At 67.8% G+C, this 45484-nt stretch carries 27 protein-coding genes (1 of these 27 running past the window's edge); 20 read left to right on the top strand and 7 right to left on the bottom strand.

Features of this window, described 5'->3' with window-relative positions:
* From Q8N19_RS07320 to treY, 13 genes are all read left to right on the top strand, one after another.
* A protein-coding gene (locus Q8N19_RS07320) for a sterol desaturase family protein (protein ID WP_305589195.1) crosses the window boundary here: on the top strand, window positions 1-727 show its 3' portion. It extends 197 nt beyond the left edge of the window; the window shows 727 of its 924 coding nt (coding positions 198-924); its start codon lies beyond the left edge, outside the window; its stop codon occupies window positions 725-727.
* A 28-nt stretch (window positions 728-755) separates the two neighbouring features.
* Window positions 756-2387, top strand: a complete 1632-nt coding sequence (locus tag Q8N19_RS07325; RefSeq protein WP_305589197.1) for an NAD(P)/FAD-dependent oxidoreductase — start codon at window positions 756-758, stop codon at window positions 2385-2387.
* A gap of 139 nt (window positions 2388-2526) precedes the next feature.
* A complete protein-coding gene (locus tag Q8N19_RS07330) occupies window positions 2527-3246 on the top strand; it encodes an IclR family transcriptional regulator (RefSeq protein WP_305589198.1) in 720 nt (239 codons plus the stop codon).
* The gene (locus Q8N19_RS07335) at window positions 3243-4649 is read left to right on the top strand and encodes an MmgE/PrpD family protein (RefSeq protein WP_305589200.1); all 1407 of its coding nucleotides are present in this window, start codon (window positions 3243-3245) and stop codon (window positions 4647-4649) included. Before Q8N19_RS07330 ends, Q8N19_RS07335 begins: the two co-directional genes overlap by 4 nt.
* A 22-nt stretch (window positions 4650-4671) precedes the next feature.
* Window positions 4672-6213, top strand: a complete 1542-nt coding sequence (locus Q8N19_RS07340; protein ID WP_305589202.1) for a carboxylesterase/lipase family protein — start codon at window positions 4672-4674, stop codon at window positions 6211-6213.
* A 16-nt stretch (window positions 6214-6229) separates the two neighbouring features.
* Entirely contained in the window at window positions 6230-7834 is a 1605-nt protein-coding gene (locus Q8N19_RS07345) for a carboxylesterase/lipase family protein (RefSeq protein WP_305589208.1), read from the top strand.
* A gap of 52 nt (window positions 7835-7886) precedes the next feature.
* Window positions 7887-8489, top strand: coding sequence for a hemerythrin domain-containing protein (locus Q8N19_RS07350; RefSeq protein ID WP_305589212.1), 603 nt, complete (start codon window positions 7887-7889; stop codon window positions 8487-8489).
* Between the two features lie 136 nt (window positions 8490-8625).
* Entirely contained in the window at window positions 8626-11859 is a 3234-nt protein-coding gene (locus Q8N19_RS07355; RefSeq protein ID WP_305589214.1) for a maltotransferase domain-containing protein, read from the top strand.
* The gene (treS, locus tag Q8N19_RS07360; protein ID WP_305589216.1) at window positions 11856-15116 is read left to right on the top strand and encodes a maltose alpha-D-glucosyltransferase; all 3261 of its coding nucleotides are present in this window, start codon (window positions 11856-11858) and stop codon (window positions 15114-15116) included. Before Q8N19_RS07355 ends, treS begins: the two co-directional genes overlap by 4 nt.
* Window positions 15113-17308 carry a 1,4-alpha-glucan branching protein GlgB gene (glgB, locus tag Q8N19_RS07365; RefSeq protein ID WP_305589217.1) on the top strand — a complete coding sequence of 732 codons (2196 nt, stop codon included), beginning with the start codon at window positions 15113-15115 and terminating at the stop codon, window positions 17306-17308. The genes treS and glgB overlap by 4 nt, the downstream gene beginning before the upstream one ends.
* Window positions 17305-21168, top strand: coding sequence for a glycogen debranching protein GlgX (glgX, locus tag Q8N19_RS07370; RefSeq protein ID WP_305589225.1), 3864 nt, complete (start codon window positions 17305-17307; stop codon window positions 21166-21168). The genes glgB and glgX overlap by 4 nt, the downstream gene beginning before the upstream one ends.
* A complete protein-coding gene (malQ, locus tag Q8N19_RS07375; protein WP_305589228.1) occupies window positions 21165-23195 on the top strand; it encodes a 4-alpha-glucanotransferase in 2031 nt (676 codons plus the stop codon). The genes glgX and malQ overlap by 4 nt, the downstream gene beginning before the upstream one ends.
* Complete coding sequence (treY, locus tag Q8N19_RS07380) at window positions 23192-25765, top strand: malto-oligosyltrehalose synthase (protein ID WP_305589230.1); 2574 nt, start codon at window positions 23192-23194, stop codon at window positions 25763-25765. Before malQ ends, treY begins: the two co-directional genes overlap by 4 nt.
* Here the strand turns inward: treY and Q8N19_RS07385 are convergent.
* On the bottom strand, window positions 25762-26304 hold the full coding sequence (locus tag Q8N19_RS07385) for a hypothetical protein (protein ID WP_305589232.1): 543 nt from the start codon (window positions 26302-26304) through the stop codon (window positions 25762-25764). The two genes, treY and Q8N19_RS07385, sit on opposite strands and share 4 nt — an antisense overlap.
* Before the next feature lie 2 nt (window positions 26305-26306).
* On the bottom strand, window positions 26307-27161 hold the full coding sequence (locus tag Q8N19_RS07390; protein WP_305589234.1) for an NAD(P)/FAD-dependent oxidoreductase: 855 nt from the start codon (window positions 27159-27161) through the stop codon (window positions 26307-26309).
* A 354-nt stretch (window positions 27162-27515) separates the two neighbouring features.
* Here Q8N19_RS07390 and Q8N19_RS07395 point away from each other — a divergent pair, with 354 nt between their 5' ends.
* Window positions 27516-27953 (top strand): universal stress protein, encoded by a 438-nt coding sequence (locus tag Q8N19_RS07395; protein WP_305589235.1) that lies wholly within the window; start codon window positions 27516-27518, stop codon window positions 27951-27953.
* An 87-nt stretch (window positions 27954-28040) separates the two neighbouring features.
* Entirely contained in the window at window positions 28041-30776 is a 2736-nt protein-coding gene (locus Q8N19_RS07400) for a cation-transporting P-type ATPase (protein ID WP_305589237.1), read from the top strand.
* 103 nt (window positions 30777-30879) lie between these two features.
* Here the strand turns inward: Q8N19_RS07400 and Q8N19_RS07405 are convergent, their stop codons facing one another.
* Window positions 30880-31794 carry a universal stress protein gene (locus Q8N19_RS07405; protein ID WP_305589241.1) on the bottom strand — a complete coding sequence of 305 codons (915 nt, stop codon included), beginning with the start codon at window positions 31792-31794 and terminating at the stop codon, window positions 30880-30882.
* A gap of 224 nt (window positions 31795-32018) precedes the next feature.
* Here Q8N19_RS07405 and Q8N19_RS07410 point away from each other — a divergent pair, with 224 nt between their 5' ends.
* Window positions 32019-34367 carry a xylulose 5-phosphate 3-epimerase gene (locus Q8N19_RS07410; RefSeq protein WP_305589243.1) on the top strand — a complete coding sequence of 783 codons (2349 nt, stop codon included), beginning with the start codon at window positions 32019-32021 and terminating at the stop codon, window positions 34365-34367.
* A 16-nt stretch (window positions 34368-34383) separates the two neighbouring features.
* Here the strand turns inward: Q8N19_RS07410 and Q8N19_RS07415 are convergent, their stop codons facing one another.
* Entirely contained in the window at window positions 34384-36012 is a 1629-nt protein-coding gene (locus tag Q8N19_RS07415; RefSeq protein ID WP_305589246.1) for an ABC-F family ATP-binding cassette domain-containing protein, read from the bottom strand.
* A 116-nt stretch (window positions 36013-36128) separates the two neighbouring features.
* Window positions 36129-36893, bottom strand: coding sequence for a trans-aconitate 2-methyltransferase (locus Q8N19_RS07420; protein ID WP_305589248.1), 765 nt, complete (start codon window positions 36891-36893; stop codon window positions 36129-36131).
* Window positions 36894-37134: 241 nt separating this feature from the next.
* Here Q8N19_RS07420 and Q8N19_RS07425 point away from each other — a divergent pair, with 241 nt between their 5' ends.
* The 4 genes from Q8N19_RS07425 to Q8N19_RS07440 all read left to right on the top strand — a co-directional run bounded on the left by Q8N19_RS07425 (window position 37135) and on the right by Q8N19_RS07440 (window position 41860).
* Window positions 37135-38013 (top strand): phytanoyl-CoA dioxygenase family protein, encoded by an 879-nt coding sequence (locus Q8N19_RS07425; RefSeq protein WP_305589256.1) that lies wholly within the window; start codon window positions 37135-37137, stop codon window positions 38011-38013.
* A 202-nt stretch (window positions 38014-38215) separates the two neighbouring features.
* The gene (locus tag Q8N19_RS07430) at window positions 38216-38470 is read left to right on the top strand and encodes a helix-turn-helix domain-containing protein (protein WP_296563173.1); all 255 of its coding nucleotides are present in this window, start codon (window positions 38216-38218) and stop codon (window positions 38468-38470) included.
* Window positions 38470-39798: a type II toxin-antitoxin system HipA family toxin gene (locus Q8N19_RS07435; protein ID WP_305589260.1), complete on the top strand. Its 1329-nt coding sequence runs from the start codon at window positions 38470-38472 to the stop codon at window positions 39796-39798. The genes Q8N19_RS07430 and Q8N19_RS07435 overlap by 1 nt, the downstream gene beginning before the upstream one ends.
* 1537 nt (window positions 39799-41335) lie before the next feature.
* Window positions 41336-41860: an SMI1/KNR4 family protein gene (locus Q8N19_RS07440; protein WP_305589262.1), complete on the top strand. Its 525-nt coding sequence runs from the start codon at window positions 41336-41338 to the stop codon at window positions 41858-41860.
* 189 nt (window positions 41861-42049) lie between these two features.
* Here the strand turns inward: Q8N19_RS07440 and cobA are convergent, their stop codons facing one another.
* Together cobA and Q8N19_RS07450 are read right to left on the bottom strand one after the other, a co-directional pair.
* Window positions 42050-42832 carry a uroporphyrinogen-III C-methyltransferase gene (gene cobA / locus Q8N19_RS07445; protein ID WP_305589264.1) on the bottom strand — a complete coding sequence of 261 codons (783 nt, stop codon included), beginning with the start codon at window positions 42830-42832 and terminating at the stop codon, window positions 42050-42052.
* On the bottom strand, window positions 42822-45470 hold the full coding sequence (locus Q8N19_RS07450; protein ID WP_305589275.1) for a nitrate reductase: 2649 nt from the start codon (window positions 45468-45470) through the stop codon (window positions 42822-42824). Before Q8N19_RS07450 ends, cobA begins: the two co-directional genes overlap by 11 nt.
* Window positions 45471-45484: the final 14 nt, after the last annotated feature.

Genomic DNA, 45484 nt, shown 5'->3' on the forward strand with positions numbered 1-45484 from the left:
GCACAGAGTCTTCGATCTTGGCCTCGACCGGCTGTGGCAGTTTCCCCTGCTCTTCCTCGGTCAGGAGTTCTGTTACTACTGGTTCCATCGGGCTAGCCACCGTGTCCGCTGGTTCTGGGCGACCCATGCGGTGCATCACTCCCCCGAACAGATCTGTTTCGCCGCCGCCTTCCGTCTCGGAATCACGAGCCGGATTGCGGGATCCACGGTGTTCTATGTGCCCCTGGCCTTCCTGGGCTTCGATCCGGGGGTGGTGCTGTTCAGCCTGACCCTCAACCTGCTCTACCAGTTCTGGATTCACTCTGAGACGATCCCGCGGCTGGGGCCGCTGGAGTGGGTGCTGAACACGCCATCGCACCACCGGGTGCACCATGCCCGCAACCTGTCCTATCTGGACGCCAACTATGGGGGCGTTCTGATCATCTTTGACCGACTGTTCGGGACCTTCGTGCCCGAGCGGAACGAGGAGCCCTGCGACTATGGCCTTGTCACCCCCATGCGCTCCTACAACCCCTTCTATGTCGAGTTCCATGGATGGATCGGACTGCTCAAGGACCTTCGCAAAGCGCGCTCCCTGAAGACGGTGGCCGGCTATCTCTTCGCGCCACCTGGCTGGGCGCCTGGCGGGGGGGCCACGACTGAAGACCTTCGTCGGCAAGCTGGGACGGCGGTCCCCACGGGGGCCTCCACCCATCCGCCCCCCCTCGCTACGGCAGTGGATGCGTGAGGCGCGTCAAAGGGCTAAAGAGGGCGGGATGCTGCGGATTTCCGAACTCAAGCTGCCCCTCGACCACACGCGCGAGGCCCTGCCCGCCGCCATCGCCGCTCGGCTGGGGGTGACCGAGGCCGACCTCACGACCTGGTCGGTGTGGAAGCGGGCCCATGACGCCCGGCGCAAGTCGGCCATCCTCAAGGTCTATATCGTTGACGTTGAGGTGCGGAACGAAGACGCAGTGCGGACCCACATCGCCGATGACCCGCACATCCGCCCGACGCCGGACACCGCCTACCGCCATGTGGCCAAGGCGCCCCCGCCTGGACGCCTGCGTCCCGTGGTCATCGGCGCGGGGCCCTGCGGCCTGTTCGCCGGCCTGATCCTGGCCGAGATGGGCTTCCGTCCCATCATCCTCGACCGCGGCAAGGTGGTGCGGGAGCGGACCAAGGACACCTGGGGCCTCTGGCGGCGCAGCGAGCTGAACCCAGAGTCCAACGTCCAGTATGGCGAGGGCGGGGCCGGCACCTTTTCCGACGGCAAGCTCTACAGTCAGATCAAGGATCCACGCTTCCTGGGCCGCAAGGTGCTGACCGAGTTCGTCGCCGCCGGCGCCCCGCCTGAGATCCTCACCGAGGCCCATCCCCATATCGGCACCTTCCGCCTGGTGACCATGGTGGAGTCCCTACGGGCCAAGATCGAGGCCCTGGGCGGGGAGTACCGCTTTCAGCACCGGGTGACCGATTTCGAGTTCGACCGCGGGCCGGACGGCGGACGGCGCATGCGCGGCCTCCACCTGCATACGGGCGAGTTCCTGGAGGCCGACCAGGTGGTCCTGGCCATCGGCCACTCTTCGCGGGACACCTTCCAGGCGCTGTACGACCAGGGCGTCCACGTCGAGGCCAAGCCCTTCTCCATCGGCTTCCGGATCGAGCATCCGCAGTCCTGGATCGACCAGGCGATGTTCGGCCCCTGCGCCGGCCATCCGGACCTGGGGGCGGCGGCTTATTCGCTGTCGCATCCCTGCGCCAACGGCCGCACGGTCTACAGCTTCTGCATGTGTCCGGGGGGCACGGTGGTGGCGGCGGCCTCGGAGCCTGGCCGGCTGGTCACCAACGGTATGAGCCAGTACTCGCGCAATGAGCGCAACGCCAATGCCGGCTTCGTGGTCGGGATCTCGCCGGCTGACTATCCCAGCGATCATCCTCTGGCGGGCATCGAGCTTCAGCGCGAGCTGGAGGCCCGGGCCTTCGTCGCCGGAGGCCGGGACTATTTCGCGCCCGGCCAGCGGCTGGCCGACTTCATGGCCGGCCAGGCTTCGACCGAACTGGGGCCGGTAATCCCCAGCTATCGCCCCGGCGTTCGGCCGACCGATCTCGCGCCGCTGATGCCCGACTATGTGATCGAGGCGATGCGCGAGGCCCTGCCAGTCTTTGGCCGCAAGATCCCCCGCTATGACGACCCTGACGCCCTGCTGACCGGGGTCGAGACCCGCACCTCTTCCCCCGTCCGGATCACCCGGAGCGCCGACTTCCAAAGCCTGAACGTGCGCGGCCTCTACCCGGCGGGCGAAGGCGCCGGCTATGCCGGCGGCATCTTCTCGGCCGCCGTCGACGGCATCAAGGTGGCCGAGGCCATCGCGCGCGCGGTAGCCAGCGACGACGTCGCCGCCTGACCCCCCTCCCGAGCGGCCGGTATCCAACGCGCCCACTCCGTGACGGCCGTTCCGCCTGCCGGAACGCTGTTCCGGGAATTGGAATTCTTCTCCCCGGTATGCCATAGTTGGCCTCGGGAAGAGGACTCAGACGCCAATCATGGACCGGGCGGTCGCGCGCAGCTTTGCCTTGCTGGAATGCCTCGTCCGAGCCGGCGAGCCGCTCCGCCTGGCCGACATCTGCCAGCAGGTAGACCTGCAGAAGAGTACGGCCCACCGGATCCTGCGCACGCTGGGCGAGCTGGGCTATGCCGATCAGGACAGCGCCGGCCGCTACCAGGCCACCCTGCGCGCCTGGGAGCTTGGGGCGGGCCTGATCGCCGACCACCCCATCAAGCGTGCTGCGACCGGTTTCCTGCAGGGACTGCATCGCACGACAGGCGAGACGGTCAGCCTGACCCTGCTCTCAGGCGACGACGTCCTCTATCTGGACAAGATCATCGCGCCGCGCCCGGTGCGCTTCAGAACCCGCATCGGCAGCCGGGCGCCCGCGGCGCTGACCGCCGGCGGCAAGGCGATCCTGGCGGCGCGCCCTGACGGTGAGGACATCCTCGCCCGCACCGCGGCACGCCAGCCCCTGGATGTGGCGGCGCTCAAGGCCGAACTCCACGAGGCGCGTCGGGCGGGATATGCCCGCTCCGGCTACAGCCCAGGGGTCACCAGCATCGGGGTCGCCATCGCCGTGGGCGCCGCGCCGGCCCAGGCGGCCCTGTCGGTCTCAGCCCCCACCGATCGCCTGACGGCCAAACCCCTCAACACCGTCATCGACGCGCTGCTGGAGACCGGGGCGCGGATGGCCGAATCCCTGGATTCACGATGAGCGGCGCCGAGACCCCTTTCGATGCGTCCATCCCGGTGAGCGCAACGCTGTCGGCCTATGTCGCCGGCGTCCTGGCGGCTGAGCCTTCGGCGGAGTATCGCGAGCTTGGCCGACTGCATGTGCTGGACACCCTGGCCGCCATGGTCGCCTGCCGCGACCTGGAGCCCGCCGTCCTGGCGCGGGCCTACGCCCTTGGACTGAGCGGCGGCGGCGGCGGGCCGAACGCCGCGACGATCCTTGGGACCTCAGACAAGGCAAGCCTTGTGGACGCCACCTTCGCCAGCGCCATGACCGGCCATGCCGCCGAGATCAACGACTTCATCCCGTCGGCCTTTGTTCAGCCGGGACCGCCGGTCCTGGCCGCCGCCCTGGCGGTGGCGGAGACCCGCGGCGCCACCGGCGGGGAACTGCTGCGCGCGGTCATGGCCGGCTATGAGCTGGCCGGCCGGATGCCCAAGGCCCTGGGGGTGGGGAACCTCCGGCGCGCCGGGATCGCCAATCACGGGATCGGACCCCTGTTTGGGGCGGCGACGGCCGCGGCGGTCCTGCTGCGCCTTCCGGCGGAGACGATCGAGCACGTCTGGACCTACTGCGCCCAGCAGGCCTCGGGGTCCTGGCAGTGGTTGCTGGATGTGGAGCACATCGAAAAGGCGTTCGTCTTCGCCGGCATGGGCGCGCGGGACGGGCTGCACGCCGCCCTGATGGCGCAGGCGGGGTTCCGGGGCGTCCGGGGCGCCCTGGACCACCCCGGTGGCTGGATGCGCTCGGCCCTGTTCCGCGACGGGGATGGGGACCGCGCCTATCTGATCGACGAGCTTGGAACGCGGTCGGAACTGCCGCTGACCGCCTTCAAGCGCTTTCCGGTCGGCGGACCAACCCAGCCGGCCGTGGAGGCGCTGCTCGCCCTCCTGCCGCGGATCGACTCCTCCCAGGTGCGGGCGGTGCGGATCGAGATGCCCGGCCGCTGGGAGGCGTTCCGCGATGCGGCCATGCCGGCGCTCAACCTGCGCTACCTGGCCGCCATCATCCTGATCGACCGCCGCCTCGACTTCGTCGCCGCCCAGAGCCTGGCCCGGATGGCGCAGGACCCGCAGGTGAGCGACCTGATGCGCCGGGTGGAAATCGTCCACGACCCGGACCAGGAGGCCGCCCCGGGCGAGCCGCGCACCGAGTCGGCCCGGGTGATCGTCCAGCTGACCGATGGCCGTAAGGAAACCGCCTATGTGCCCCACGTCCTGGGCTTCCCCTCTCATCCCATGAGCCCGGCCGATGTGGAGGCCAAGGCCATGGACCTCATGACACCGGCCCTGGGTGAGGCCCCCGCCGAGGCGGTGGTCGCCGCCGTACGCGGCCTCGAAGACCTGACCGACAGCCGCACCCTGATCGACCTGATCCGCCGCTAGAGCCCTGACAGGACATGACCGCATGAACGCCATCTCTGACCCTGACGCCGTAGAGACCCTGGTCGTCGTCGAAACCGCTCAAGGCAAGGTTCGGGGCCGTCGCACCGGCGGCGTCAGCGTCTTCAAGGGCATGCGCTATGGCGCAGACACGTCTGGGCCCAACCGGTTCCGGCCGCCCCAGCCGGTGACGCCCTGGACGGGGATCCAGGACGCCCTCGCATTTGGCGATCAGTGTCCGCAGATGCGCGGGATGCTCGCCGACAAAGGGCCGATGAGCGAGGACTGCCTGCGGGTGAACGTCTTCACCCCGGGGTCCGACAACCAGCGCCGCCCGGTGATGCTGTGGTTCCACGGCGGCGGCTTCGAGGCCGGCTCGGCCTCGCAGAAGGTCTATGACGGCTCCCGTCTGGCGCTGCGCGGCGACGTGGTGGTGGTCAGCATCAACCACCGCCTGAACGTCTACGGCCACTGTTATCTCGGCGACCGCCTGGGCGAGGCCTACGCCGCCTCCGGCAACGCCGGCTATCTCGACCTCATCGCCGCCATGAACTGGGTCCGCGACAATATCGCGGCCTTTGGGGGCGATCCCGGCAACGTCACCCTGTTTGGCCAGTCCGGCGGCGGGCGAAAGGTCAGCCTCTGCTATGCCGGCGCGGACGCGAAAGGGCTGTTCGCCCGAGGGATCGTCCAGAGCGGCTCCCACCTCCGCGTCCAGACGCCGGACCAGGCGACCCGGCTCACCGACGCGCTGCTGGCGCAACTCGAGATCGCCCCGGCTGATATCGGCAAGCTCCTGGACGTCCCCGTTGAGACCCTGACCCGGGCGCAGCTGCGGGTCATGCGGGAGACGCGCTCGCGGTTCTCGCCGGTCCTGGACAGCCTGGCCTTCACCGCCCACCCCTTCCATCCCGAGGCGCCGGCCATCTCCAACGACCTGCCCATGATGGTGGGGACCACGCGAACCGAGCTATCCAACCAGCTCGGCTACGAGGACGGCGCCTTCGATCTCGACATGGCCGAGCTGCGCCGGCGACTCGCCCGCCATGTGGGGGCTGACGACGTGGAGGCGGCGATCGCCGCCTTCCAGACCACCTGCCCGGAGGCCTCGCCCTCGGAGCTCTACTTCACCATCACCTCGGCCCGCGGCTATGTGCTCGACGCGACCCTGATGGCGGAAGCCCGAGTCCGGGCGAGCGCCGCGCCCACCTACCTCTATCAGCTGACCTGGCGGTCCCCGGCCGACGGCGGAAAGCACATCAGCCAGCACACGCTGGATCTCCCCTTCGTCTTCGACAATGTGGCCGCCGCCACCCATCTGACGGGACCGGAGAGCGAAGAGACCCGGGCCATGGCCTTGGCCATGTCCGAGACATGGCTCAGCTTCGCCCGCACGGGCGACCCGAACAACGCCGCCATCCCCGACTGGCGCCCCTATGACCTGACCGAACGGCCGACCCTGCTGTTCGAGGTCCCGCCCCGCCTGGCGACCGATCCCTGGTCGGCTGAGCGCGAATTCATGAGCCGATACGAGACCCAGCAGATGGGCCGCACCCTGCACCGCTGAGCGCGAGGAGACTTCCATGACCACTGATCGCCGCACCTTCATCGCCGCCGGCGCCGGCATGCTGGGCCTGGCCGCCGCCCGTCCCGTTCTGGCCGCCGAGGACCGGCTTTTTCCCGTCGTCGAGACCGCCGAAGGCAAGGTCCGCGGAGTGGCGTCAGGCGGCGTCGCGGTGTTCAAGGGGCTGCGCTACGGCGCGGACTCCTCGGGCGCCAACCGCTTCCTGCCGCCCCAGCCAGTGATCCCCTGGGCGGGCGTGCAAGACGCCTTCGACTATGGGAACATCGCCCCGCAAATCCCGGGTAACCGGCGTCATGTCTATGCCGACCTGATCCTCAACGACCTGCAGCCTGGCGGCATGGGGGAGGACTGTCTGGTCCTCAACCTCTGGACGCCGGAGGCCAACGCCAATCGCAAGCGCCCGGTGATCGTCCGCTTCCACGGGGGCGGCTTCTACGGCGGGTCCAGCAACAATCCCGGCGGCGATGGCGAAATGCTGGCCCGCTTCGGTGACTGTGTGGTGGTCACCGTGAACCACCGGCTGAGTTCGCTCGGCTATCTCTATTTGGGCGACGAGGGGCCGTTCGCCGATTCCGGCGCGGCCGGCATGGCCGACCTGGTGGCCTCGCTCCAGTGGGTGGCCCGCAATGTGGAGGCCTTCGGCGGCGATCCCGCCCGGGTGATGATCATCGGCCAGTCCGGCGGCGGGGCCAAGGTCAGCCACCTGATGGCCATGCCCTCGGCCAAGGGCCTGTTCTCCAGCGCCGGCGTCATGAGCGGCTCGGCGCTGACCTCCATGACCCGCGACCAGGCCGACAAGGCTGCAGCCCAGCTGCTGCAGCGCCTGGGTCTGCGACGGGACCAGATCAAGGACCTGCAGGCCGTCCCCTTCACCACCCTGCTGGCGGCCCAGGCCGATGTGGAGGCCGAGGAGCGTCGCCGCGGCGAAGCGCCCCGCTCCTTCGCCCCGGTGCTTGGCCAAGCCATCCCGCATCATCCCTTCACCCCGGGCGCGCCTGAGGAGTCCCGGGACATCCCGCTGGTGGTGTCCACCGTCCTTGATGAACGGACCTATCGCGAGACCCGCTTCGACATGACCTGGGACGAAGTGCTCTCGACCCTGCAGAAGCGCGTGGGCGAGGACGCCCAGATGCTGCTGTCGGCCTATCGGGACGAGACGCCCGGGGCGACCCCCTTCATCATCAACGCCCGCATCGCCAGCGACACCTATTTCCGGCTGGCGGCCAACACCATGCTGGAGCGTCGGGTCGCGGCCGGCGGCGCGCCCACCTGGTCCTACCTCTGGGAGGCGCCCAGCCCAGCCTTCGACGGCCGCTATGGGGCGACCCACGGGATCGATGTCGCCTATTCCATGCACGACATCCGCTTCCCCCTGGCCGGGCCAAGCCGGGACAATGTGCGGCTGGCCGACGAGATCGCTAGCGCCTGGGTGGCGCTGGCCGCCGCGGGCGATCCAAACAACCCCAAGACGCCTGCCTGGCCGGCCTATGACCTCAAGGATCGCTCGACCCTTGTCATCGGCCACCCCTCGAGTGCGGAGAAGGACCCCCGAGGCTTCTTCCGGGAGTATTGGGGCAAGCGGGCGGCGGCCCGGTCCGCCTGACGGGAACTATCTCCCATGGCTGCAACTTGGTCTTCGAGACGGAGGACCAGGTATGTCGATCGTAGACAAGATGTTGGGGGCTGTGACGCCTCCCGAAAGCGACGAGAAACGCGCCGAGGCCACGGCCAAGGCCCGGGCCGCGGCGAGACCCGGCGACTGGCTGAACGCGGCGCTGGATCATCATGACCAGATCCGGGCGGCCTTTGAGTCCTGTCGCGCAGCCGCCGATGGGCCTGCCCGGGTCGCCGCCATGCGACAGCTCTCATGGGTGCTGGTGGGACACGCGATGGCGGAGGAGGTGGTGCTCTACCCCGCCCTCGCCAAGGCGCATGAGAAGGCCCACGCCAGCCTCGCCTACACCGAGCAGACCACGGCCAAGATGCAGATGGCGGAGCTGGAGCGCATCCCGCCCGAGGACGAGGCCTGGCTCGACAAGCTCGAGCACATCAGGGGGGCCGTGCTCCATCATATCTATGAGGAGGAAGGCGTGTGGTTCCTGGAGCTCAAGGAGAAATACGACGACCAGAGCTTCCTCGATCGACGTTTCGTCGAGGAATATGAGCGCTATGCCGGCGACGGATCGTCAATGGCGCCGGCGTCTGCGGAGCCGCGCTCATTCCGCCCGGACGAAGACGCCCCGGCGGCGGCGATTTGAGAGACCCGTGGCGCCTGACACAGCGTCAGGCGCCGCCTCTCTGTCCACGCAGGGCTTGAAAGCGGCGCGGACGGCTTTGCCTTAGGAACGAAGCTCCGCATGGCCGGTTGTCGTCGGACACCAGCCTTGAGGGACGATGAACTCCGCCGCCCGCCCGCGCCTGACGGCGCCACGACTCTATTACGCCCATCCTGACGCCCTTGGCGAACAGGGTGGCGCAAAACGCCTCGCCGACCGGGCCCGCGACCTCGGGTTCGACCACCTGCTGATCGCGCCCCCGTTCAAGCACCGCGGCGACATCTTCCGACCCGTCGATCATGGAACCTCAAGCCTCGCTGGCGCGCCGGTCTCCACGGTGATCGGTGAGCTGGCCGCAGCCTGCGACGCCGTGGGGCTACGGCCGATGATGGACCTCGATCTCACGCGGTTCGATGCGGAGCATCCCCTGGTGTCCGCGCATCCAGAGGCCTTCACCTTGCGGCGGGAGGCGGCGGGCGATCGCCCCGTTGATCCGCGCGCGTCGGCGCCGCCTCAGGGCATGGCGCTGGCCCGCCTGCGCCAGCCGACCGCGTGGGCGCTGATCCTGGAATGGCTGATCGGTCATGCGGAATCATGGGCGCAGGCTGGCCTCCAGGGGTTTCGTCTGCTGCGGCCAGACCAGGCCGAGCCCGCCCAATGGGCCAGCCTGGTCACGCGCCTGCGCCAGGCCTGGCCTGACCTGATTTTCATCGCTGACACCCCGGGGGTGAGCCGGGACGTCGCCCTCGCGCTAGCCCCCTGCGGCTTCGACGCCCTCATGTCGTCAGCGGCCTGGTGGGACGGCCGTGCGCCCTGGATCGCCGAGGAGCATGAGGATCTGCGGCCAGTGGCCCCGCTGCTGGCCCAGCCGGAGGCTCCGTTCGGACCGCGCCTGGCCACCAGGCTCCCCGCCGGGACAGATGTCTCAGCCGCCTATGTTCGCGCCCTGCGCCTCGCGGCGTCCACTGGCTCTGGCCTGCTCATGCCCATGGGATTCGAGGTCGCCGAACGCGCGCGCCTGGGGGAAGGCGCCCCCTTCCCCGGCGATGACGTCAATCTGGCGACCGAGGTGCGGTCGGCCAATCGGCTGGTCGCCGAGCTGGCCCCGTTCGACGGGGCCATTCGGCTGCTCACCGGCCCGGCTTCCCCCGCCACGGCCTTGCTGCGGGCCAGCGGCCCCGACCTGCGGACCGCCGAAGCGGTGATCCTGGTGCTCATCAACCCGTCCCTCGACGAGCCCGCCGACCTCGACCCGGCGACCTTCCTGCCCGCCGCCGGCGACTTTGGCCCGTTCGAGGCCATGGATGGCCGCGCTGACTCGTTCGAAACCCTGGCCCCGGGCGAAGTGCGTCTGCTGGGGGCGCGGCGCAGTCCCGTGATCGCCAGCGTGAGCCGGGCCGGACGTCAGGGCGCCAAGACCGCCGCCAAGGCGCCTCGCTTGGTGATCGAGGAGGTCTCCCCGCAGGTGGCCGGCGGCCCGTTCGCCGTCAAACGCATCGTCGGCGAGACGGTGACGGTCACCTGTGCAGCCTATGCCGATGGTCATGAACAACTGGCCGTGGAGCTTCGCTGGCGGGCGGCCGACACCGATGCCTGGTCGTCCATACGCATGTCGCACCTGGGCAACGACCTCTGGGAGGGTCGCTTCCCGCTGGCGCGCCTTGGGCGCTATCAGTTCGAGATCCAGGGCTGGATTGACCGCTACGGCGGTTTCCACCGGGACCTCACCAAGAAGATCGAGGCCGGCGTCGCCCAGCCTGTAGACCTCGAGGAAGGCCGGCTGCTGATCGCCGAGGCGGCGGGGCCCGCCCCCTCCGGGCAGTTGGCTGCGCTGGCTGACGAGCTCTCGCGCCTCCCCGCCGAGGAGGCCGGCCAGCGTCTGCTCGCCGCCGACACCGCCCGGCTGATGGACCAGGCGCAGGCTCGGGCCTTTGTCTGCACAAGCCAAGCCCAATGCATCGACGCCGAACGTCGGGAAGCGCAGTTCGCCAGCTGGTACGAGCTCTTCCCTCGCTCCCAGACCGAAGACCCGGCCCGCCACGGGACGTTCGACGACGTCATCGCCCGCCTGCCGGCCATTCGGGCCATGGGCTTCGACGTGCTCTACTTCCCGCCGATCCATCCGATCGGCGAGCGCCATCGCAAGGGCAAGAACAACAGCCTGACGGCGGGTCCCGACGATCCGGGCAGCCCATACGCCATTGGCGCCGCCGAGGGCGGTCACGACGCCATCCACCCCGAGCTCGGGACCTTCGACGACTTCCGCCGCCTGATCGCGGCGGCCCATGACCATGGGCTGGAGATCGCGCTCGACTTCGCCATCCAGTGCTCGCCAGACCATCCCTGGATCAAGGAACATCCCGGCTGGTTCGACTGGCGTCCGGACGGGACCATCAAGTACGCGGAAAACCCGCCCAAGAAGTACCAGGACATCGTCAATGTGGACTTCTACAGGTCCGAGGCGATCCCGGATCTGTGGATCGCCCTGCGCGATGTGGTGCTGCTGTGGGTTCGCGAGGGCGTGCGCACCTTCCGCGTCGACAATCCCCACACCAAGCCGTTCGCCTTCTGGGAATGGATGATCCGAGAGGTGCGCACCGCCCACCCCGACGTCATCTTCCTGTCGGAGGCCTTCACCCGCCCGCGGGTCATGTACCGGCTGGCCAAGATCGGCTTCTCGCAGTCCTACAGCTACTTCACCTGGCGCCACACCAAGGCGGAGTTCACCGACTATCTGACCGAACTGGCGACCACCGAACCGAAGGACTTCTTCCGGCCCAACTTCTTCGTCACGACGCCGGACATCAATCCCTACTTCCTGCAGACCTCGGGGCGCGCCGGCTTCCTGATCCGCGCCGTCCTGGCCTCGACCCTGTCGGGGCTGTGGGGGGTCTATTCCGGCTTTGAGCTGCTCGAATCCGAGCCGGTTCCGGGCAAGGAAGAGTTCAAGGACTCCGAGAAGTACGAGATCCGGCCCCGGGACTGGGACGCCCCGCACGGCATCATTCCGCAGATCAGCCAGCTGAACCGCCTGCGCAAATCCCATCCCGCCCTGCAAACCCACCTGAACGTGCAGTTCCTGCCGTCCAGCAGCGACCACATTCTGTTCTACGCCAAGCTCAGCCCGGACGGGGGTGACCTCATCCTGGTGGCGGTGAACCTCGATCCTCACGAAGCGCACGAGGCCGATGTGGAGGCGCCGTTCTGGCGCCTGGGCCTCGCCGACGACGCCAGCGCCCATGTGGACGACCTGCTCACCGGCCAGAGCTTCACCTGGCAGGGGAAGTGGCGACGCATCGCCCTCGACCCCGGCCGCCCCTACCTCATTTTCCGTATGGAGGCCCCGCGATGAGCGTCGCCTATCTCGCTGACGATCCCGTGGCCGAGCCCGCGCAGACCGCCGATCCCCAGTGGTACAAGGACGCGGTCATCTACCAGCTGCACGTGAAGTCATTCTTCGACTCCAATGACGACGGGGTCGGCGACTTCGCCGGTCTGTCGGCCAAGCTGGACTACATCGCCAGCCTGGGTGTCAACGCCATCTGGCTGCTGCCCTTCTACCCGTCCCCGCGGCGGGACGACGGCTATGACATCGCCGACTATCGCGGCGTGCATCCGGAGTATGGCGACTTCGACGACGTGAAGCGCTTCATCGATGAGGCCCACGGCCGCGGCATGCGGGTGATCACCGAGTTGGTGATCAACCACACGTCGGACCAGCACCCCTGGTTCCAGGCCGCCCGCAAGGCGCCGCCCGGATCGCCGGAGCGGGACTTCTATGTCTGGTCCGACAACGACGCCGACTACAGCGGCACCCGCATCATCTTCCTCGACACCGAAACCTCCAACTGGACCTGGGATCCGGTGGCGGGCGCCTATTACTGGCACCGCTTCTATTCCCATCAGCCGGACCTGAACTTCGACAATCCCAAGGTCCTGGAAGAGATTCTCTCGGTGATGCGCTACTGGCTGGAGGCCGGGGTCGACGGCCTGCGGCTCGACGCCATCCCCTATCTGATCGAGCGGGAGGGCACCAATAATGAGAACCTGCCCGAGACCCACGACGTCCTGAAGGCCATCCGCGCCCATCTGGATGAGCATTTCGAAGACCGCATGCTGCTGGCCGAGGCCAACCAGTGGCCCGAAGACACCCAGCAGTATTTCGGCGACGGCGACGAATGCCACATGGCGTTCCACTTCCCGCTGATGCCGCGGATGTACATGGCCATCGCCCAGGAAGACCGCTTCCCGATCACCGACATCATGCGCCAGACCCCGGATATTCCGGAGGCCTGCCAGTGGGCGATCTTCCTGCGCAACCATGACGAGCTGACCCTCGAAATGGTGACCAACAAGGAGCGGGACTACCTCTGGAGCGTCTACGCCTCGGAGAGCCGGGCGCGGATCAATCTTGGCATCCGCCGCCGCTTGGCGCCGCTGATGGAGCGCGATCGCCGCCGGGTCGAGCTGATGAACTGCCTGCTGCTGACCATGCCGGGGACGCCCGTGATCTACTACGGCGACGAGCTCGGCATGGGCGACAACATCTATCTCGGCGACCGGGACGGGGTGCGCACCCCCATGCAGTGGTCGCCGGACCGCAATGGCGGCTTCTCCCGCGCCGATCCGGCCAGCCTCGTCCTGCCGGCCATCATGGATCCGCTCTATGGCTTCCAGGCGATCAATGTGGAGGCCCAGAGCAAAGACAGCCACTCGCTGCTGAACTGGCTGCGTCGGATGCTGGCGGTGCGCCAGCGCCACAGCGCCTTTGGGCGCGGCACGCTGCGCTTCCTGCGGCCGCAGAACCGCAAGGTCATGGCCTATCTGCGCGAGCACGAGGGCGACACCATCCTCTGCGTCGCCAACCTGGCCCGCACGGCCCAGGCCGTTGAGCTCGACCTATCGGAGTTCGCCGGCTGGGCGCCCATGGAAATGTCGGGCAGCACGCCCTTCCCGCCTATCGGCCACCTCACCTATCTGCTGACCCTGCCGCCCTATGGCTTCCACTGGTTCCAGCTGTGCGAGAAGACCGATGGTCCCAGCTGGAGCACGGCCCCAAGCGGGGTTCAGGCCGAGCAGCACACCTTCGTGCTTCGTGGCGATGTCGCCACCCTGGTCGAGCCGCCCCACCGGGCGGTGCTGGAATCCGAGGTGCTACCGAACTGGATGAGCGGCCGGCGCTGGTTCCAGGGCAAGGACGCCGAACTTCTGGCGACCCGGGTCAAGGGCTTCTCGCCCCTGCCCGGCGCGCCCAACCAGATCCTCGCCGAGCTCGAGGTCGAGACCTCCACGGGGACGTCGGCCTACGTGGTGCCTCTGGGCGTGGCCTGGGAAGACGATGTGGGCGATCCCTACGCCCACAACTTCGCCATGGCGCGGGTCCGCCGCGGCGCGCTGGTCGGCGATCTGACCGATGGCTTCCTGACGACGGAGTTCGTCCGCTCGGTCATGGCGGGTTTGAGATCCAACGCGACCCTCACCTCGCCCTTTGGCGACATCGAGTTCACCTCGGCCCCCTTCGAGGCCGGCGACGACGCCGAGATCGAGTGGTCCTCGGCCGAGCAGAGCAACAGCTCGGTCATCATCGGCCGCGAGATCGTCCTGAAGCTGCTGCGCAAGGTCGTGCCGGGCGTCCATCCCGAGGCTGAGATGACCCGGGTGCTCAGTGAGCGGGGCTATCCGCACGTTCCAGCCTTTGTCGGAGAGGTACGCCGGATCGCGCCGGACGGCGCACCGCACACCCTGATGGTCGCCCAGGCCTTCATCTACAGTCAGGGCGACGGCTGGGACTGGACCCAGGACTACCTGCACCGGGTGATCGACGACCTCGTCCTGGCCGGCGATCAGACCGCGACACCGGATTTCGGCTCCTATGCCGAATTCGCCCGCGTGCTCGGGCGCAGCCTGGCCGAGATGCACGGCGTCCTGGCCCAGCCCAGCGGGGATGCGGCCTTCGCCCCCGAGATCATGGACGCCAAGGCTGTTGAGGGCGTCCGCGCCAGCGTCCTGCAACAGGTGGACGGCGCCCTGGCCGTGCTGGAAAAGGGCGGCGACTGGACCGATCAGGGCGGCCTGGGCGACATCGCCGACGGCCTCCGCCAGCGCCGGAGTGAGATCGCGCAGACGGTCGACAGGCTTGCCAACGCGGGGTCTGGTCAGGTGCGCACCCGTATCCATGGCGATCTGCACCTCGGCCAGGTGCTGGTCACCGGCGGCGGCGTCACCTTCATCGACTTCGAAGGCGAGCCTACGAAACCCCTGGAGGACCGCCGCGCCAAGGCCAGCCCCCTGCGCGACGTGGCCGGGATGCTGCGATCCTTCGACTATGCCGCCGCGCTGGGCGCCATCGCTGCGGCCAATGTGGCCCAGGGCGTCCAGGAACGGGCGGTCGATGTCGTCAGCCAGTTCCAGTCGGTGGCCAGCGAGGCGTTTCTCGATGGCTATGGCGAGGTGGCCGGCGCGGTTTCGACCGAGTTGCTCGACCTCTTCCTGCTGGAAAAGGCGGCCTATGAGGTCAGGTACGAGGCGGCCAACCGCCCCGCCTGGTTGGGGACGCCCCTTCGCGGCCTAGCCGCGACGGTCGATCGGCTGCTGGGTGGCGACCTATGAGCCACGAGGACCTGACCCTGACCCATGCCCTGACGTCCGCTGTCATGGAGGGTCGGCTGACCGATCCCTTCGTCTTTCTGGGGCCCCACGAGGCTGACGGGAAGACCGTTGTCCGCACCTTCCAGCCCGGCGCCCGCTCGGTGACGGCGCTGCAGGACGGCGCCAAGCCCTCGCCTCTCGATGAGGTCGCGCCGGGCCTGTTCGCCGGCCGCCTGAACGGCAAGGGCGGCTATCGGCTACGCATTGATTGGGAGGGCGCGACGCAGGAGACCGAAGACCCCTACGCCTTTGGCCTGCTCCTCGGCGACCTGGACCTGCACCTCTTCATGGAGGGCGCCCATTGGGAGCTCGGCCAAAAAATGGGCGCCCAGCCTCAGACCCTTGAGGGCGTCGAAGGCGTCGGCTTCTCGGTCTGGGCGCCGAACGCCCGGCGGGTGTCGGTGGTCGGGGACTTCAACAGCTGGGACGGCCGCCGCCACCCCATGCGCCTGCGCCATCCGGCCGGGGTGTGGGAGCTGTTCGTACCGCGCCTTCAGCCGGGCGAGCGCTACAAATACGAGCTGGTCGGCGCCCATGGCGAGCTGCTCCCCCTGAAGGCCGATCCGCTGGCGCGGATGACCGAACTCCCGCCCGGTCAGTCCTCGATCATCGCCCCGGTCGCCGACTTCGCCTGGACAGATTCTGACTGGATGGCCGACCGAGGCCGGCGCCAGAAGCCCGACGCGCCGATCTCCATCTATGAGGTCCACGCCGCCTCCTGGCTGCGCCCTGACGACGGAGACAGCCCCAACCTCGACTGGGGAGGCTTGGCCGAACGGCTGGCCCCCTATGTGGCCGACATGGGCTTCACCCATGTGGAGCTGCTGCCGATCATGGAGCATCCGTTCGGCGGTTCCTGGGGCTATCAGCCCCTATCGCAGTTCGCCCCGAGCGCACGCTACGGGTCGCCGGAAGGCCTGGCGCGGTTCGTCGACGCCTGCCACCGGCTGGGCGTCGGCGTCATCCTGGACTGGGTGCCGGCCCACTTCCCCACCGACGTCCACGGCCTGGCCAGCTTCGACGGCACCCAGCTGTATGAGCATGCCGACCCGCGCGAAGGCTTCCACCAGGACTGGAACACCCTGATCTTCAATCTCGGCCGACAGGAGGTCCAGGGCTTCCTGATCGCCAGCGCCATCTACTGGCTGGAGACCTTCCATATCGACGGTCTTCGCGTCGATGCGGTGGCCTCCATGCTCTACCGCGACTACAGCCGCCAGCCCGGCGAATGGGTGCCCAACATCCATGGCGGTCGCGAGAACCTCGAATCCATCGCCTTCCTGCGCCGCCTGAACGAGACGGTGGCCAGCCGATGCCCGGGCGCCGTGACCATCGCCGAGGAATCCACCGCCTGGCCAGGTGTCTCAAGTCCGGTGGCCGAGGGCGGCCTCGGCTTCAACTACAAATGGAACATGGGGTGGATGCACGACACCCTCAGCTACATGCAGCGCGATCCGGTCTATCGGAGCTGGCACCAGAACGAGCTGACCTTCGGCCTGCTCTACGCCTTCACCGAGCGGTTCGTCCTGCCGATCTCCCACGATGAGGTAGTGCACGGCAAAGGCTCGTTGCTGGGCAAGATGCCCGGCGACCGGTGGCGGCAGTTCGCCAATCTGCGCGCCTATCTCGCCTTCATGTGGGCCCATCCGGGCAAGAAGCTGCTGTTCATGGGCTGCGAGCTCGCCCAGCCCACCGAGTGGAACCACGACGGCGCCATCCCCTGGGACCTGCTGCAGCAACCCGATCATGCCGGGATGCAGATGCTGGTTCGCGATCTCAACCTGATCTACGGCCGCGAGGCGGCCCTGCATCGCAGCGATACTGATCCCGAGGGCTTCGCCTGGATCTGCACGGACGCCGAAGCCGGCGTTTTCGCCTTTTGCCGGCAGGCCGGGGGCGACGCCCCGACCGTGATCTTCGCCGTCAACATGACGCCGGAGCCACAGCGGGACTATCGGCTGGGCGCGCCCGCGGCCGGCGTATGGGCTGAGGTCCTGAACACCGACTCTGATCGATATGGCGGCGGGAACATCGGCAATGGCGGCGCGGTTCATACCGAGCCGACGCGGTCCCATGGCCTGCCCGACTCCCTGATCCTGACCCTCCCCCCTCTCGGCGCCGTGCTGTTGCGCCATCAAGGAACCGCCACTTGATCCTGCTCCCGGACCGTCTTGAGGGCGGCCTGCCCTATCCCCTTGGCGCCACCTTCGACGGCCTGGGCATCAATTTCGCCGTCTATTCCGCCCATGCGGAGAAGATCGAACTCTGCGTCTTCGAAGAGACCGGCCGCCGCGAAATCGCCCGGCTGGCCCTGCCGGAGTGGACCGACGAGGTCTGGCACGGCTACCTGCCGGGTGCGAAGCCCGGCCTGCTCTATGGCTACCGCGCGCATGGTCCCTACGCCCCGCAGGAGGGGCACAGGTTCAACCCCAACAAGCTGCTGATCGACCCCTATGCGCGGAGCCTGTCGGGTGACCTGAGGTGGACCGACGCCCTGTTCGGCTACCGCGTCAACGCCGCGCGGGCCGACCTGACCTTCGACCGACGCGACAGCGCGCCGGCCATGCCCAAGTCCATGGTCACCGCCGACGCCTTCGACTGGAGCGGGGACCGGCGGCCCAACACCCCGTGGGCCGACACGGTCATCTACGAGTGTCACGTCCGGGGCCTGACCATGCTGATGGAGGAGGTTCGGCCCCCGGTCCGCGGCACCTTCGCCGCGCTCACCCATCCCAAGGTGATCGATCATCTGAAACGCCTGGGCGTCACCGCCGTCGAGCTGCTGCCGATCCACGCCTTCGCCCAGGACCGCTTCCTGCAGGAAAAGGGGCTGGCCAACTACTGGGGCTACAGCACCCTCAACTTCTTCACGCCTGAGCGGAGCTATCTGTCAGGGGGCGATCAGAATGAGCTGCGCATGGCCGTGCGCAAGCTCCACGCGGCCGGCCTGGAAGTGATCCTCGACGTGGTCTTCAACCACACCGCCGAGGGCAGCGAGCGCGGCCCCACCCTGTCGTTCCGCGGCCTGGACAACGCCAGCTACTACCGGCTGGTCGAGGGCGATCCGCGCTTCTGCGTCAATGACACCGGCACCGGCAATACGGTGAACATGTCCAAGGCCCGCGTGGTCCAGATGGTGGCCGACTCCCTGCGCTACTGGACTCAGTCCTACGGCGTGGACGGTTTCCGCTTCGATCTGGGGGTCACGCTCGGCCGGGAGAAGCACGGCTTCGATCCCGGCGCCGGCTTCTTTGATGTGCTGCGCCAGGACCCGATGCTGCAGGGGATCAAGCTGATCTCCGAGCCCTGGGATATCGGTCCCGGCGGCTACCAGTTGGGCCAGCACCCGCCCGGCTTCGCCGAGTGGAACGACCGGTTCCGCGATGACGTGCGGGGCTACTGGCGCGGCCATGAAGGCGGGCGCCCGGACCTGGCCGCCAGGCTTTCCGGATCCGGCGACATCTTCGACCGTCGAGCCCGGCGTCCCTGGGCCTCGGTCAACTTCCTGGCCTCCCATGACGGCTTCACCCTGGCCGACCTCGTCACCTACGAGGAGCGTCACAACGAGGCCAATGGGGAGGACAATCGCGACGGCCACAGCGAAAACCTGTCGCGCAACTGGGGCGCCGAGGGCCCCACCACCGACGTCGATATCCAGCGCACCCGGGGCCGGGTGATGCGCGCCATGCTGATGACGCTGTTCGCCTCATCCGGCACGCCGATGCTGCTGGGCGGCGACGAGTTCGGACGTACCCAGCAGGGCAACAATAACGCCTATTGCCAGGACAATGAGATTTCGTGGTTCGACTGGAAGCAGTTGGAGTCGCCGGAGGGCCAGGCCCAGATCGACTTCGTTTCACGCCTGATCGCCCTGCGCAAAACCTACGGCGCGCTTCGCCCGACCCAGTTTCTGCACGGTCAGAACGAGTACGCGCCCGGCGTCCTCGACGTCGACTGGTTCGACGAACATGGGCGCGGCCTGTCGGCTGACGACTGGCAGAACCCCCACGCGTCGGCCCTGGCCATGCGCCGCGCCGCGCCGCGGGACGACGGCCGGGTCGATCTGATCACCCTGCTGACCAACGCCAACGACGATCCCATCACCTTCCATCTGCCCGAACCCATGGGCGCCCCCACCCTGCTGCTGGACAGCGCTCACCCCGGCATGGGCGAACAGCCGCTCACCGGCACGCAGGTCGAGGTCGGCGCCCACAGCGCGGTGCTCCTTCACTCCGTGGTCGAGGGCGCGGGCGGGGCAGGACGCTGGGTGCATGAACTCCCCTTTGGCGCCACGGTCCTGGCCGAGGACCGGACGCGCTTCCGCCTCTGGGCGCCGGCCTGCGAGGCAGTGACCCTGGAGGTCGAGGGCCTGCCGGCCCAGCCCATGAGCGCAGCCGAGCCAGGCTGGTTCGAGGCCGAGGCGCCCTGTGGCGCAGGTTCGCTCTATAAGTACCGCGTCAGCGAAGACGTCTGCGTGCCTGATCCGGCCTCCCGTCGCCAGAATGGCGATGTCCACGACGCCAGCCTGGTGGTCGATCCCGCCGCCTATCGCTGGCGGACGGCCGACTGGATGGGGCGGCCGTGGGAAGAAGCCGTGATCTACGAACTTCATCCCGGTCTGATGGACGGCTTCGCCGGCGTCGCCGAGCAGTTGGCCAGCCTAAGGGACCTCGGCTTCACCGCCATCGAACTGATGCCGATCGCCGATTTCCCGGGCCAGCGGAACTGGGGCTATGACGGGGTTCTGCCCTTCGCGCCGGACGCCGGCTATGGCTCGCCCGATGAGCTCAAGGCGATGATCGACCGCGCCCACGAGCTTGGGATGATGGTCTTTCTCGACGTGGTCTATAACCACTTCGGGCCTGACGGGAACGCGCTGGGCGCCTACGCCCCGCAGGCCTTCCGCGACGACATCAAGACCCCCTGGGGCGCGGCCATCGACTTCCGCAGGCCCGAGGTCCGGCGCTTCTTCACAGAGAACGCCATCTACTGGATCAACGAGTATCGGTTCGATGGCCTGCGCTTCGATGCGGTCCACGCGATAAGCGAGCGCGACTGGATCGACGAGATGGGCGAGGCGGTAAGGGCCGCCGCCGGCCGCGACCGGCAAATCCACCTGATCCTCGAGAACGACGACAACGTCCCTGAGCACCTCGCCGGCGCCTTCGACGCCCAGTGGAACGATGACGCCCACCATGTGCTCCACGTCCTGCTGACAGGCGAGACCGAAGGGTATTACGCCGCCTATGCCGCGCAGCCCGCCGAGGCGCTGGCCCGCAGCCTGGCCGAAGGCTTTGTCTATCAGGGCCAGGCCTCGCCCCTGCGCGACGGCGCCCCCCGGGGCGGCCCCAGCGCCAGCCTGCCCCCCACCGCCTTCGTCAACTTTATCCAGAACCACGACCAGATCGGCAACCGGGCCCTGGGGGAGCGACTGACGACCCTGGCCGATCCCAAGGCGCTGAAGGCCGCCACCGCCCTCCTCCTGCTCGCGCCGCAGATCCCCATGGTCTTCATGGGCGAGGAGGTCGGCAGCCGAGCGCCGTTCCTCTACTTCACCGATCACCATGATGAGCTTGGCCAGGCGGTCCGAGAGGGCCGGCGGGCGGAGTTCGCTCACTTCCCGGCCTTCGCCGATCCGGACGCCCGGGCGCAGATTCCAGATCCCAATGATCCCGAGACCTACGAGGTCTCCCATCCCGAGCCCGGGCCCGACGCCGCCGACTGGCGCCACCTGTATCGCGACCTGCTGCAGATCCGCGCCAGGGATCTGACGCCTCGGCTGAAGGGCGCCCACAGCCTGGGCGCCAGCGCCATCGGCCCGGCCGCGGTCAAGGCCAGCTGGCGTCTCGGGGATGGGTCCCGCTGGACCCTGGCGCTCAATCTCGGCTCGGAGTCCGTCGAGGTGACTGATGCCCCCCGGCGAGTTGCGGCCGCCACGGTGGGCGACGGTCTGGATGACGACGGCGCCCTGGCGCCTGGCAGCCTCATGGCCTGGCTGGAGCCGCGGCGGTGAGCGAGGCGGAGCTTGAGGCCTTCGCGACCGAGGCTGGCGTTCTTGTCGAGTGGGAAGACGTCCATGGAACGCCACGCCGCACGCCGCCGGAAACCCTGCGCGCCGTTCTGGCGGCCCTTGGCCTGCCCGCAGCGACGTCCGAGCAACTTCGTGACAGCCGCGAACGGCTTAGCGCCGCCCCGCCTCCTGACTTCATCACCGTCGAGGTCGGAGCGCCCTTCCAGCCGCTGGGCGGCCCGTGCGGCCCCTCGGCGACCCTGAGGCTGGAGGATGGCGGGCGTCTCGCCATCTCCCTGGATCCGGCCACGGGGTTCACCCGCCAGGGCGTGGAGACGCCGGGCTATCACCAGCTTGAGATCGGGGATCGGACCATCACGGTGGCGGCGGCGCCGCCCCGCGCCTTTGGTCTGGAGGATCTGTCGCCTGGCCGCCGCCTCTGGGGTCTCGCCGTACAACTCTATGCCCTCCACGGGCGCGAGCCTCGCCCCTTTGGCGATTTCGGCCACCTGGCGACCTTCGCCAGCGTCCTTGGCGAGCACGGGGGCGCGGCCCTGGCCATCAGTCCGGTGCACGCCCTGTTCGCCGCCGACCCTGACCGGTTCAGCCCCTACGCGCCCTCGAGCCGGCTGTTCCTCAATGGTCTCTATGCCGATCCGGCCGCCGTGCTGGGGCCCGAGCTCGGCGACCTGGGTCCCCAGACCAGCGGGGACGAGCTGATCGACTGGGCGCAGGCCATTCCCGCGCGAATGGCGGCCCTGCGCCAGGTCCATGCGCGCTTCAGGAGCGTCGCGCCAGAGAGCTTGCGCACCGATCTGCAGCGGTTTGAGGCCGAAGGCGGCGACGATCTGCAAGGCCATGCCCGCTTCGAGACGATCCACGGGGTCTTCTTCGCCCGGGACGGCGCCCGCGGGTGGCCGGATTGGCCTGAGGAGTTTCACGACGCCGCAAGCCCCGCCGTGGCCGCCTTCGCCGGAGAGCACGCCGACGAGATCGCCTTCCACATCTTCGTCCAGTGGCTCGCCGACCGAAGCCTGGCCCGCGCCCAGCAGGCGGCCCGGGCCGCGGGCATGCCCGTGGGCCTGATCACCGATGTGGCGGTCGGCATGGATCCCGGCGGCAGCCACGCCTGGTCGCGGCCGCAGGACCTGCTTAGCGGCCTCAATATCGGCGCGCCGCCGGACGCCTTTCAGGCCAAGGGCCAGGACTGGGGGGTCACCACCTTCTCGCCCAGGGTCCTGGCGGCCAGCGGCTATGAGGGGTTCCTGGCGACCCTGCGCTCGGCCATGCGCCATGCTGGCGGGGTGAGGATCGACCACATCCTGGGTCTGCGCCGGCTCTGGGTGGTGCCCCATGGGGCGGGGCCGACCGAGGGCGCCTATCTCACCTACCCCATGCAGGACCTGATGCGCCTGATCGCCATCGAGTCCCACCGCCATGGCGTCCTTGTCATCGGCGAGGACCTGGGCACGGTGCCGGCCGGCCTGCGTGAAGCCCTGGACGCGGGCGGGGTGCGCGGCATGCAGGTGTTGCTCTTTGAAAAGGATGAGGCCGGCGCGTTCAAGCCGCCGGAGCAGTGGTCGCCGCGGGCCTGCGCCATGACCACCACCCACGATCTGCCGCCGATCGCCGGCTGGTGGGAGGGCGCCGACATCGACTGGCGACTGCGGCTGCAGCCTGACCTGACCGCCGATGACGCCGCCATGCAGCGATCAGAGCGCGCCGCTCAGCGGGCGACGTTGTGGGCCGCCTTCTGCGAGGCCGAGACGGCCAGGGGCGCCCCGCCATCGGTCGACGCCACAGGCGCCGTGGTGGACGCCGCCGTCGGCTTCCTGGCCAAGACCCGCGCCGAACTCGCCATCCTGCCGATCGAGGATCTGCTGGGTCTCGAAGCGCAGCCCAACCTGCCCGGCACCACCACCGAACACCCCAACTGGCGCAGGCGTCTGCCCGGCCCGGCTGAGGCGCTGTTCGACGCCCCGGGGCCGGCTGGCCGGGTCGCGAGCCTGAACAAAGAGCGGCCCAGATGACTCCCACGGCGACCTACCGGCTGCAGTTCCATGCCGGCTTCACCTTTGCTGATGGCGCGGGGCTCGCAGGCTACCTGCGCGACCTGGGGGTCAGCCACCTCTACGCCTCCCCCATCGCCGTGGCCCGAGCCGGCTCCACCCACGGCTATGACGTGGTCGATCCCACCGCCATCAATCCGGCGCTGGGCGGTGAGGACGGGTTCCGCCAGATGGTCGCGGCCCTCCGATCTGCGGGGCTGGGCGTCATCCTCGACATCGTGCCCAACCACCTCGCCGTCGGCGGGTCGGAGAACGCCTGGTGGCTGGACGTACTGGAAAAAGGCGAGACCAGCGCCTTCGCCGAGGTCTTCGACATCGACTGGCGGCCCCGCGACCCGGCGCTCCAGGGCAAGGTCCTGGCCCCCTTCCTTGGCGCGCCCTATGGCGAGGCGCTGGCGAAGGGCGACATCCGCCTCGAGGCCGGACCTGACTCCTCGGTATGGGCCACAGTCTATGACCACCACCGGTTCCCGATCCGTGAGGCCGATCGGGCCGAGGTCCTCACGCGCGGCCTCGAGGCATATGACCCGGCCAAGGAGCCGGGCTGCTCGCGCCTTCACGACCTGCTGGAGCGTCAGGCCTATCGCCTGGCCTGGTGGCAGAGCGCGGGCGACGAGATCAACTGGCGGCGCTTCTTCGACATCACTGAACTGGCCGGCGTCCGCGTGGAGGTCCCGGAGGTTTTTGACCGCATGCATGCCCTGCCCCTGCGCCTCTATGGCGAAGGGCTGATCGATGGCCTGCGCATCGACCACATCGACGGCCTGGCCGATCCGTCCGGCTACCTAACCCGCCTGCGGGCCGAATTGGCCGCCCTTGAGCGGGCCCGCCCCACGGGCGTTCCCGACGGCCCGGCCTATCTGGTGGTCGAGAAGATTCTTGCGCCCGGGGAGTCCCTCAAGGCCGACTGGGCCTGCGACGGCGCCACGGGCTACGAATTCATGGACAGTGTCTCGGCCCTGCTGCACGACGCCGCCGGGGCCGATCGCCTCACCGCGCTCTGGGAGGAGGTCAGCGGCCGCCCCAGCGCCTATGAGGATGAGGAGCATGCCGCCCGGCGGGAAATCCTCACCCATGGCTTCGCTGGCCAGGTCGAGGCCGCCGCCAGCGCCTTTCACGATCTGGCCCGGAGCGCGCTTCCCACCCGCGACCTCACTCAAGGCGCCCTGCGGCGGGCGATCATCGAGCTGCTCACCGGCTTCGCCGCCTACAGGCTCTATGGCGACGGCGGCCCCCTGTCCGAGGACGACCGCGGGCGGCTGGCCGAGGCCCTGACCAGGGCGCGAATCGGTCTCGCGCCGGCAGACCAGCCTGCGCTGGATCAGATTGAGGCCTGGTTGAGCGGCGATGGCCCTGGTGAGCCGGAGGACCGCAGCCGCGCCCTGCGGCGGTTTCACCAGCTGAGCGCCCCCGTGGCGGCCAAGTCGGCAGAGGACACCGCCTTTTACCGGCACCTGCGGCTGCTCTCGCGCAACGAGGTCGGCTCTTATCCTGGGCGCCTGGCCCTGGAGGCGGCGGATTTCCACGCCGAAAACCTCGCCCGGGCGGCCCACTGTCCCGGCGCCATGCTGACCACGGCGACCCACGACCACAAGCGGGGGGAAGATGTCCGCGCTCGCCTGGCGGTGCTCAGCGAGCGCCCCGAGCTCTGGGCCGACCGGGTCCGAAGCTGGCTGTCGCATATCCCACACGACATGGCCCGTGCCGACGCCTATCAGATGCACCAGACCTTGGTCGGCGCCCTGCCCCTCGACCTGAGCATCGATGACCATGAGGGGGTGAAAGCCTTCGAGGGCCGTGTGGCCGGCTGGTTCGTCAAGGCGCTGCGGGAGGGCAAGCTGCGCTCGTCCTGGGCGGTTCCGGATGAGGCCTATGAGGCGCTCTGCCTCGCCCATCTTGGCCAGTGTCTGGCCGATCGCGCCTTTCGCGCCTCGCTCTTTGGCCTGGTGGCGGAGATCGCGCCCGCCGGGGCGATAAAGGGGCTCGCCCAGGCCCTCCTGCGATGCGCCAGCCCCGGCATGCCCGACACCTATCAGGGCGCCGAGCTGTGGGACTTCAGCCTGGTCGATCCTGACAATCGCCGGCCGGTGGACTTCGACCGACGCCGGGCCTTGCTGGCCGCATCCGCGCCGGAGACCGATCTCGCCGACTGGCGCTCCGGAGCGGTCAAGCAGCAGATCATCGCCAGGTCCCTGGCCCTGCGAAGGGACCGGCCGACGCTCTTCGCCCGGGGCGACTATGTTCCCCTGCGGACCGTGGGGGCCCGCAAGGACCACCTCATCGCCTTCGCCCGCCGGGCCGGGGACGAAATGCTGATCGCCGCGGCCGTGATGCGCTGTCCGGCTGATGGCCTCACTGCTGGCCTGCCGCGGCCGGACGCCGCGTGGTGGGGGGACACCGCCGTGCTCACGGGCGTTCCGACGTCGGACCGCCTCTTCGATCATCTTGGTCACCGGACGCATGCCGGCGGCACGCGGCCCGCGGCCGAGCTGTTCGAAACCCTGCCCGTCGCCCTGATGGTCCAGGCCTAGTCCCGACCGCCGGCCTTCCGATAGGCCGAGCGGGCCTCAGCGATGGCGGCCTTGGCGGCCTTGCGGGCGTCAGCATGGGCGGCCCGGGCCTCGGTGATCTCAGCCTCAAGCTCTTCCTGCTTCCGGATGAGGGCCGCCTCATCCCGCGCCCAGGCCGCCTCAAGCGCCTCCAGCGCCGACTGGGCGGCGTCGAGCCGTCCCCGATCGGCGGGTGGTCTGGTCGGTCGCGGCTTGACGGCCTTGGCCCGGGCCATGCGAGGGCGGTCCTTGGCCGAGGAGGGCGGCGCCTCGGCCTGGGGCGTGGCCTCAAGCTCGAAGGGATCGCCGGTGCCCACCGCCCGCCTCAGCGGGATATCCGGATGCTCCAGGGCCGCGGCGATCGCCTGGGGATCCTCAGCGACCTTCGCATGGCCCGAGGCGAAAAGGTCCTGGCGAAGCCCCCAGGCCTTCAGGGCCGCCGGCTGGCTGGGGACGGCGACCACCGTGTCATAGAAGCCGATCTGGGCCTGGAACACCTTCAGCCTGCGGGCCCGGGCCATGGTCAGGCGCCGCGCAGGCGATTGTGCATCGCTGTCGCCGCGACGGCCGCCTCGCCCGCAGCGACCGCGATCTGATTGAGCCCCCGCACCACATCGCCGGCGGCATAGAGGCCCTCCACCGTGGTCATCTGGCGGCTGTCTACAAGCAGGCTTCCGCCTTCGTCCTGGAGAGCGCCGAGACGGATGGCGAGCTCAGTCTGGCTGGCGCAACCCAGGGCCAGATAGAGGTGATCATACCGCGTCTCAGCGACGCCCGGCCGGCGGACGACCAGTTGGCCGCCGTCGAAGCGCAGATCCTCAAACCGCACCGCGCCCCCGTGTCCCCTGGAGGCCTCAAGGGTCAGGAGGGTGACGTCCTGGCTGTAGGTCTGAAGGAATCGAACCTCCCGGTCGCCGAGCGGTCCATCGGCCAACACCGCGATCCGGCGGTCGATGGCTTCAAAGGCGTCGCAGATGGGACAGATGCGCGCCACGCTGGCCAGGATGGCGGCCTCAATACCCTCGATCCCCGGCAGTCGATCCACCACCCCGGTCGCCAGGAGAACGGTGGCGGCGTTAATCCTCTGGTCGGCCGTCTCCAGGATGAAGGCGCCGTCCGTCCCGCGGATGTCGCCCACCCGGCCGGCTTCGAAAACCACGCCAAACGCCTCGGCCTGCTCGCGGAGACGCCGCAGCAGTTCGTCGCCGCCGACTCCATGCGGGAAGCCCGGCGTGTTGTGGCTCTCCGGAATCCAGGTCGCCCGCGAGGGACCGCCGTCCACCACCAGCACCCGGCGGCGGAAGCGGGCGAGATAGGTCGCAGCCGTCATCCCGGCCGGGCCAGCGCCGACAATGACCGCTTCAAACTCCAGGCTCATCGACGCTCTTCCCTGCCCGCCCCCGTGTCGGGTGAGAGGTCGACCAGGTCTGGACGCAGCGGGTTCATCCACCCGCAACGCACAAGCCCGCCCTTGGCGCCGCGATATGGCGAGCAAGGATTGACCATGGCTGCCACAGGCTTCGCCTGGGACGCCTTTCGTGGTCCCGAGGACACGAGGTTGCGCACCTATTCCTCCGTCTCTCAGCGGAGCTTGCGCTGCGCCGCCCGCCCGAAACGGTCAGTTGTTGACCTCTGTCAAGAGATGCCCTGGCCCGTTGCGGTAAGCCTTGCCCGTCACGCAGTCCCTTCCAGCAGTCTCCCGTGACAGAGGTCGATCAGCGAGGATAGACGCATGTATCAGCACATTCTCATCTCCACCGATGGCTCAGAGATCGCCCAGAAGGGCCTCGATCACGGGCTGGGCCTGGCGAAAAGTCTGGGCGCCCAGGCGACCATCATCGCCATCACAGAGCGCATGCCGGCCTATCCTGGGTTTGAGGGCCTGAATGAGGTCGTCTACGCAGACTTTGGCGCCGGCCAAAGAGAAGCGGCGGGAAAACTGCTCGCTGTCGCCAAGGCGGCGGCTGAACGCATGGGGGTCAAGGCGGACACCGTCCTCATTGAAAACGCCCTGCCGGCCGACGCGATCGTTGACGTCGCCAAGACCCGCAACTGCGACCTCATCGCCATGGCGTCGCACGGTCGGCGCGGCGTCAGACGCCTCGTCCTGGGCAGCGTGACATCTGAGGTGCTCGCTCAGAGCCCGGTTCCGGTGCTCGTGATCCGCTGACCAGGACCCAATGATGGACGCACGGATGTTTGCGTTGGACGCCAAGGGCTCCGTCAAGGCGTCGGCCCGCATCGACTGAGAGCCCCCATGACTGAGCTGCCGCCCAGCATCGACTGGCACGCCACGAGCGAGCAGCACGCGCTTGAGGCGCTGGCCGTGTCGCGCGAAGGCCTGACGTCTTCGGCCGCTGCTGAACGACTTGCGCGCGCCGGGCCGAACCTCCTCCCGACAGCCAAGACCAGATCACCGCTGCGCCGTTTTCTGGCCCATTTCCACGATGTGCTGATTTACGTGCTGCTCGGCGCCGCCGCGCTCACCGCCGCCCTCGGGCATTTCGTCGACACCGGCGTCATCATCGCCGTCGTCCTCGCCAACGCCGTCATCGGGTTCATTCAGGAGGGCCGCGCCGAACAGGCGATGAGCGCCATCCGCCAGATGCTCGCGCCGAAGTCCTCCGTCCTGCGCGACGGCGAGCGCCGCACCATCGACAGCGCCCTCCTGGCCCCTGGAGACATTGTATTGCTGGAGCCGGGCGAGAAGGTCCCGGCCGACCTCCGTCTGCTGGAGACCGCAGGGCTGCGCATCGAGGAAGCGATCCTGACGGGAGAATCCGTGCCGGTCGACAAACGGACCGCGGCGGTCGCGTCTGCCGCCGCGGTCGGCGACCGGGCCAGCATGGCGTTCAGCGGCACACTGGTGGCGGCCGGGACAGGCCGGGGCGTCGTCGTCGCCACGGGTCCGTCGACTGAGATCGGTCGGATCAGCGGCCTGCTGTCGACGGTCGAGACCCTGACGACCCCGCTGGTGCGGCAGATGGACGGCTTTGCCCGCTGGCTGACGATCCTGATCCTGCTGATCGCCGCAGTCCTGCTCGCCTACGGCTACTTCGTCGGGCACATGCCCTTCGATGAGATGTTGATGATCGTGATCGGTCTAGCCGTCGCGGCCATCCCTGAAGGGCTGCCCGCGGTCCTGACCATCACCTTGGCGATCGGCGTTCAGGCGATGGCGCGGCGCAACGCCATCATCCGGCGATTGCCCGCCATCGAGACGCTTGGCTCAGTCTCTGTCATCTGCACCGACAAGACCGGCACGCTCACGCGAAACGAAATGATGGTCGCGACCTTGGCGACCGCAGACCAGACCTATTCCGTCACCGGCGTGGGCTACGCCCCCGAAGGCGGCATCTGCGGGCGCGAGGCCGAAATCGACCCGGCCACCCATCCTCTCCTGCTCGAACTCGCCCGCGTAGCGGCCCTGTGCAATGACGCCGGCCTGCACTGTCAGGACGGTGACTGGAAGATCGAGGGCGACCCCATGGAGGGTGCGCTCAGGGCGCTCGCGGGCAAGATCGCCGGAGATGGGCCAGGCGCCTTCGCGGACTGGCGGCGCATCGACACCATCCCGTTCGACGCCGCGCACCGATACATGGCGGTGCTCAATGAGGATCCGGGCGGCCCGAGGTGGATGTCCGCCAAGGGCGCCCCGGAGCAGATCCTGCAGATGTGCGCCGCCCAGCTGCGGTCGGACGGGCAAACCGAAGCGCTAGACACCGACATCTGGCAAAGCCAGATCGACGCCATCGCGGCGCAGGGCCAGCGGGTGCTCGCTCTGGCCCGCCGCCAGGCGCCGGATGGCCAAGCCCATCTGAAGTCGGCCGATCTCGACGGTCACCTCGTGCTTGTCGGACTGGTCGGCCTGATCGACCCGCCGCGCCCGGAAGCCATCGCCGCAGTCGCCGAATGCCATGATGCAGGTATCCGCGTGAAGATGATCACCGGCGACCACGCCGGAACGGCTGCCGCCATCGCCCGCCAGATCGGTCTGCAGAATGCTGATCGGGTGCTTACGGGCGCCATGCTTGAAAAGATGGACGACGCTGAACTGGCGAGCGTCGTGATCAACACCGACGTTTTCGCCAGAACGAGCCCAGAGCACAAGCTGCGGCTGGTGACGGCCCTCCAGTCCCACCAGCTGACCGTTGCGATGACCGGCGATGGGGTCAACGACGCGCCGGCGCTTAAGCGCGCCAATGCGGGCATCGCCATGGGCCAGAAGGGCAGCGAAGCGGCCAAGGAGGCCTCGGACCTCGTCCTCGCCGACGACAATTTCGCCTCGATCGCCGCCGCCGTCCGGGAAGGTCGCACGGTCTACGACAACATCAAGAAGGTGATCAGCTGGACCCTGCCGACCAATGCCGGTGAGTCGATGACGCTCATCGTGGCGCTGTTCCTCGGACTGGCGCTGCCGATCACGGCGATCCAGATCTTGTGGGTCAACCTGATCACCGCCGTCACACTCGGCGTCGCCCTGGCGTTCGAGCCGACGGAGCCGAACACGATGAAGCGCCCGCCGCGGCCCCGCAACGAGCCGCTTCTGACCGGGGAACTGATCTGGCACGTGGCCCTCGTCTCGATCCTGTTCCTTGCTGCGGTTTTCGGCATCTTCGCCTATGCCCTCGACAAGGGGCACTCGCCGGAGCTTGCACGCACGATGGCGCTCAACACCCTCGTGGTGCTGGAGATCTTCCACCTCTTCTTCATCAGGAACATCTACGGCGCATCCCTGACCTGGAGGGGCCTGCGGGGCACACGGGTGATCTGGCTCTGCGTGACCACCATCACCCTCGCCCAATTCCTGGTGACCTATTTTCCGCCCCTGCAGCAGGTGTTCGGCACGCGGGCTGTGCCCCTGACCGACGGCATGCTCATCGTGGCGGTCGGCGCGGTCTTCTTCGCGATCATCGAGACCGAGAAGCAGCTTCGATTGGCCGTTCGCAGAACCGCGCGAACTGGCGTCTCAAACGGCCTGGCCGCCCACTAGTCACAGGCCCTTAGCCTCGAAGCCATCGAGAGGCCTGAAGGAACGAGGTCGCCAGCGACTTGGACGGCGGATGTCGAAGACGCCACGGAGGCGCCGTGAGCTGTCAGCCGGACTTAGGCGGCGCGTCCCCGGACTGGGCGCGGGAGTCGCGGACCACAAGCACATCGGCAGGCGCATAGTCGAGAATTCGCCGGGCGACGCCCCCCAACCGCTTCTCAAACACGCCCCCCTGTCCGTGGGAGCCGACCACGACAAGATCGACCTCTTTCTCTAGCATGTAGCGACGCACAGCCACTTCAGGTCGCCCCTGGTCAACCAGAGCCTTCACCCGCAGACAGGCCTCGGGGGCGAGGCCGGAACGCTCAATAAAGGCCACACAACCGCTCTTCTGGTCCGCCATCTGCTGGCGCTGATCTGGCAAACCGGGAGCCCCTTCGGTTGGAGCCTCGGCCACATAGAGCGCGGTAATCGGGGCGGTTGGAAAGAACCGGTCCGCCGTCGCCAAGGCCTGCCCTGACGACTCCGACAGGTCCGTCGCCACCAGGATCTCCTCATAGGGCCAGACACGGCTTTTCACGATCAGCAGGGGAACGGTGGTTCGCTGGGCGAGCTGCTCAACTGTTGAGCCCAGGACATGTCGCCCAAACGTCTCATCTCGCCCGACACCGGTGATGATCAATTCCGCAGCGACCTGTTGAGCCACGTCCTGAATGATCGACGCCGGATCACCTTCAATGATCCTGACCTCGGCTAAATCCGCAATCTCACCGAACTGGCGTCGGATCTGGGCCTCGGCCACGCTACGGCTGGCCGGAGGGCGCCGGCGATGCAGCGGATTCCAGGACTCAGAGGATTCATCAGGGTCATCGGGCTCGACCACGCTCAAAATGATCAGGCGTGAATTCCACAGCTTGGCCAACTGTAGAGCGCGTTGCATCGCTCTGTCACAACGACTGCTGAGGTCCGTCGCCAAGATTATTGTCTGAGGCGGTGCACTTTTCTTGGCCATATCGGCCATCTTATATGGTCCTCTTGGGGTCATTGATTGAAACCATTTTACACACACCATCCGACCAGCGTTTGATATTTCTCAGGGAGGCCGTTCAGATCACATGCTGTTGTAGGCGGTGTGGCGGGTTTGCTTGGCCGTAACCCGCAAGGCTCGCCGCGACACCGATTGAGGGATTTCACCGTCGGCTACCGCGGAAGCCCGTCCAGAGCACCTGAGAGAGTGAGTCCGTCATGAACGCCGAGCATTGGCAAAGAGGCTATGGGGTCATCCAGCATGCCCCAGAGACGCAGACCCGGGTCCTGCAACTGGTCGAACGCCTGCAGGGCCAGGGCCTCGACGGGACGGAAATCTACACCCTTCTGGCGGCCGCCGATCGGCTCGCAAGCGCGACCATGTGGACGGTCGTCCACATGACCTATGCGCAACGCGTGGACCTTTCGGGCGCGCCCTTGCCGGCCGACGCCTTCAAGGCCGCCCCTGAAGGCCATACCGGCGGAGCGCTGAATGTTGCTCCGGCCTATGTCGGATACCTTCTGGCGAATGCGCTGAGCGGCGCGACCCGCGGCTGGATCCTGGGCCAGGGTCACTGCGTCGCCGCGATCGAGGCGGCCAATGCGCTGGTCGACAATCTGTCGCCGGCGCAGCAGGGCCGCTACGGCCCCGATGAGGCCGGATTGAGCCGCCTTTGTGCGGACTTCTACAGCTATGCGATTGGCCAGGACGGCCGCCCAAGCGTTCCCCTCGGCAGCCATGTGAACCCCCACACCGCCGGAGGCGTGTCCGAAGGCGGCTATCTTGGGTTCGCCGAAGTCCAATATGTCCACATGCCCCTGCCGGGCGAGCGCCTGGTGGCCATACTGAGCGATGGCGCCTTTGAGGAGCAGCGCGGGAGCGACTGGTCCGAGCGGTGGTGGCGGGCCGAGGACTGCGGCCTGGTGGCGCCGATCATGGTGCTCAACGGCCGGCGCATTGAGCAACGCACCGAGGTCGCGCAGGACGGCGGCGCAGCCTGGCTCTGCCGCCATCTGGAGGTGAATGGGTTCGATCCGATCATCATCGACGGACGCGACCCCGCGGCCTATGCCTGGGCGATCATCGAAGCTGAGCAGCGGCTCGTCCAGGCGTCGGCCGAGATCGCAGCGGGGCGCGCCGCCTATCCCGTGCGCCTGCCCTTCATCATCGCCTCCACCGTCAAGGGGTACGGCTTCCCGGGCGCTGGGACGAACGCGGCCCACAACCTGCCCCTGAACGGGGTTCCGCGCACCGACGAGGTTGCTCGCGCGGACTTCAATGCCGGCGCCTCAGCCCTGCACGTGCCGACCGACCTTCTCGCTGACGCCCGCGACAGCTTCCTGCGGCACGAGGCCCAAGGGCGGCCCAAGGAGCGGGATCATGTGATGGCGCACCGCAATCCCTCGGCGCCGTCGCTTCCGGCGTCCCTAGCCCCGTCGGCCGGACTGGCCTCGGCGATGGCTGAGGTCGACAAGTGGTTCATCGCGTTCGTACAGGCCAATCCTGAGCACCGCTTCAGGATCGGCAACCCCGACGAAATGCGCAGCAATCAGATGGGCGGATCCCTCGACCTGTTGAAGCACCGGGTCAACCGACCCGAGGCCGGTGCGGCGGAATCGACGACCGGCGCCGTTATCACCGCCCTCAATGAAGAGGCCGTGATCGGGGCGGCGCTTGGCAACAAGGGCGGGCTCAGTCTCGCAGTGTCCTACGAAGCCTTCGCCATGAAGATGCTGGGCGCGCTGCGCCAGGACATCATCTTCGCGCGGCAACAGATCGAGGCGGGCGCGCCGCCGCGTTGGATTGGCGTCCCCCTTATCGCGACCTCCCACACCTGGGAGAACGGGAAGAACCAGCAGTCCCATCAGGACCCGGCGATCGGAGAGGCCTTGCTGGGCGAGATGTCAGATGTTTCGCGGGTCATGTTTCCCATCGACGCAGCGACGGCGGTGGCGGCCCTGCGCGCCATCTATGCCGACAGGGGCGTCGTCGGCTGCATCATTGCGCCAAAGCGCGCCACACCCTGCCTGCTGACGTCGGCCCAGGCCCAGGCGGCGGTCGACAGTGGGGCTGTCGTGCTCGAAGCTGATGAGCAGGCGGACCTGCAACTGGTCGCGATCGGCGCCTACCAGCTCATTGAGGCCAGACGGGCCGCCGAACGCCTTCGCGAGTCGGGGCGCCGTGTGAGCGTCGCCTGCGTTCTGGAGCCCGGGCGGCTCCGTGTGGCCCGCGACGAGTATGAAGCCCGCTTTGTGCTGTCGGACGGCGAAGTCCAGGCGCTCTTCCCCCGCGACCTTCCGCGGGTCCTCATCACCCATACCCGGCCCGAACCCCTGCTCGGCGTGCTCCGGCGCCTTGATGGAGGGCCAGAGCGCCTGAGCGCGCACGGCTATATCAGTCGCGGCGGCACGCTGGATGTCGCCGGCATGCTGTTCGCCAACCGCTGCACCTGGGCGCACCTGGTGCTGTCCGCCGCGAAACTGCTCGACCTTCCTCTTGAGGAGGTGCTGCGGGCGGATGAGCAGGCCGCCGTCCTGGGGCGCGGCGACCCAGCGGCCCTCAGGTGACCCGGAACTTGGTCGCTCACCCGCCCGGATGCAGCCCCGGCGCTTCCTGCCCCGTGCGGGTGACATATTCGGTATAGCCGCCGCCGTACTGATGGACGCCGTCGGGCGTCAGCTCCAGCACGCGGTTCGACAGGGCCGCCAGGAAATGTCGGTCATGCGAGACGAAGAGCATGGCGCCCTCAAAATCCGCCAGGGCCGCCACCAGCATCTCCTTGGTCGCCATGTCGAGATGGTTGGTGGGCTCGTCGAGCACCAGCAGGTTCGGCGGATCAAATAGCATCTTGGCCATGACCAGACGTGCCTTCTCGCCGCCGGACAGGACGCGGCAGGGCTTTTCCACATCGTCGCCGGAGAAGCCGAAGCAGCCGGCCAAGGTGCGCAGCGCGCCCTGCCCCGCCTGCGGGAATGAGCTGTCGAGGGACTCGAAGATGGTCTCCTCGCCGTCCAGCAGGTCCATCGAATGCTGGGCGAAGTAGCCCATCTTGACACTGGCCCCGATGTTGACCGCGCCCTGGTCAGGCGTGATGGCGCCGGCCACAAGTTTCAACAGCGTCGACTTGCCGGCGCCATTGGCGCCCAGCACGCACCAGCGTTCCTTGCGGCGCACCAGGAAGTCGAGGCTCTCATAGATCGTCTGGGTCCCATAGACCTTATGGACATTGCGCAGGCTGATCACGTCCTCACCCGACCGCGGCGGGCTCTTGAACTCGAACTGAACCGACTGGCGACGGCGCGGCGCCTCGACCCGCTCGATCTTGTCCAGCTTCTTGACCCGGCTCTGGACCTGGGCGGCGTGGCTGGCGCGCGCCTTGAACTTCTCGATGAACTTGATTTCCTTGGCCAGCATGGCCTGCTGGCGCTCGTACTGCGCCTGGCGCTGCTGCTCGCCCAGCGCGCGCTGCTGATCGTAGAAGTCGAGATCGCCCGAATAGGTGATGAGCGAGCCGCCGTCGATCTCCACCACCTTGCCGATGATGCGGTTCATGAAGGCGCGGTCGTGCGAGGTCATCAGCAGCGCGCCGTCATAGGCCTTGAGGAAGGCCTCCAGCCAGATCAGGCTTTCCAGATCGAGGTGGTTGCTGGGTTCGTCCAGGAGCATGGCGTCGGGCCGCATGAGCAGGATGCGGGCCAGGGCCACGCGCATCTTCCAGCCGCCCGATAACAGGCCGACATCGCCGTCCATGCGATCCTGGCTGAAGCTCAGGCCCGCCAGCACCTCGCGCGCCCGGGCTTCCAGGGCGTAGCCGTCCAGTTCCTGGAAGCGCTCCAGCACCTCGCCATAGCGCTCCATGTTGGCGTCGAGCCGGTCGGCCTGGTCCGGATCGACCATGGCGGCCTCGAGGCTCGCCATTTCGGCGGCCAGGGCGCTGACCGGGCCGACGCCATCCATCACCGCAGCGACCGCGCTCTGGCCCGCCATCTCGCCGACGTCCTGGCTGAAATAGCCGATCGTCATGCCGGGATCGATCACGACCGCGCCGTCGTCCGGCTGCTCCTGACCGGTGATCATGCGAAACAGCGTCGTCTTGCCGGCGCCGTTGGGGCCGACAAGCCCGACCTTCTCCCCCTTCTGGACGCCCATCGAGGCTTCGATGAACAGGATCTGGTGGCCGTTCTGCTTAGAGATATTGTCGAGGCGGATCATGGGTCGGCTGCTAGCGCGGGAACACGCCGAACGCCACCCTCAGCCTGCGAGCAGATCGCCCGGAAGCTGCAGTTCAGCCCGCCGGGCTGGCCCGCCCGCCGAAGATCGTGACGGCTTCAGGACCTTACCACCGCCCGATAGAGATGCGTCTCATTGGCCAGCGGAAGCGCGCCCAGGGGACCGAGCGCCGTCTCCACCTCAGCAAGCAGGCGCTCCCGGCGGGCCGCTTCAATCATGCTGTAGTCTGAGCGCGTCCGGAGCTGGCGAACGAAGGCGGCCGGGGTCACCTGCTCGGTCCAGGTGAAGGCCCGGTGCGTGACGGGTCCGAACAGGCCGGAGGCGTCAAAGAGCTCGCGAACAGGGCCACCCGGCAAGTACCAGGCCTGGGGCGGCGGTCGCCAGAGGTCCGGTGCGATATCCTGATAGATCGGCTCCAGTCGCTGCAGGATGTCCGCAGGCGGCGACATGGGCACATGACCGAAGACGGCCAGAACGCCGCCGCCCCGCAAAGCTCGGGCGGCGCGGGGAAAGCTGAGCTTCGGGTCGATCCAGTGCCACGCCTGGGCCGAGGCCACGAGGCCGAAGGCGCCGGGTTCGGCCTCGAAGGTTTCAAACGGGGAGACGTGGAAGCTCACCTCTCCTGTCAGGTTCGCTTTCGCCAGGGCGACGAGCTCATCGCCCGGATCGACGGCGACGACCTGCCAACCCCGGTCGAGGAAGCCTTGGGTGGCTTGGCCGCTGCCACACCCGACTTCAAGAACCCGCGCGCCAACCCCGCCGACGACGCTCGCCAGATCGTCGTACAGCGCCTTCGGATAGGTCGGCCGCACCGCATCGTACTCCGCGGCCACCGCGTTGAACGTATCTCGCTGATCAGGCACGGCGGCTCCCCGGCGGCGGTCCTCTTGGAGCGACGCTACACGAGAGAGGGCAAGCCGCCACCTGCCGGCTGCGGCGAGAACCGCAGGGAGTGGAAAGCGTGGCCAGCGGCCGCTAGCCTGAACCGCCCTCGCTGACGGGAGGATGCGCAGGGAGACCTCGGGTGAATGAGACCTACGAACTGGTCTGGCGCTCGCGCCGGAGGGATGATTCACCGCGGGGCGTCTCAGCCAGGAGACGCCAATGCAACACCCCCTCACCACAGATCAGCAGGATGAATTCGCGCGCAAAGGCGTGCTGTCCCTGCCTGGGTTCTTCCCCATGGCTGACATCTCGATCATGCGCGATCGCCTCCGGGAGGATCTTGAGGCGAGATACCGGCCAAGGCGCCAGCACCCCGGCAGCTGGCCGACGGCGTCGCCCTCGCAGTTTCAGAAGCTGAGGCGCTCTGGCGCCTTCGCTGCCCTGGCGTCGCCCAAGCTGTTCGCCCTTGCCGACGCCCTGATCGGCCCTGGCCTGTGGGCGGCGCCAGAGCATTGGGGAGCGCCTCTGGTCACCTTCCCAAGTCTGACGCCGGTTCTCCCGCGACCGCCCTGGCATCTGGATATTGGCGGCCAAGAGCTGCTCAGTCCCTTGTCCACCTTGAGGATCTTCACCTTCCTTGAGCCCGTTGGCGCACACGGCGGCGGCACGCTGTACGTGGCTGGCTCACATCATCACGCTTTGGCGTGCGAGCGCTTCCATGGGACGCCGGTGCGCTCGGCCCAGGTGCGCGACTGGCTCAAGCAGGATCCGTGGTTCGCCCGCCTGCTCGCCACGCCCACTGGGAGCCTGAGGTCTTTGATCGGCGCCGAGGCCCAAGTTGGCGCTCACACGGTGACCCTGGGGGAGATGACCGGCCAGCCGGGCGACCTCATCATTATGCACCCCGCGCTTCTTCATGCGCCAAACCACAACGCGTGCGATCGACCCCGAATGATGCTGACCGACTCCATTCGCCGGCGAAACACTCCGCTGGTGGGCCCGGCAGGACTGGAAATGTCGGTCAATTATACCGCTAAATTAATGCGTTATGATCACTTGATCTCGGCCCTACCCGCGCGCCTACCAGCAATCCCCTGACAGCTAGAGTTTAGCCGCCTTTGCCTTCGTTGGTTGATTAAGCGGACCTGGCGCGGGCGTCCGTCAATTCAGCACAAGTCATCCCCGATTATGCTACAATCCACATAAGTGCATCTTATGTTGATTTTAGCATAAACTAGGAGTATCCCAGAAAACATATAAGCGCTGCATATGCCGCTTACGGCATAACCGGAAAGCCACCATGCCCCTCACGATCGCTCGTTCATCCGGCCAGATTGGTCGCCTGATCCAACGGTTCCGCCTGGAGCAGGGCTTGACCCAGACGCAGCTCGCCCAACTGGCCGGCCAACGTCAGGAAATGATCTCAAAGATCGAAACTGGCCAAGGCGGCGTGAAGCTCTCCACTCTGTTCGACGTGCTGGCCGCCTTGGGGCTTGAAATGACCCTTGAGCCGCGCAGCCAGAGCTCGACGGCCGACATCGAGGACATCTTCTGATGCCCCGTCGTCGCGCCCACGCCCCCCTGAAGGTGCTGATCAACAACCGTCTCTGCGGTCGATTGGAAAAACAGGCCAGCGGCGCGATAAGCTTCCGGTACGACCCCGGTTGGTTGGCCTGGGCGCCGGCCTTTCCGGTCTCCCTCTCCCTGCCTCTGCAGAACGCCCCGTGGCGCGGCGAGGCCGTCGTCGCCGTGTTCGACAACCTCCTGCCAGACAACCCCTATGTTCGCCGACAAGTCGCCGAGCGCACGGGCGCTGGGGCCGCTGACGCCTACAGCCTGCTCGCTCAGATCGGACGCGATTGCGTGGGTGCGATGCAGTTCCTTCCCGAAGAGGATGGGGCGGACGCATTACAGCCCATCGAGGGCGCACCGATCAGCGACGCGGAGATCGAGGCGCTGCTGGCCAACCTTGCCCGGGCGCCCCTGGGCATAGACCCTGAGCAGGAGTTCCGGATATCGGTCGCCGGCGCCCAGGAGAAGACAGCGCTTCTTCGTCACCAAGGCCAGTGGATGCGGCCGATCGGAACGACGCCGACCACGCATATTCTCAAGCCTCAGCTCGGAGAGATTCCGACCTCGTCAGGGGTGATCGATCTCAGCGACAGCGTCGAGAACGAGCACTATTGCCTGACCCTGCTGGAGAGTTTCGGTCTGCCCGTCGCCCGGACCGAGATCGCCACCTTTGGCGCGCGACGTGTGCTGGTGGTGGAACGCTTTGATCGCCGCCCTCGGGGGGGCGACCACATCCTGCGTCTGCCGCAGGAAGACTTCTGCCAGGCGCTGTCGGTTCCATCCAGCCGCAAGTACCAACGCGACGGGGGCCCAAGTGTTGTCGACATCCTGACCAAGCTTCAGGAGAGCGACGATCCCCTGGCCGCCCAGGCCAAGGTGTTCAAGAGCCAGATCATCTTCTGGCTCATGGGCGCCACCGATGGGCATGCAAAGAACTTCAGCATCTTCCTGCGTCCGGGCGGTCGCTTCGAGCTCACCCCGTTCTACGATGTCCTCAGCGCCCAGCCGGCGTTCGACGCCAAGCGCATCCCACACAGGGGCTTCACCCTGGCCATGTCGCTGGGCGCTTACCCCCACTACAAGATTCTGGATATTCACGGCCAACACTTCGTCGAGACCGCCAAGGCCGCAGGCCTGGGACCGGCTGTCATCCGGCAGGCCCTCGAGGATGTGCTGACGGCCGCGCCGGACGCAGCGGCCCAGGCGCTACAGAAAATGCCACCTGGTTTTCCTGAGCCGCTCCATGACTCCATCGCCGCAGCGATTCAGGTCCGCCTGCCCCGCCTGGAGTCCGCATGGGAGGCGATCTAGCCCCGGCTCGCCGTCATGAACCAACTTCGGCGAAACCGCCAAACCGTGCGGAAAACTAGCGCACGAGGCATTGCGCCCTCGAGGCAGAGTCGATTTGTCCAACCCCGGACTGCTCCGCTTCCGATGGGCGTCCCCGCGCGCCGATTGAAGTGCTCGCCCCCCTCCGTTCTCAGATGGCGAAGCTAACTGAACAAGAACGCCTGTGGTCTCGCCAGGGCGACCGGCAGGCGGCGCTTCTTCCCTAGGCCTGCGGATGTCCGCCAGAGACAGACTTCGTGCACAATGGCGTCGGCTTGGGCGGCGGCGTAACCAGCGCGTCGGAGTTCATCTCGAGCGCGGGACACATCGAAGTCCTCCTCTCTGCTGCGCTTGACGATCACCGCGAAGGCGTAGGCCTCCCACGGGGGATAGCCCGCTGACCGTGAGCCGTCAGCAGACACTTTTGTTCTCTTTTTGTTCTTGCCCTAGGTCTCCACTCGATGTAGACTTACTAGAGTTGGGTCCTGGCACGCAGCGAGGGGCGGGCCGCCAACAGTTCTTGAACAATCCTGGAGAAATGGGCCATGGCTGGGTTCCAGTCGGCGCACGGCGACGTGCCTGCCGAAGGCATGGCAGAGTGGATGACGCGGCGGCGCCACGATGTTGAACCGCGAGGGTGGCCAGCAGGGCATTCAGGCCAGGTTGAATGGGAATCCGAAAGGGTCGCAGGTGGGCCTCCCTCTGCGCCTAGACGCGGAGATTTCGGAAACCTGGGCGCGCTAACGGAGCAACGAGGCCTTGGCGCAGAGCGCAGTTACCTCGTGTCTGACAGCTCGACGTTCAGCGCCAAGCACGGCCCCCCCTCACGGAGTGGAGCATCTGCGCAGGCCCACGCCCGGCCCGCAACCTATCGGCAAATCTCAACCCCGCGGCCAACAGTCTCCGCGGGAGCGACGGCGCCAAGGTCATCCCAGAACGATGAAATAGAGAAGCTCCGACGCGAGCAGGCAGCCTTCAAGGAATACGTGCGGGAACAGTCGAGCCGAACTTGGTGGATGGCGATCCCTGCGCTGGCGCCAATGATTGTTCCGCTTATCGCGGAGGGGGCAGTCCTCCTGACTGGCCGACTAGCCGCGTCTCAGCTTGGTCGCACACCGTTCAATCTGCTCGGTCGCGAAGCAGGTGTCGTCCGGGCGCCCCTTACAGAAGTCGAAAAGAATGCTCTTCGAGCGGCCGCGAGAAGGCGCGTGGCCCAGGCCAACGGCCAACCTGCAAGCGCACTTGCTGGTGAGGTACATCATCGCGTCGCCCTTCGGTTTGCACATCTCTTCCCGAATGCGGACCCAAACCGCCTCGCTAACCTGGTTTCCCTGGTGCGAGAGGCACATGTCGTCGCCAGCCGGGTTGAGGCTGAGTTTGTGCGCACGCTGGCAGGGCGAGCGCCGACTCAGGCGGAGGTGATGGCGCACGCCATGAGACTGGATAAGATCATCGAGCCATATGTCTTGAGAGCCGGGGTTGCTCGGCCGCCTCCGGCCCCTTGAGGATGGAGCTGATCATGGACATCACGATTTCGGAAGCCTGTCGTTTGTTGGAGGCGCGAGGCGTGCTTCGTCGCCAGCCCGGGGATTCGTCGGATGGCATGGTCCAACAGGTCCGCGAGCTCCTTGGTGGCCAGATGCCGGCGGACCTGGAAGCGCTCTACCGCGAAAGGGTGAAAAGCGTCGGCGACTTTGCAGCCATTCTGCCGAGGTGGAACGCGCGGCCGGAGTGGCGGCAGGAGGGTGCGCTCAGATCGCTGTTGCATGCCCAGGCTGTGCCAATCTTCTCCGACGGTAACGGAAGCCTCTACGGGTTGGATTTATCTTCAGAAAGTCAAAGGCCAGCGGTCTACTTCTTTGACCACGAAGACCTCTTTGAAAGACCGCGCTGGGCGGCAGGATCATCAATCGGACGCTTCCTGCTGCTGCTCGCCCAGCACGATCAGGCCATCAGCGAGAACCGTTCCGCCGGTTGGGAGCTGTCCATCGATCCAGACCTCGACAAATGCCCCAGAGCCCCGCCGATCTGGCTCGCGGGTTGACCCGCAATCCTGCAGATCAGGCGCTGGTGGGCCCGGCAGGACTCGACTTGCAGGCTATTTTTTCTTTGTGAACAGCCACTAAGGCTCGACCATCGTCATTGATACCCAAGGCGATACCAACCACAAAAAACGCCCGCTGCCGCGCCGGTCGATTTGGAAGCGTAGTCCCGCTCGCAACGGCTTGCGCCATCAGGCCGCGCCTACGAGGCGCTCCGTTTCGGCGCCAGGTGACCAGGCCTCAGAGGCGGCGAGCGCCTCGCCCACGAGAATCAGGGCCGGCCCCGACTCAAGTCCCAGACAGTGGGCAGCCGCCAGCGTGGCGAGGGTCATGCCCTGAAACTGCGCGCTCGGTGCGCTGGCGTTCCTCACGACAGCTACGGGGGTATGAGGCGATCGCCCCGCTGCGATCAGGCGTCGCGCGATCACCGGCGCGGCGCGGGCTCCCATGTAAATGGCCAAAGTCGCCTCGGCGTCGGCGGCGGCGGCCCAGTCCATGGTGAGGTCTCCATCCTGCGTGGTTGCCGTAGCCATCACCACTCGACGGGCGACGCCGCGATGGGTCAGCGGCAGGCCAAACTGAGCGGCCGCCGCGCAGGCCGCGGTGACGCCCGGGACGATTTCCGCCGTCAGCCCGTGCTGGCGCAGCGCCTGGGCCTCCTCCCCTACCCGGCCGAAGATCGAGGGATCGCCGCCCTTCAGCCGCACCACCCGCAAGCCTCTTCTAGCCAGTCGGATCATCAGGCGGTTGATGGTCTCCTGCCGCATGGACGGACGCCCCGCCCGCTTGCCGGTCTGGATCTTGAGGCAGGCTCGGGGCGCCAGGGCCAGGATGTCCTCGCCAACCAGGGCGTCATAGAGCAGGGCCTGGGCGCCTTCGATGACGCGCGCCGCCCGCAGGGTCAGCAGGTCGGCGGCGCCGGGGCCGGCGCCCACAAGCTGGACGGGAAAGATGGTCTTGGGCTCAAGCGGCATGACGGGTCTCCGAGGTAGGCAGCATGCGGGCGATTTCAGGACGGCAGGAGCCGCATTGGGTTCCAGCGCCGGTGGCCGCGCCGACGGCGTCGAGGCTCGAAGCGCCCTGGGCTATGGCCGCCTCTATGCGCGGACGGCGCACGCCGCGGCAGGCGCAGACCAGGGGGCCGGCCTCGACGGCCATCCCGGGGGCGAAGCCGATAAGCAAGGCCGCACGATCAGCGTCGCTCAACTGGTCCTTGGGGAACAGGGCGACAAGCCAGTCCCGGGGCGGCAGGCGGCCGGTCTCCACCGTCATGAACAGAACGCTGGCCAGTCGGTCAGCCTCGACGAAGGCTTCCCGCAGGCGACCGCCCTGGGCGTCCTCCAGCAGCAGCGCCTGTCCCTTCAGGCCCCGGCTCAGCGCCTTGCGCAGGGCCTCACGCTCAGCCGCATCACCGCGGCCGGCAAACTCGTGAAGCTGGCAGCCGTCCTGGGTGATGCGCCGCCAGACCAGGTCGAGCCCCTCTGGCGGCGCAACGGCCGCCCGCGAGAGGAAGAAGCCTCTCCAGGTCTCGCGATAGGCCTGGATGCGGGCCGGCGTGTGCTTGAATTCCGGCTGGCCGGAGACGGGATCGACGGGACCTGAGACCAGCGGATTGGCCCGCCCTTGCGGCGCGTAGGCCCCGCTCCAGTGCATGGGCATGAAGATACAGCCGGGCCGCTGGGCGTCGGTGATCCGGGCGACCGCCACCGCCTCACCATAAGCTGTGCGCACCCGGGTCAGCATGCCCTCGGAGATCCCCTGCTCCAGGGCGTCGGCGGGATGGATGTCCGCATAGGGTTCGGGCGCGTGGCGGCTGAGCGCGGCGGACAGGCCGGTGCGGGTGAGCGTGTGCCAGTGGTCCCGCACGCGACCGGTGTTCAAGGCCAGGGGAAAGGCTCCGTCGGTCGCCTCGGCCGGTCCCAGGGCCGGCGTCGGGACCATCCGGGCGCGGCCATCGGCTGTGGCGAACCGGCCATCGGTGAACAGCCGCGCCGTGCCGCCGGCCTCGGTCACCGGCCACTGAACTGGTTCCAAGGCGGCGTAGCCATCTGGCGTGAGGCCCACGAGCGGCCCCAGGTCCAGGGTTCGGCCGGTGTTTTCATAGGCGGTCATCCGCGCCCATTCCCGGAACACCTGGGCGCCTGTGCGCCAGCCGAAGGCCGCCTCATGGCCCATGGCGGCGGCCACGTCGGCGATGATCTTCCAGTCGGCGCGCGCCTGGCCGGGCGGCGCCATCAGCGCCCGCTGGCGGGAGATGCGGCGCTCGGAATTTGTCACCGTGCCGTCCTTCTCACCCCAGGCCAGGGCCGGCAGCTTCACATGGGCGAAGGCGGCGGTGTCCGTGTCGGCCATGCAGTCGGAGACCACTACGAACGGGCACCTGGCCAGGGCGTCACGGACGCCTTCGGCTCGGGGCATGCTGACGGCCGGATTGGTGGCCATGACCCACAGGGCCTTGATGCGCCCATCGCCGACGGCCTCGAACATCTCGACGGCCTTGAGGCCGGGCTTGCGGGCCAGGTTCGGCGCGCCCCAGAACCGTTCCACCCGGGCGCAGTCGGCTTCCGTGAAGTCCATGTGGGCGGCCAGCGTGTTGGCCAGGCCGCCGGTCTCGCGCCCCCCCATGGCATTGGGCTGGCCGGTGATCGAGAAGGGACAGGCGCCGGGCTTGCCGATCCGGCCCGTGGCCAGGTGGACGTTGAGGATGGCCAGTCCCTTGGCCACCCCCTGGGCCGACTGGTTGGCCCCCATGGAGAACAGGCTGACCGTTCGCGGCGTGGCGGCGAAGAGGTCGTAGAAGGCGCGCAGGTCGACCAGGTTCAGGCCGCAGTCGGCGGCGACGGCGGCCGGCGACTGGTCATCGCGGGCGAGGCTTTCGACCACCGCGCCATAGCCGCTCACATGGGCGGCCACATAGGCCTGGTCTACCGCGCCCCGATCCATCAGGTTGGCGAGCAGTCCGTTCCACAGCCGCACATCGGTCTGGGGCGCCAGGGGAAGGTGCAGGTCGGCCATCTCGGCGGTGTCGGTGCGGCGGGGGTCGATCACCAGGTGCCGCTGACCGCGATCTCGGGCCGCCTCCATCCGCCGGAACAGCACCGGATGGGTCCACGCGGCGTTGTGGCCGGAGAAAACCACCAGGTCGGCGAGGTCCAGATCCTCATAGCAGCCGGGCACCAGATCGGCGCCGAAGGCGGCCTTGTGCGCCGCCACAGCCGAAGCCATGCAAAGCCTTGAATTGGTGTCGATATTAGCCGAGCCGATGAAGCCCTTCATGAGCTTGTTGGCGACGTAATAGTCCTCAGTCAGAAGCTGGCCTGACACATAGAAGGCCACCGAGTCCGGGCCGTGCCGGGCGATGGTCTCAGAGAACCTGCGCGCCACCAGGCGGATCGCCTCGGCCCAGGAGGCCTCCCGCCCGCCGATCTCCGGCGCCAGCAGCCGTCCCTCCAGCCCGACCGTGTCAGCCAAGGCCGTGCCCTTGGAGCACAGGCGGCCGAGATTGGCGGGATGATCGGCGTCGCCCTCGACCGTCAGTGCGCGGCCCTCGGCCTGGGCCGTGATCCCGCAGCCGACGCCGCAATAGGGACAGGTGGTGCGCGTCTCGACCATGGATCGCCTCAGGT

The organism is Phenylobacterium sp. (assembly GCF_030693405.1).
GTDB lineage: Bacteria > Pseudomonadota > Alphaproteobacteria > Caulobacterales > Caulobacteraceae > Phenylobacterium.

Excerpts from the sequence above, each read along its gene's own strand:
- Q8N19_RS07390 (WP_305589234.1), bottom strand. The coding sequence starts at position 27,161 with ATGAGCCTGGAGTTTGAAGCGGTCATTGTCGGCGCTGGCCCGGCCGGG.
- Q8N19_RS07425 (WP_305589256.1), top strand. The coding sequence starts at position 37,135 with ATGCAACACCCCCTCACCACAGATCAGCAGGATGAATTCGCGCGCAAA.
- Q8N19_RS07355 (WP_305589214.1), top strand. The coding sequence starts at position 8,626 with ATGAACTCCGCCGCCCGCCCGCGCCTGACGGCGCCACGACTCTATTAC.
- treY (WP_305589230.1), top strand. The coding sequence starts at position 23,192 with ATGACTCCCACGGCGACCTACCGGCTGCAGTTCCATGCCGGCTTCACC.
- Q8N19_RS07385 (WP_305589232.1), bottom strand. The coding sequence starts at position 26,304 with ATGGCCCGGGCCCGCAGGCTGAAGGTGTTCCAGGCCCAGATCGGCTTC.
- cobA (WP_305589264.1), bottom strand. The coding sequence starts at position 42,832 with ATGCCGCTTGAGCCCAAGACCATCTTTCCCGTCCAGCTTGTGGGCGCC.
- Q8N19_RS07400 (WP_305589237.1), top strand. The coding sequence starts at position 28,041 with ATGACTGAGCTGCCGCCCAGCATCGACTGGCACGCCACGAGCGAGCAG.
- Q8N19_RS07430 (WP_296563173.1), top strand. The coding sequence starts at position 38,216 with ATGCCCCTCACGATCGCTCGTTCATCCGGCCAGATTGGTCGCCTGATC.
- Q8N19_RS07410 (WP_305589243.1), top strand. The coding sequence starts at position 32,019 with ATGAACGCCGAGCATTGGCAAAGAGGCTATGGGGTCATCCAGCATGCC.
- Q8N19_RS07435 (WP_305589260.1), top strand. The coding sequence starts at position 38,470 with ATGCCCCGTCGTCGCGCCCACGCCCCCCTGAAGGTGCTGATCAACAAC.
- Q8N19_RS07395 (WP_305589235.1), top strand. The coding sequence starts at position 27,516 with ATGTATCAGCACATTCTCATCTCCACCGATGGCTCAGAGATCGCCCAG.
- Q8N19_RS07350 (WP_305589212.1), top strand. The coding sequence starts at position 7,887 with ATGTCGATCGTAGACAAGATGTTGGGGGCTGTGACGCCTCCCGAAAGC.
- Q8N19_RS07325 (WP_305589197.1), top strand. The coding sequence starts at position 756 with ATGCTGCGGATTTCCGAACTCAAGCTGCCCCTCGACCACACGCGCGAG.
- Q8N19_RS07330 (WP_305589198.1), top strand. The coding sequence starts at position 2,527 with ATGGACCGGGCGGTCGCGCGCAGCTTTGCCTTGCTGGAATGCCTCGTC.
- Q8N19_RS07415 (WP_305589246.1), bottom strand. The coding sequence starts at position 36,012 with ATGATCCGCCTCGACAATATCTCTAAGCAGAACGGCCACCAGATCCTG.
- Q8N19_RS07440 (WP_305589262.1), top strand. The coding sequence starts at position 41,336 with ATGGACATCACGATTTCGGAAGCCTGTCGTTTGTTGGAGGCGCGAGGC.
- treS (WP_305589216.1), top strand. The coding sequence starts at position 11,856 with ATGAGCGTCGCCTATCTCGCTGACGATCCCGTGGCCGAGCCCGCGCAG.
- Q8N19_RS07405 (WP_305589241.1), bottom strand. The coding sequence starts at position 31,794 with ATGGCCGATATGGCCAAGAAAAGTGCACCGCCTCAGACAATAATCTTG.
- glgB (WP_305589217.1), top strand. The coding sequence starts at position 15,113 with ATGAGCCACGAGGACCTGACCCTGACCCATGCCCTGACGTCCGCTGTC.
- Q8N19_RS07335 (WP_305589200.1), top strand. The coding sequence starts at position 3,243 with ATGAGCGGCGCCGAGACCCCTTTCGATGCGTCCATCCCGGTGAGCGCA.
- Q8N19_RS07345 (WP_305589208.1), top strand. The coding sequence starts at position 6,230 with ATGACCACTGATCGCCGCACCTTCATCGCCGCCGGCGCCGGCATGCTG.
- Q8N19_RS07450 (WP_305589275.1), bottom strand. The coding sequence starts at position 45,470 with ATGGTCGAGACGCGCACCACCTGTCCCTATTGCGGCGTCGGCTGCGGG.
- Q8N19_RS07340 (WP_305589202.1), top strand. The coding sequence starts at position 4,672 with ATGAACGCCATCTCTGACCCTGACGCCGTAGAGACCCTGGTCGTCGTC.